This window comes from Arsukibacterium ikkense, assembly GCF_000987775.1.
GTDB lineage: Bacteria > Pseudomonadota > Gammaproteobacteria > Enterobacterales > Alteromonadaceae > Alishewanella > Alishewanella ikkense.
In genome coordinates this window covers 115344-173014 of record NZ_LAHO01000006.1, presented here as the reverse complement: position 1 = coordinate 173014, position 57671 = coordinate 115344, and the positions used below count along the sequence as shown (strand labels likewise).

Annotated in this window: 51 protein-coding genes (2 of these 51 cut by a window edge); 35 read left to right on the top strand and 16 right to left on the bottom strand. The window is 47.4% G+C overall.

Annotation, left to right across the window (positions count from 1 at the left end):
• The 3 genes from fadB to tusA all read left to right on the top strand — a co-directional run.
• A protein-coding gene (gene fadB / locus WG68_RS08200) for a fatty acid oxidation complex subunit alpha FadB (protein ID WP_046557178.1) crosses the window boundary here: on the top strand, positions 1 to 502 show its end. Its footprint begins 1652 nt before the window's first position; the window shows 502 of its 2154 coding nt (coding positions 1653-2154); its start codon lies beyond the left edge, outside the window; its stop codon occupies positions 500 to 502.
• A 16-nt stretch (positions 503 to 518) separates the two neighbouring features.
• Positions 519 to 1682: an acetyl-CoA C-acyltransferase FadA gene (gene fadA / locus WG68_RS08195; RefSeq protein ID WP_046557177.1), complete on the top strand. Its 1164-nt coding sequence runs from the start codon at positions 519 to 521 to the stop codon at positions 1680 to 1682.
• Between the two features lie 128 nt (positions 1683 to 1810).
• Positions 1811 to 2059 carry a sulfurtransferase TusA gene (gene tusA / locus WG68_RS08190; RefSeq protein WP_046557176.1) on the top strand — a complete coding sequence of 83 codons (249 nt, stop codon included), beginning with the start codon at positions 1811 to 1813 and terminating at the stop codon, positions 2057 to 2059.
• Positions 2060 to 2065: 6 nt separating this feature from the next.
• Here tusA and WG68_RS08185 read toward each other — a convergent pair whose 3' ends face one another.
• Positions 2066 to 2371: a helix-turn-helix domain-containing protein gene (locus tag WG68_RS08185; RefSeq protein ID WP_046557175.1), complete on the bottom strand. Its 306-nt coding sequence runs from the start codon at positions 2369 to 2371 to the stop codon at positions 2066 to 2068.
• 137 nt (positions 2372 to 2508) lie between these two features.
• On the opposite strand from WG68_RS08185, the gene WG68_RS08180 reads away from it, so the two are divergent.
• The 3 genes from WG68_RS08180 (at position 2509) to WG68_RS08170 (ending at position 4696) form a co-directional block, all read left to right on the top strand.
• Positions 2509 to 2934, top strand: coding sequence for a hypothetical protein (locus WG68_RS08180; RefSeq protein ID WP_046557174.1), 426 nt, complete (start codon positions 2509 to 2511; stop codon positions 2932 to 2934).
• 135 nt (positions 2935 to 3069) lie between these two features.
• Positions 3070 to 3564, top strand: coding sequence for a GAF domain-containing protein (locus WG68_RS08175; protein ID WP_046557173.1), 495 nt, complete (start codon positions 3070 to 3072; stop codon positions 3562 to 3564).
• A gap of 79 nt (positions 3565 to 3643) precedes the next feature.
• Positions 3644 to 4696, top strand: coding sequence for a GGDEF domain-containing protein (locus tag WG68_RS08170; RefSeq protein ID WP_161796357.1), 1053 nt, complete (start codon positions 3644 to 3646; stop codon positions 4694 to 4696).
• Positions 4697 to 4722: 26 nt separating this feature from the next.
• On the opposite strand, the gene WG68_RS08165 is transcribed toward WG68_RS08170, so the two are convergent.
• Positions 4723 to 5085 carry a DUF6768 family protein gene (locus WG68_RS08165; RefSeq protein WP_046557171.1) on the bottom strand — a complete coding sequence of 121 codons (363 nt, stop codon included), beginning with the start codon at positions 5083 to 5085 and terminating at the stop codon, positions 4723 to 4725.
• Positions 5086 to 5095: 10 nt separating this feature from the next.
• On the bottom strand, positions 5096 to 5629 hold the full coding sequence (locus tag WG68_RS08160) for an RNA polymerase sigma factor (RefSeq protein ID WP_046557170.1): 534 nt from the start codon (positions 5627 to 5629) through the stop codon (positions 5096 to 5098).
• Between the two features lie 217 nt (positions 5630 to 5846).
• On the opposite strand from WG68_RS08160, the gene WG68_RS08155 reads away from it, so the two are divergent.
• Together WG68_RS08155 and WG68_RS08150 are read left to right on the top strand one after the other, a co-directional pair.
• On the top strand, positions 5847 to 6233 hold the full coding sequence (locus tag WG68_RS08155) for a BlaI/MecI/CopY family transcriptional regulator (RefSeq protein WP_046557169.1): 387 nt from the start codon (positions 5847 to 5849) through the stop codon (positions 6231 to 6233).
• Positions 6230 to 7450, top strand: coding sequence for a M56 family metallopeptidase (locus WG68_RS08150; protein WP_046557168.1), 1221 nt, complete (start codon positions 6230 to 6232; stop codon positions 7448 to 7450). The genes WG68_RS08155 and WG68_RS08150 overlap by 4 nt, the downstream gene beginning before the upstream one ends.
• A 56-nt stretch (positions 7451 to 7506) precedes the next feature.
• On the opposite strand, the gene glyS is transcribed toward WG68_RS08150, so the two are convergent.
• From glyS to dnaA, 6 genes are all read right to left on the bottom strand, one after another.
• Positions 7507 to 9564, bottom strand: a complete 2058-nt coding sequence (gene glyS, locus WG68_RS08145; RefSeq protein ID WP_046557167.1) for a glycine--tRNA ligase subunit beta — start codon at positions 9562 to 9564, stop codon at positions 7507 to 7509.
• Positions 9561 to 10487 (bottom strand): glycine--tRNA ligase subunit alpha, encoded by a 927-nt coding sequence (gene glyQ, locus WG68_RS08140; RefSeq protein ID WP_046557166.1) that lies wholly within the window; start codon positions 10485 to 10487, stop codon positions 9561 to 9563. Before glyQ ends, glyS begins: the two co-directional genes overlap by 4 nt.
• A 63-nt stretch (positions 10488 to 10550) precedes the next feature.
• Entirely contained in the window at positions 10551 to 12968 is a 2418-nt protein-coding gene (gene gyrB / locus WG68_RS08135) for a DNA topoisomerase (ATP-hydrolyzing) subunit B (protein ID WP_046557165.1), read from the bottom strand.
• The gene (gene recF, locus WG68_RS08130; protein ID WP_046557164.1) at positions 12952 to 14070 is read right to left on the bottom strand and encodes a DNA replication/repair protein RecF; all 1119 of its coding nucleotides are present in this window, start codon (positions 14068 to 14070) and stop codon (positions 12952 to 12954) included. The genes gyrB and recF overlap by 17 nt, the downstream gene beginning before the upstream one ends.
• Positions 14071 to 14073: 3 nt before the next feature.
• Complete coding sequence (dnaN, locus tag WG68_RS08125; RefSeq protein WP_046557163.1) at positions 14074 to 15177, bottom strand: DNA polymerase III subunit beta; 1104 nt, start codon at positions 15175 to 15177, stop codon at positions 14074 to 14076.
• 36 nt (positions 15178 to 15213) lie between these two features.
• Positions 15214 to 16593 (bottom strand): chromosomal replication initiator protein DnaA, encoded by a 1380-nt coding sequence (gene dnaA, locus WG68_RS08120; protein ID WP_046557162.1) that lies wholly within the window; start codon positions 16591 to 16593, stop codon positions 15214 to 15216.
• 440 nt (positions 16594 to 17033) lie between these two features.
• Here dnaA and rpmH point away from each other — a divergent pair, with 440 nt between their 5' ends.
• The 5 genes from rpmH (at position 17034) to mnmE (ending at position 21008) form a co-directional block, all read left to right on the top strand.
• Positions 17034 to 17171, top strand: a complete 138-nt coding sequence (gene rpmH, locus WG68_RS19365) for a 50S ribosomal protein L34 (protein ID WP_083923053.1) — start codon at positions 17034 to 17036, stop codon at positions 17169 to 17171.
• 18 nt (positions 17172 to 17189) lie between these two features.
• Positions 17190 to 17558, top strand: coding sequence for a ribonuclease P protein component (rnpA, locus tag WG68_RS08115; protein WP_046557161.1), 369 nt, complete (start codon positions 17190 to 17192; stop codon positions 17556 to 17558).
• Complete coding sequence (gene yidD, locus WG68_RS08110) at positions 17513 to 17776, top strand: membrane protein insertion efficiency factor YidD (RefSeq protein WP_046557160.1); 264 nt, start codon at positions 17513 to 17515, stop codon at positions 17774 to 17776. Before rnpA ends, yidD begins: the two co-directional genes overlap by 46 nt.
• A gap of 3 nt (positions 17777 to 17779) precedes the next feature.
• Positions 17780 to 19444: a membrane protein insertase YidC gene (gene yidC, locus WG68_RS08105; protein WP_046557159.1), complete on the top strand. Its 1665-nt coding sequence runs from the start codon at positions 17780 to 17782 to the stop codon at positions 19442 to 19444.
• A 199-nt stretch (positions 19445 to 19643) separates the two neighbouring features.
• Complete coding sequence (gene mnmE / locus WG68_RS08100; RefSeq protein ID WP_046557158.1) at positions 19644 to 21008, top strand: tRNA uridine-5-carboxymethylaminomethyl(34) synthesis GTPase MnmE; 1365 nt, start codon at positions 19644 to 19646, stop codon at positions 21006 to 21008.
• 97 nt (positions 21009 to 21105) lie between these two features.
• Here mnmE and WG68_RS08095 read toward each other — a convergent pair whose 3' ends face one another.
• The 4 genes from WG68_RS08095 to WG68_RS08080 all read right to left on the bottom strand — a co-directional run bounded on the left by WG68_RS08095 (position 21106) and on the right by WG68_RS08080 (position 25447).
• A complete protein-coding gene (locus WG68_RS08095; RefSeq protein ID WP_046557157.1) occupies positions 21106 to 22290 on the bottom strand; it encodes a YbfB/YjiJ family MFS transporter in 1185 nt (394 codons plus the stop codon).
• Between the two features lie 117 nt (positions 22291 to 22407).
• Positions 22408 to 22899: a YbhB/YbcL family Raf kinase inhibitor-like protein gene (locus tag WG68_RS08090; protein ID WP_046557156.1), complete on the bottom strand. Its 492-nt coding sequence runs from the start codon at positions 22897 to 22899 to the stop codon at positions 22408 to 22410.
• 26 nt (positions 22900 to 22925) lie between these two features.
• Positions 22926 to 23348 (bottom strand): thioredoxin TrxC, encoded by a 423-nt coding sequence (gene trxC / locus WG68_RS08085; RefSeq protein WP_046557155.1) that lies wholly within the window; start codon positions 23346 to 23348, stop codon positions 22926 to 22928.
• A 290-nt stretch (positions 23349 to 23638) separates the two neighbouring features.
• A complete protein-coding gene (locus WG68_RS08080; RefSeq protein WP_200897561.1) occupies positions 23639 to 25447 on the bottom strand; it encodes a DEAD/DEAH box helicase in 1809 nt (602 codons plus the stop codon).
• A 161-nt stretch (positions 25448 to 25608) separates the two neighbouring features.
• On the opposite strand from WG68_RS08080, the gene mioC reads away from it, so the two are divergent.
• The 20 genes from mioC (at position 25609) to WG68_RS07980 (ending at position 46848) form a co-directional block, all read left to right on the top strand.
• Positions 25609 to 26055, top strand: a complete 447-nt coding sequence (gene mioC, locus WG68_RS08075; RefSeq protein WP_046557154.1) for an FMN-binding protein MioC — start codon at positions 25609 to 25611, stop codon at positions 26053 to 26055.
• Between the two features lie 585 nt (positions 26056 to 26640).
• On the top strand, positions 26641 to 28530 hold the full coding sequence (gene mnmG / locus WG68_RS08070) for a tRNA uridine-5-carboxymethylaminomethyl(34) synthesis enzyme MnmG (protein WP_046557153.1): 1890 nt from the start codon (positions 26641 to 26643) through the stop codon (positions 28528 to 28530).
• A gap of 10 nt (positions 28531 to 28540) precedes the next feature.
• The gene (gene rsmG / locus WG68_RS08065) at positions 28541 to 29158 is read left to right on the top strand and encodes a 16S rRNA (guanine(527)-N(7))-methyltransferase RsmG (RefSeq protein WP_046557152.1); all 618 of its coding nucleotides are present in this window, start codon (positions 28541 to 28543) and stop codon (positions 29156 to 29158) included.
• A gap of 18 nt (positions 29159 to 29176) precedes the next feature.
• Positions 29177 to 29971 (top strand): ParA family protein, encoded by a 795-nt coding sequence (locus WG68_RS08060; protein ID WP_046557151.1) that lies wholly within the window; start codon positions 29177 to 29179, stop codon positions 29969 to 29971.
• A 29-nt stretch (positions 29972 to 30000) separates the two neighbouring features.
• Complete coding sequence (locus WG68_RS08055; protein WP_046557150.1) at positions 30001 to 30879, top strand: ParB/RepB/Spo0J family partition protein; 879 nt, start codon at positions 30001 to 30003, stop codon at positions 30877 to 30879.
• Between the two features lie 131 nt (positions 30880 to 31010).
• The gene (locus tag WG68_RS08050; protein WP_046557222.1) at positions 31011 to 31385 is read left to right on the top strand and encodes an ATP synthase subunit I; all 375 of its coding nucleotides are present in this window, start codon (positions 31011 to 31013) and stop codon (positions 31383 to 31385) included.
• Positions 31386 to 31400: 15 nt separating this feature from the next.
• Positions 31401 to 32267: a F0F1 ATP synthase subunit A gene (gene atpB, locus WG68_RS08045; RefSeq protein WP_046557149.1), complete on the top strand. Its 867-nt coding sequence runs from the start codon at positions 31401 to 31403 to the stop codon at positions 32265 to 32267.
• 47 nt (positions 32268 to 32314) lie between these two features.
• On the top strand, positions 32315 to 32572 hold the full coding sequence (gene atpE / locus WG68_RS08040; RefSeq protein ID WP_046557148.1) for a F0F1 ATP synthase subunit C: 258 nt from the start codon (positions 32315 to 32317) through the stop codon (positions 32570 to 32572).
• 53 nt (positions 32573 to 32625) lie between these two features.
• A complete protein-coding gene (atpF, locus tag WG68_RS08035; protein WP_046557147.1) occupies positions 32626 to 33096 on the top strand; it encodes a F0F1 ATP synthase subunit B in 471 nt (156 codons plus the stop codon).
• 12 nt (positions 33097 to 33108) lie between these two features.
• Positions 33109 to 33642 (top strand): F0F1 ATP synthase subunit delta, encoded by a 534-nt coding sequence (atpH, locus tag WG68_RS08030; protein ID WP_046557146.1) that lies wholly within the window; start codon positions 33109 to 33111, stop codon positions 33640 to 33642.
• Between the two features lie 14 nt (positions 33643 to 33656).
• Positions 33657 to 35198, top strand: coding sequence for a F0F1 ATP synthase subunit alpha (gene atpA / locus WG68_RS08025; protein ID WP_046557145.1), 1542 nt, complete (start codon positions 33657 to 33659; stop codon positions 35196 to 35198).
• A gap of 54 nt (positions 35199 to 35252) precedes the next feature.
• Positions 35253 to 36116, top strand: coding sequence for a F0F1 ATP synthase subunit gamma (gene atpG, locus WG68_RS08020; protein ID WP_046557144.1), 864 nt, complete (start codon positions 35253 to 35255; stop codon positions 36114 to 36116).
• Positions 36117 to 36149: 33 nt separating this feature from the next.
• Positions 36150 to 37535: a F0F1 ATP synthase subunit beta gene (atpD, locus tag WG68_RS08015; protein ID WP_046557143.1), complete on the top strand. Its 1386-nt coding sequence runs from the start codon at positions 36150 to 36152 to the stop codon at positions 37533 to 37535.
• A gap of 23 nt (positions 37536 to 37558) precedes the next feature.
• Positions 37559 to 37975 (top strand): F0F1 ATP synthase subunit epsilon, encoded by a 417-nt coding sequence (locus tag WG68_RS08010; RefSeq protein ID WP_046557142.1) that lies wholly within the window; start codon positions 37559 to 37561, stop codon positions 37973 to 37975.
• Between the two features lie 222 nt (positions 37976 to 38197).
• Positions 38198 to 40321 (top strand): winged helix-turn-helix domain-containing protein, encoded by a 2124-nt coding sequence (locus WG68_RS19080; RefSeq protein ID WP_052749016.1) that lies wholly within the window; start codon positions 38198 to 38200, stop codon positions 40319 to 40321.
• A 279-nt stretch (positions 40322 to 40600) separates the two neighbouring features.
• Positions 40601 to 41260 (top strand): helix-turn-helix transcriptional regulator, encoded by a 660-nt coding sequence (locus WG68_RS19970; protein WP_083981830.1) that lies wholly within the window; start codon positions 40601 to 40603, stop codon positions 41258 to 41260.
• Between the two features lie 90 nt (positions 41261 to 41350).
• Complete coding sequence (locus WG68_RS07995) at positions 41351 to 42655, top strand: efflux RND transporter periplasmic adaptor subunit (protein WP_083981829.1); 1305 nt, start codon at positions 41351 to 41353, stop codon at positions 42653 to 42655.
• Between the two features lie 12 nt (positions 42656 to 42667).
• Positions 42668 to 43357 (top strand): ABC transporter ATP-binding protein, encoded by a 690-nt coding sequence (locus WG68_RS07990; protein ID WP_046557141.1) that lies wholly within the window; start codon positions 42668 to 42670, stop codon positions 43355 to 43357.
• 70 nt (positions 43358 to 43427) lie between these two features.
• The gene (locus WG68_RS07985) at positions 43428 to 45770 is read left to right on the top strand and encodes an ABC transporter permease (protein WP_161796356.1); all 2343 of its coding nucleotides are present in this window, start codon (positions 43428 to 43430) and stop codon (positions 45768 to 45770) included.
• A gap of 13 nt (positions 45771 to 45783) precedes the next feature.
• Positions 45784 to 46848, top strand: a complete 1065-nt coding sequence (locus WG68_RS07980; RefSeq protein ID WP_046557139.1) for an MBL fold metallo-hydrolase — start codon at positions 45784 to 45786, stop codon at positions 46846 to 46848.
• Positions 46849 to 47279: 431 nt separating this feature from the next.
• Here the strand turns inward: WG68_RS07980 and WG68_RS07970 are convergent, their stop codons facing one another.
• From WG68_RS07970 to WG68_RS19525, 3 genes are all read right to left on the bottom strand, one after another.
• Positions 47280 to 48884 (bottom strand): ABC transporter ATP-binding protein, encoded by a 1605-nt coding sequence (locus WG68_RS07970; protein ID WP_046557137.1) that lies wholly within the window; start codon positions 48882 to 48884, stop codon positions 47280 to 47282.
• Positions 48871 to 51564, bottom strand: coding sequence for a class III lanthionine synthetase LanKC (gene lanKC, locus WG68_RS07965; protein WP_046557136.1), 2694 nt, complete (start codon positions 51562 to 51564; stop codon positions 48871 to 48873). Before lanKC ends, WG68_RS07970 begins: the two co-directional genes overlap by 14 nt.
• A gap of 130 nt (positions 51565 to 51694) precedes the next feature.
• Positions 51695 to 51991 (bottom strand): hypothetical protein, encoded by a 297-nt coding sequence (locus WG68_RS19525; RefSeq protein ID WP_152663058.1) that lies wholly within the window; start codon positions 51989 to 51991, stop codon positions 51695 to 51697.
• Positions 51992 to 52624: 633 nt separating this feature from the next.
• Here WG68_RS19525 and WG68_RS07960 point away from each other — a divergent pair.
• Both WG68_RS07960 and WG68_RS19075 read left to right on the top strand, forming a co-directional pair.
• On the top strand, positions 52625 to 55525 hold the full coding sequence (locus WG68_RS07960; RefSeq protein ID WP_046557135.1) for an insulinase family protein: 2901 nt from the start codon (positions 52625 to 52627) through the stop codon (positions 55523 to 55525).
• 164 nt (positions 55526 to 55689) lie between these two features.
• Positions 55690 to 57671, top strand: the 5' portion of a protein-coding gene (locus tag WG68_RS19075; RefSeq protein ID WP_152663057.1) for a winged helix-turn-helix domain-containing protein. Its footprint extends 109 nt past the window's final position; 1982 of the gene's 2091 nt are visible here — the first part of the coding sequence; it begins with the start codon at positions 55690 to 55692; its stop codon lies beyond the right edge, outside the window.

Sequence of the window (57671 nt, the reverse complement as noted above, 5' to 3'; positions counted from 1 at the left end):
CCATTGTACCGACGTGATGGCTGACGGTTTCCCGAGCCGGATGGCAAAACTGGACAATGATCCGGTAGCCGCCATGTATAAAGCCGACCGTTATGGCCAGAAAAATGGCCTGGGTTTCTACGCGTACAGTAAAGATGCCAAAGGCAAGCCGAAAAAAGATATCGATCCGAAAAGCCTGGCATTGCTGGCCGGCATTGCTGCTGACAAACAAGAGTTCAGCGCCGATGAGATTATTGCCCGGGTAATGGTGCCGATGATTAACGAAACTATTCGCTGCTTAGAAGAAGGCATAGTACAAAGCGCTGCCGAAGCAGATATGGGGCTGATTTTCGGCCTGGGCTTCCCGCCGTTCCGTGGCGGCCCGCTGCGTTATGTCGACACCCTAGGTTTAGCCAACTTTGTTGCCCTGGCCGATAAATACGCTCATTTAGGCGAAATTTATCAGGTTACAGATAAAACCCGCGCCATGGCCGCCAACGGCCAGCGTTTCTTCCCGGTTTAAGCGCAGGAGCAGAATAATGAAAAACGCTGTAATAGTAGATTGTATCCGCACCCCAATGGGGCGCTCTAAAAATGGTATGTACCGTAATGTCCGCGCCGAGCAGTTATCTGCGCATGTGATGGCATCACTGCTGGAACGCAACCCGGCGTTAAACCCGAGTGACATCGACGACATAATCTGGGGCTGCGTACAGCAAACCCTGGAGCAAGGCTTTAACGTGGCGCGTAATGCCTCATTGTTAGCCGGCATTCCGCATTCGGTACCCGCTGTTACCGTCAACCGCTTATGCGGCTCATCAATGCAGGCATTACACGATGCGGTGCGAGCGATTCAAACCGGCATGGGCGAGGTGTATTTAATTGGCGGCGTTGAGCATATGGGCCATGTGCCAATGAACCACGGCGTCGATTTTCACCCGGGTTTATCCACCACTATTGCCAAAGCCGCCGGCATGATGGGCTTAACCGCCGAATTGCTGGGTAAAATGCACGGCATCAGCCGGGCGCAGCAGGACGAATTTGGCGCCCGCTCGCACCGCTTAGCGCAAGAGGCCAGCGAGCAAGGCCGCTTTAAAAATGAAATTATCCCGACCGAAGGCCATGACGCTGACGGCGTATTAAAGCTGATGGATTACGACGAAGTGATTCGCCCGGAAACCACGGTAGAAACCCTCGGCCAGTTACGCCCGGTATTCGACCCGGCCAATGGTACAGTAACCGCAGGCACCTCGTCTGCGTTATCGGACGGCGCCTCTGGCATGCTGGTAATGAGCGAAGATAAAGCCAAAGCCTTAGGCTTACCTATCCGAGCCTATGTGCGTGGTATGGGCGTGGCCGGTTGCGACCCGTCTATTATGGGTTACGGCCCGGTACCTGCGTCGAAAAAAGCGCTGCAGATGGCTGGCTTAACCATTAACGATATCGACTTTGCCGAGCTGAACGAGGCGTTCGCTGCCCAGGCGCTGCCGGTAATGAAAGATTTAGGTTTAATGGAAGTAGCCGAGCAAAAAGTAAACCTGAACGGCGGCGCCATTGCGCTGGGCCACCCACTGGGCTGTTCAGGTTCACGCATCAGCACCACCTTAATCAACGTAATGGAAGATAAAGGCGGCAAGTTTGGCCTGGCTACCATGTGTATTGGTTTAGGCCAGGGCATTGCTACCGTTTTTGAAAGGCCATAGTTTGAGCGGCCATAAGCTGGCAGCTTTAAGCACAATCGCATAGAATAAGGGCCGTTTTTACGGCCCTTTTTTGTTGCGTGCTATTCAGGCAACGGTTGTAGGTTGACTAAAAGATTATCGGAGTAACGATGGACCCGCTTTTTAACAGCGCCACCCAAACCCTGGATGCCTTAGGCCTGCGCTGCCCCGAGCCGGTAATGATGATCCGCTTAACTATCCGCAAAATGCAGGTGGGTGATACCTTACTAATTATCGCCGACGACCCGGCCACCACCCGCGATATCCCGGCTTTCTGCCGCTTTATGGATCACGAGTTACTGGCCAGCGATACCACAGAGCTGCCGTATCGGTATGTGGTGAAAAAGGTTAGTAGCTAATACCTATTAGGCCAGGATCTGTAAGCCTTTTTTAGCTACCAGATTTAGCAGCTTTAAAGACGGACCGTTTGGCTTTTTCTGACCCTGCTCCCACTTTTGCACTGTCGATTTACTGGTATTCAAATAGGCCGCAAACACTCCCTGGCTGGCTTTATTACGGGTGCGGATTTGTTTAATTTGCTCGGCACTAAACTCCTCAACAACCGGCAGGCATAGCGCTTCTATCTCACGCAGAGTCGTATCTTTCATTACCCCGGCGTTATAAAAATCCTGCGCCGTTTCCTGCACCATATCTAAAATTGATTTATTCATCAGCGTTAATCTCAAATAATGTGCCTGCGACCAACAACCTTACACCTTTTGTTACAATCGCTTGCAAAGCGCCGCTTGACTTAAAAACCTTGGTTTTATACCGTTGCTGTTGAGTTAATGCTATGGAGTAGCAAGTGATGTTGTGGCCGTTAATTAAAGATTCGGTGCCGCTTAAAGCGATAATACTACTGGTTTTAATGCTGCTGCTGTGGTGGTTTAACTGGTATACCGCAGGGACGGTATTGCTACTGTTAATTGCTGACATCGTAGTCAGCTTCAGTTTAACCCCGGCAAATAAGGGCGAATTTGTTTTTAGCAAAGATATTCAACGCTTATTCTCTATTGATGGCAGCTGGTTGCAGGTGGCCATGGACAGGGCCAGAATCAGCGATATTAAACAACTTAACCTGTATCAGAAAGACCAGCTGGCCTATGTAGATTTTAAGCTGAATCAGAATATGCAGGTGCGCTATAAGTTTCCGCTGCAACAATACCAGCCATTGTTACAGTGGCTGCAACAACATTTGCCACAAACGCAAATAATTACAGGGTTTAAAAGTTAACTTTGTGGCGGGGTGTTAGAGCCATAACTTGCCACTAAGATTTTTTTTGTAGCAAGTTGCAACTTTAACTGGCAGCACGCCTCCTGAATGCTATGTTTGTGATTCACCCTTTGCAATTTGGAGCGACACACTATCATGCCAGCGCATTATTCTGCAGAACTTGAGCAACTTCGCAGTACTTTTCATAGCCCTGAAATCAATGATACCGAGGCCAGGCAGCAGCTATTACAGTGTTGTATTGATGGCTTGCAGATCCAGCAAGTTGGCTTGTGGCACTTTGCCGATCATGACTTATTACGCTGTCAGCTGCTGCTGGATAAAGACTATGGTTTTTCACAGGAAGCTTTGCTGGTTGACCGCTGGAGCTTTCCTGGTTATTTTGCCGCGCTTGATCAGAAAAAAGTAATCCGGGCAGTCGATGCGCTGAATGACCCGGCCACCAGAGAGTTAGCCGATTTATTTCTAAAACCATTTAATATCAAATCATTACTTGATGTACCCATATACGCTGACGATACATTAACCGGTATTATTTGCTGTGAACAAACTGCGGTAACAAAACACTGGACTGAAGAAGAAGTGGCTTTTGCTATAGCGCTGGCCGACTTATACCGTTTACGCTTTAGCTAACGCCATGCGCTTTAACTGACTGAATTGCAACACCTCGACTGTTCTGTGCTAGGATAATAAAAAAACGGAGATGTGGCTGTTGCAGGCAACCCTGAGTAAAGATAGCACCCAGCAGGCAGGTAAAATTGACGCCCGTCGCCGGCGTTATATCTTGTTTTTTGTCAGCTATATTACCTCTAGCGTAATGTTTTTTTATGGTTTTAAAAATTTCTATGCCGAGCAGGTGTTACTACCCGCTATCCTGTTTGGTACCGCTGCCGCCTTTCTGATTAATATCAGCTACTTTCGCTGGTCAGGCAACTTAAACCTGGCCTGTAATATTGAAGCCTTGCTGGTTGGCTGTTTTGTATTAAGCCTGGTTTATCAGGGTGGCTTTAATAATACTGCCTTGTACTGGGTGTTTCCTTTTCCCGCTATTCTATTTGGCTTGCTGGGCGTTAAAAAAGCCCTGTTCAGTAATGGCCTGTTACTCATAGTACTAGCACTGATGTTGTTCGTCCCTGAGCTGATTATGGCCGAGTATAAAGAAGCGGAGGCCAGCCGCTTTATTGCCTCCTTGTTAATCGTCATTATTGTTTGCTGGATCAACGACCATTATCGTGAGCGCAGCCACGAAGCCATGGAGCTACTGCAACAAAGCAAAGAGATACAGGCCAATACCGACCCGCTAACCTTGCTGCTGAACCGCCGTTTTATCGACTCGTCATTAAACTTTAGCCTGCAGCAGCAAGCCGATGCTTTGTTACCCATGGCCGTGATTATTTGTGATATTGACCATTTTAAACAACTTAACGATCAGTACGGCCATGCCGCAGGCGATGCCGTATTGCGCCATCTGGCCAGCCTGTTTCGCAATAATCTGCGCCAGCAAGACATTGCCTGTCGGATCGGCGGCGAAGAGTTTCTGTTTTTTCTGCCAAAAACCCCTGTTGACGCCGCGCTGCAGGTGGCCGAAAAAATTCGCCACGCCCTGCTTGATAACCCACTGCAACTCGAGCAACTCGCCTTACCGGTTAGTGCCAGCTTCGGAGTTGCCAGTTGTATCAATAGCGACAGTCTGGCGGCGGCCATTGAACATGCCGATAAACAGCTGTATCAGGCTAAAAACAGCGGGCGCAACCGGGTGTGTTAGGCCCGGTGTCGGGCTGTTGTACAAACTTACTGCTTTGTCAGTCTTGCTACCGCCAGCTCCAGCCGTTTTAGCTCACGCAGGGTTGAGCTGCGATGGCTCTCCAGCCAGATCCACAGTTTAATGCCAACCTGGCCCTGAAAGGCCAGTAGTAACAGCACCCCCCAAAACAATTGTTGCTCAGCCGCTACGGTGAAAAACTGGTAGCCACAGTAGAAAATAGCCACGGCCAGCACTATCGCCAGCACATAGGCAATGGCCATAATGCTGCCTAAGCCGCCTTTAAAACCTGATGCCAATACCTTATCCAGCCCCTGCTCTTCGCGCATCAGCTTGTCCAGCTCTGCCGCCTGGTGGGCTAACTGCTGCTTAATATCGTTATCGATGTTCATATGCTGTTCCTTATTGTGCCTGCAACTGCTGTTGCAACTGCTGTCGTGCCCGGTGCAAACGTGATTTCACCGTGCCGGTTGGTATTTCAAGAATTAACGCTATCTGGCTTAACTCTAATTCGTGCAAGTAATGCAGCTGTAACACCAACCGCTCATCCACTGCCAACTGCGCCATTGCTTTTGCCAAGTCGCTGTTAGCAGCATGCTGCTGGGTATAGTCCGGGCCGCTGGCGGCGATTAGCTCAGCATCATCAATTGGCTGCTGTTTTTGGCTCGCCACTTGCTTCTGATAATCCAGCACTTCCCAGCGCACTGCCCGGTACAACCAGCTGGTAAACACCGCCGGGTCATTTAAGCGGCCAATCCGCTGGCTTACCTTTAACCAGACGTTTTGCACCAGGTCTTCCGCCACTGCCGGATTAGCCAGCAAATAAGCCGCAAACCGGCGTAAGTCACGGTGATAATGCTGGTATAACAAGCTAAACGCCCGCCTATCGCCCCCTTGCATGGCCAGCACCAGTAAATCGAGTTGCGCCTGCTGCATTCTTGCCCTTAATCTTGTTATTGCCTGTAACAGACGATGCGAAAACGGTTCAGGTTCACGCTATATAGCTTTTACTTTTCAATTCTCTCAGCCTAGGTTACGTCTACCACAATTGCTACCAAACATTCAGTTCTGAAAATATTTAGCCAAACGACTTGCTAATTAGAATTACAGGTGTAATCTTACTTGAATTACAAGTGTAATCTTAGGTGGCATTATGGCAATAGACATTAGCAATACAGAGCTTGAAGTGATGCAGGCAATCTGGCAAACGCAGCCCTGCACGGCAACCGAGGTGATTCTCTACTTGCAGCAACAGAAAGACTGGCACGAAAAAACCGTAAAGACCTTACTTAACCGACTGGTAAGCAAAGCAGCCCTTAGCTATGAAATGCAAGGTCGGGCCTATTTATATAGCGCACGTATAGCACAGCAAGATTATCAACAACTTGCCAGTGGCAGCTTTGTTCAAAGACTGTTCGCGGGGCGGGTGGCACCATTGGTGGCAAGTTTTGCCCGCAAAAATGAGCTGAGTGCCGCTGACTTAGCCGAGTTAAAACAACTGGTGGCAGAGCTGGAACAGCAGCAGGAGGATAAGTCATGATCTCGTGGCTATGGCAAAGCAGCCTTTTGCTGGCAGTGCTCAGTGGCTTGCTACTGTTGGCTCATCCCCTGCTGTTAAAGTGGCTTGGTGCCCGCAGCTGTTATTCTCTATGGCTGGCGCTGCCTGTTGCTGTATTTTTACCGTTGTTACCTGCCATTAATGTCGCTGCCAGCCTGAACGTTGCGGCTGTTGATACGATGTTGGTCACAGCGGGGAAGTTACAACAACAACTGGATATGAGTTCTGACCTGTCAGGCTTAAATTGGCTCTGGCTAACCGGCGCAGTGCTGCTGGCGTGCTGGTGCCTGCTGAGTGTAATCCAGCTAAAACGTCAGCTTAACCATTGCCGGCAGCAAAAACGCGGTAAGCTCTGCTACTACATCAGCCGCACACAGCAAGGGCCTGCTATTTTTGGTCTGCTTCGGCCACAGCTGATACTTCCCGCTAATTTTCGGCAGCGCTTTAGCCGCCAGCAACGCAGCTTGATTTTGCAGCACGAGCTGCGCCATTGGCAACGTGGTGATTTACACGCTAACTTACTGGCTATTACCCTGCTTTGCCTGTTCTGGTTTCACCCGCTGTTGTGGCTGGCGTACCGGCGCTACCGTGCTGATCAGGAATTAGCCTGCGATGCTGATGTATTACAACAGCAACCCGTTTCAACGCAGTTTTGCTATGCCAATGCGCTGTTGGCAGCAATGCAGTCTGTTCCTGAGCCATCAGCGACCTTTCAACCATTTTGTCATCATTACGGAGCGAAACAATCGATGAAAGAACGTCTTTTACAACTTAAACAACAGCATGGTGCCAGTAAAGCACCCACCTTGATTCTGCTTGCTAGCTTATGTGTTGCGGCAGTCTTTTGGCAGCAGCCATTACAGGCTGATAACCTCGCCACGACAGCTAAGGCAGGCCCGAAGCCCGTAGTGCTTATCGAACCCAGATACCCAATAAAGGCGGTTGAAAACCGTATCGAAGGTTTAGTGCAATTAAAGTTTAATGTCGAGCCCGACGGTTCAACCAGTGACATAGTGGTTATTCAAGCACAGCCTGAAGGCGTGTTTGAGAAAGAGGCGGTCAGAGCGCTGCAACAGTGGCGCTATAAGCCAACGGCTGATGCAGCAGCCAATAAGGGAGTACAAGTACAACTAAACTTTGCACTTGATCATGATCCTGATTCAGATATTGAACAGTTTGAGGTCAGACCTAAGCTCTGAATAGCAAAAAGCCAGCGGTTAAGCTGGCTTTTTTATTTCAGAAGCTGAAGCCTGTATTACTGTAAGACAGAAATATCGGCCACTTGCAGAAACAATTCACGCAGTTGCTGTAACAGCGCTAAGCGGTTAAAGCGCACTGCATTATCCTCGGCATTCACCATTACCTGGTCAAAAAAGCTGTCGATCACGCTGCGCATACCGGCTAAATGAGCCAGGCTGTCGCTATAACTGTGGCCTTCAGCCTGATAAGCCTGTTCAGCCGTTATTGCCTGATAAAGTGCTTGCTCTGCGCTCTCTTGCAGTAAGTTAGTGCTTACTTGTTTCGGGATAGCTTCGGTTACTTTGGCCAGTATATTCGCCACCCGCTTATTGGCTGCTGCCAGGGCCGCTGCGGCGTCCAGTTTGCTGAATGCAGCCACTGCACTTACCCGCCGGTCAAAGTCGCTCGGGCTGGTCGGCCTGCGCGCTAACACTGCCTGAATAACATCAACCGCATAGCCTTCATCCTGATACCAGGCGCGGAAGCGGCCGAGCATAAAGTCCAGTACTTCGTCGGCAACTTTAGGGTTAGTTAACTTGCTGCCAAAAGTTTGCTGGCTAAAGCCAATCAGCTCAACCAGATCCAGCGGTAACTGCTTTTCCACCATAATCCGCAGCGCGCCAATGGCGGCCCGGCGCAGCGCGAACGGGTCTTTATCGCCTTTAGGTATCTGGCCAATGCCAAAAATACCCACTAAAGTATCCAGCTTATCGGCTATCGCCACCGCCGCACCCTCTAACCGACTCGGTAACTGGTCGCCGGCAAAGCGCGGCATATACTGCTCGTTCAATGCCAGAGCCACAGCTTCGCTTTCACCATCCAGCCTGGCATAGTGCATGCCCATAATGCCCTGCACTTCCGGGAACTCACCCACCATATTGGTCATTAAATCAGTCTTCGACAATAAGCCGGCCCGCTCTGCTGCCGCCGGCTCAGCACCAATTTTGGCTGCGACAAAACCTGCAACCTTGCTAATGCGCTCTGACTTTTCAGCCAGGGTACCGAGCTGCTGCTGGAATAATACGGTTTTCAAGCTGTCGAGCCGGTCAGCCAGTTTGGTTTTACGATCAGTGTTAAAGAAGAACTCGGCATCGGCCAAACGCGGCCGTACCACTTTCTCATTACCGCTGATAATTTGCTGCGGATCTTTACTGTCGATATTGGTCACAAAGATAAACTTGTTGATTAACTTGCCCTGCTTATCAAGTAACGAGAAGTATTTCTGGTTATCTTTCATCGTTGAAATTAGCGGCTCGGCCGGTACCTGCAGGAAGCTTTGCTCAAAGCTGCCCACTAATACCACAGGCCACTCCACTAAAGATGCCACCTCTTCCAGCAAGGCGTCATCCATTTGTGCCACTGCACCTAAGCTGTCAGCGGTTGCTTGCACTTGTTTGGCAATGGTCGCTTTACGCTGCTGATAGTCAGCGACCACATAGGCCTGCTGTAAGGTCGGCAAATAGGCATCAGCATTGGCTATTGTAACTAACGCCGGGGCATGAAAACGATGGCCATAACTTTGGTTGCTGCTGCGGCGGCCCAAAATAGTGGCGGGCACAATGTCGTTGCCATACAGCATGACAATGGTATGTACCGGCCGGATAAACTCGGCGTCCGAGCTGCCCCAGCGCATAGGTCGGGCTATCGGTAATTTGGCCAGCGCCGCTTTAATAATTTCCGCTAACAAGGCCACGGTATTCTGCCCAGGCTGCAGCTGCTTATGCAGCAACCAGGCGCCTTTATCGGTTTCCAGCCGCTCGGCTTGCTCAACGCTAATACCGCAACCTGCTGCCCAGCCGGCCGCAGCCTTGGTAGACTTACCGTCTGTGTCAAAGGCCGCGGCAATAGCTGGGCCACGCTTCTCTACCACTTTATCGGCCTGGCTGGCAGCAAGGCCATTTACCCGCACCGCTAAGCGCCGCGGAGCAGCGTACCAGACGATGTCGCCATGGCTTAATTGCTGTTTTGCCAGCTCACTGCCAATATTATCGGCGAATGCTGTTGCCAGCGTTTTAAGGGCTTTAGGTGGCAACTCTTCAGTGCCAATTTCTACCAGAAAATCTTGTGCGCTCATTTAGCCTCCTGCTGCGGTTGCTGGCCATTTTTACAAAGCGGAAAGCCCAGCTTTTCCCGGCTGGCAAAATAGGCTTCGGCACAGGCTTTGGCTAAGGTACGCACCCGCAGAATATAGCGCTGGCGCTCGGTTACCGAAATGGCATGGCGCGCATCCAGCATATTAAAGGCATGTGATGCTTTCATTACTTTTTCATAGGCCGGCAACGCCAGGCCCTGCTCTATCAGGTAATGGCTTTCTTTTTCACACTGATCAAACTGGGCAAATAACGCCGCTACATCAGCATGTTCAAAATTATAGGTCGACTGCTCTACTTCATTCTGATGAAACACATCACCATAGGTGACCAGGCCGAGCGGGCCGTCGGTCCAGACCAGATCATATATAGAATCAACACCCTGGATATACATAGCCAGCCGCTCTAGGCCGTAGGTAATTTCGCCGGTAACCGGCCGGCATTCTAAGCCACCCACCTGCTGGAAGTAAGTAAACTGGGTTACTTCCATGCCGTTTAACCATACTTCCCAACCCAGACCCCAGGCGCCCAGTGTCGGCGATTCCCAGTTATCTTCAACAAAGCGGATGTCATGCACCAGGGTATCAATCCCCAGCTCACGCAGCGAGCCTAAATACAGCTCCTGAATATTGTCGGGTGACGGTTTTAAAATCACCTGAAACTGATAGTAATGCTGTAAGCGGTTCGGGTTTTCACCATAACGGCCATCGGTCGGCCTGCGGCACGGCTGGACATAGGCCACATTGGTCGGTTCTGGCCCTAGTGAACGCAAAAATGTCATAGGGTGAAAGGTACCGGCCCCCACTTCTAAATCCAACGGCTGCACAATAACACAGCCCTGTCGCGCCCAGTAATCCTGCAGAGCTAAGATCAGGCCCTGAAAGGTTTTAATATCGTATTTATGCATGCGCTGCTAACTCGCTAAAATGACTGAGGGGCCGTAGCCCCTGTCGTGTTATGTGGTGAAAAGTTATACGTCTAAGTTGGCTACGTACAACGCATTCTCTTCAATAAAGGCGCGGCGTGGCTCAACGTGGTCGCCCATCAGGGTAGCAAACAGCTGGTCGGCGCCCACGGCATCTTCAATGGTTACCTGCAGCATCCGCCGGTTTTGTGGGTCCATAGTGGTTTCCCACAGCTGGTCCGGGTTCATCTCACCCAATCCTTTATAACGCTGAATATACAAACCGCGTTTTGATTCAGCCATTAACCAGTCCAGCGCTTCAACAAAGGTTTCTACCGGTTTCACTTTTTCGCCACGGCGGATAAAAGCACCCTCTTCAATCAGATCACGAATTTCGTCGCCTAAAGTTACAATGTTCTGATAATCGCGTGAGGTTATAAAGTCATAATGCAGCGCGTACTCGTTATCGATACCATGCTGACGAATAATGATTTTCGGCTGGAATAAGTGCCGTTCGCGATCTTCAATCACATCGTACTTATAGCTGGAGCCGTCGCCTTCTTTGTCGTCTAAGCGCTTGGCCAGGGTTTTTACCCATGCTTCTACCACGGCTTTATCTTTCACGTTGTCCGGGCTTAAACCGGTAACATAAATAAGCTCGTTTAGCAGATTAAACGGGATTTTGCGGCTCAAGCGGTTAATGACCGCTGTCACTTTATGGTACATGCGTACCAATTTTTCCAGATGCTCACCGCCAATGCCTGGGGCTTCGGCGTTAACATGCAGGCTGGCTTCATCCAGCGCCAGGGTGGTTAAGTATTCCACCAGTGACGGTTCATCTTTAATATATTGCTCTTGCTTACCCTTTTTCACTTTAAACAGTGGCGGCTGTGCAATGTAAATATAGCCACGCTCAATCAGCTCCGGCATTTGCCGGTAGAAGAAAGTCAGCAACAAGGTGCGAATGTGCGAACCATCGACGTCGGCATCGGTCATTAATACGATGCTATGGTAGCGGGTTTTGTCCGGGTTATATTCTTCCCGGCCAATGCCACAACCCAATGCCGTGATCAGAGTACCGACTTCCTGCGAAGACAACATCTTGTCAAAGCGGGCTTTCTCCACGTTCAGAATTTTACCTTTCAGTGGCAAAATGGCCTGATTTTTCCGATTGCGTCCCTGCTTGGCTGAACCGCCTGCTGAGTCACCCTCTACAATATACAGTTCTGAAAACGCCGGGTCTTTTTCCTGACAGTCGGCCAGCTTACCTGGCAAACCAGCAATATCCAGCGCGCCTTTGCGCCGGGTCATTTCCCGGGCTTTACGGGCCGCATCACGCGCCCGCGCGGCATCGACAATTTTACCTACGATGATTTTTGCATCGCCTGGGTTTTCCAGCAGGTATTCGTTTAGCTTCTCGCCCATAATACCTTCAACGGCAGAGCGAACTTCACTGGATACCAGCTTATCTTTGGTTTGCGAGCTGAATTTCGGATCAGGCACCTTCACGCTGACCACAGCTGTCAGGCCTTCACGGGCGTCATCACCTGACGCCTGCACCTTCATTTTCTTGGCGTAACCTTCGTGCTCAATATAGTTATTCAGCACCCGGGTTAAGGCGCCACGAAAGCCGGCTAAGTGAGCACCGCCGTCGCGCTGTGGAATATTGTTGGTAAAGCAGAATACATTTTCCTGGTAGCTATCGTTCCACTGCATGGCCACTTCTACTGAAATGCCATCGTCGCGCTGATCCGTAAAATAGAAAGCTTTCGGGTGAACACTGGTTTTGCTGCGATTCAGATATTGTACAAAAGCTTCTATACCGCCTTCATATTTAAAGTGGTCTTTTTTGTCGTTGCGCTCGTCAGCCAGAATAATACTTACACCGGAGTTCAGGAAGGACAGCTCGCGCAGCCGCTTGGCCAGAATATCGTAGTGATAGTCGATGTCGCTAAATACCGTAGGGCTTGGCCAGAAGCGGATGGCGGTGCCGGTATCTTCCGTTTCTCCAATCACCGCTAACGGCGCTTGCGGTACACCTAAGTGATAAATCTGGTTGAATACCTCACCTTTACGGCGGATGGTTAACTCTAATTTGTCGGACAAGGCGTTAACCACAGAAATACCCACACCGTGCAAACCGCCGGAGACTTTATAAGAGTTCTCGTCAAATTTACCACCAGCATGCAATACGGTCATAATAACTTCTGCCGCCGAAACACCCTCTTCATGCATTTCAGTAGGCACTCCGCGGCCATTGTCGCGTACCGACACCGAACCATCGCTATGAATCGTTACCCAGATATCGGTGCAGTAACCCGCCAGCGTTTCGTCAATAGAGTTATCAACTACCTCGAACACCATATGGTGCAAGCCAGTGCCGTCATCGGTATCACCGATATACATGCCTGGTCTTTTACGAACGGCATCCAGCCCTTTTAATACTTTAATACTTGAGGAATCGTAATTATGTTGTTCGGCCATCTTCGTCTGTCCGTGCTGTTATCTGACCGTGTTCCACGTGAAACATTTTGCTGCGCGCGGCAGCAATATAAGGTGAAACCTGATCAGCATTAATTGCAGTAATAAATACCTGTGAATTAATCTGGGTTAAATACTCAAAAACAACTTGGGTAGAACTGCTATCCAGTTCTGACGCCAAATCGTCAATTAACAATAACGGCTGTTTATTGCCACTATTACTAATTACATTGTTCTGGGCGATTTTAAGTGCAAATAATAACACTTTTAGCTGGCCGCGGGATAATACTTCTTCCACACTCAGCAGGGCTTTTTTCAACTTTAAATCGGCTTTTTGCGGGCCGTACTGGCTAAAGCCCTGCCGGCAATCTTGTTCAAAATTCTGTTTCAATAAATCCAGTAGTGCCTGCTCGCTGTTAATCCGCTCCGGCCAACCGCTTTGCAGTTGCATACTTACATCGGCCAGTAAGGGGTTGGCTGCCACCAACTGGCTGTATGCTTGGTTCAACTGGTCAATGTATTGCTGGCGCTGCTTATGTAGTTGCCAGGCCAGGCTGGCAAATTGCTGGTCCCAGTATGCAAATTCATCATCATAACGCCGCCGTTGCTTTAGCAAAGAGTTACGTTGTTTCAGTACCCGACTAAACTGTGACCATACCGGAAAAAAACCAGGTTCCACGTGGAACACACCCATATCAAAAAACTGCCGGCGTTCTTTTGGCCCACCAAAGAATAGCCGAAAACTATCCGGGGTTAACAACTGCACGGGCAGCAGGCTGGCAAATTCAGCCAGCCGCTGCACGTTAGCACCATTAAGCCGCAGCAGCAATTCTGCCGAGCGATTACGCTGTAAGCCTAAACTATAACTTTGCTGATTATTGCTGACCTTGGCATGCAGAGTAAAATGATCGGCGTCGTCTTTAATCAATCGCTGATGCGCCCGACTGCGAAACGAACGGCCATGGGCTAAATAGTAAATGGCTTCGAGCAGGCTGGTTTTACCACTGCCATTCTCGCCATATATAAGGTTAAACTCAGGATGCGCAGTTAACGCCAGCGCCGGCATATTGCGGAACTGGCTTAACTGCAAAGACAACAATGCCATTATTTACAGGCGCATCGGCATAACAACATAAGACGCACCCTCATTGCCAACACCCTCAATTAAGGTACTGGAGTTAGCGTCATTTAAATGCAAAATTACCAGGTCGGTATTTAGGGTATTTAGTACATCCAGCATATAACCGACATTAAAGCCGATTTCCAGTATGTCACCTTCGTACTCTACTTCTATCACTTCTTCTGCCTGTTCATGCTCAGGGTTATTAGCCATGATTTGCAGTTCGTTGTTATTCAGGGTAAAGCGCACGCCCCGGTATTTTTCATTAGATAAAATTGAAGCGCGGGTACAGGCATCTTTCAACACCGGCCGATGAGCCGTAACTAACTTGGTACTATTGCGTGGCAGCACCCGGCGATAATCCGGAAAGCGACCATCTATCAGCTTACTGCTAAAGGTAAAACCCTGATCAGATAAACGAATGTGGTTCTGGCCCAGGCTTAACTGAATAAGCTGATCATCATTAGCCAGCAGCCGCATAATTTCCAGCACGCCTTTGCGTGGAATAATTATTTGCTTTTGCTGCAAATTAACACCGGGCAGTACTAACTTACTAAGCGCCAGGCGGTGGCCATCAGTACCCACTGCGGTTAGGCTGCCGTTATCCACTTCAAACAATAACCCATTCAGATAATAGCGCACGTCCTGGTTTGCCATTGAAAAAGCGGTATCGTCCAGCAATTTACGTAGTTGTGCCCGGCTGATACTAATATCAACCTCACCCTGCCAGCTTTCCAGGTTTGGGTACTCGGCCGCACTCAAGGTTGATAAGGTAAACTTGGTTTTACCACAGGTTAAAATACAGCTTTCAGCCTGCAGCACCACTTTAATGTCGCTTCCTTCGGGCAAACTGCGGCAAATATCCAAAAGTTTTTTTGCTGGCACGGTCACCCGGCCAATCTGCTGCACCTGCACCGCGTCGGTGGTAGCAACCAGCTCTACCTCTAAATCAGTGCCGGTAAGCGCTAACTGTTGCTCAGTCACTTCCAGCAAGACGTTGGATAAGATCGGTAAGGTGTGCCGGCGCTCGATGGCGCCCGAGACCATTTGTAATGGCTTGAGTAAGGCGTCTCTGTTAATAACAAATTGCATAACTTAACCCTAATTAGGATGACCCTGTAAAACCGGCTATGAAGACAACGTACGAATGAGGTTTTGAAAATCCTCTTTTATTTCGTGGGTTTCTTCCTTTAATGATTCTATTTTGCGACAGGCATGCAGCACTGTGGTGTGATCGCGACCACCAAAGGCATCGCCAATTTCTGGCAGGCTATGGTTGGTAAGCTCTTTCGATAACGCCATGGCCATTTGTCGTGGCCGGGCGACTGAACGCGAGCGGCGCTTAGACAATAAGTCGGCAATCCGGATTTTATAATACTCGGCCACCGTTTTCTGAATATTCTCAATGGTAACCAGTTTATCCTGCAGCGCCAGTAAATCACGCAGTGCTTCACGTACAAAATCGATGGTAATCGGCCGTCCGGTAAAATTAGCGTTGGCAATAACCCGGTTTAAAGCGCCTTCCAATTCACGCACGTTAGAGCGCAACCGCTTGGCCACAAAAAAAGCCACTTCTTCCGGTAAGCGAATTTGGTTTTCCTGCGCTTTGCGCATCAGAATAGCGACCCGGGTTTCTAATTCCGGCGGCTCGATGGCGATGGTTAAGCCCCAACCAAAACGTGATTTCAGCCGGTCTTCCACACCATCGATTTCTTTCGGGTAACGGTCACTGGTTAAAATTATTTGCTGGTTGCCTTCGAGTAACGCATTAAAGGTATGAAAAAACTCTTCCTGCGAGCGCTCTTTGTTAGCAAAGAATTGAATATCATCGATAAGCAGCGCATCAACTGAACGGTAATAACGTTTAAATTCTTCTATCTGATTGTTTTGCAAGGCTTTAACCATATCCTGCACAAAGCGTTCAGAATGCATATAGATCACTTTAGCGTCGGGCTTTTTCGCCAGAATGCCATTACCTACCGCATGTAATAAGTGGGTTTTACCAAGGCCGGTACCGCCATAAATAAATAACGGGTTGTAAGCTGTGCCAGGGTTATCCGCAACCTGGCTGGCAGCAGCGCGGGCCAGCTGGTTTGATTTACCCTCAACAAAGTTGGTAAAGGTGTAATTGGCCCGCACATTGCTGCGCACGATAGTTTTTGGGGCAGGCTCAGCCACTTCACGCGGTGCCGGTGGCTGATTATTAGTATTCGGTTCTGGCGGCGGTAAATGGCTATTGCCAGGTGGCCGTTTCGTTTGCTGCTGACTATTACCGACATCAAACTTCAGCCTGGGCGCATCATCACCGCAATAATCCTGGATCAGCTCGAGGATCCGGTTTAAATACTTTTCGCGCACCCAATCCAGTACAAAGCGGTTTGGCGCATACAGGATCAGTGAGTCAGAAGAGCTATCAGCTTGTAACGGCCGGATCCACATACTGAAATGCTGGGCAGGAAGCTCAGCCTGCAATGCCTGTAAACAATTTTGCCAAACAGATTGATACACCGTCTCTCCTGAAGCCCTGGTTAAAATTATAAATTAAGGCTGGTGTCATTACGCAAGTTGGCCATTATCCACTGATCTTATCCACAAGTTCAATATTGACTTTCCAAAAAAAACTCAGAACGAAGTAAATATCATTTAACCATATGTTTTTATTAGTTTATAAAGCCTTATTCTATTTAATAATACCGAACAAAATCGGCAGAACTTTATGACCTAAAGAGCAAACAACTCACATTTTATTCAGCAGGATCAGCCAAGCTGTGGAAAACTTATTAAAGTGAATACAAAAACAACGATCAGATCAGAATAAAAACAAGGATCGCATTGACTTTAAGGCCTGAACTACTTAAAATTCGCGCTCATTTTTGTCAGCTGCGTTTTGGTGTATTTGCTAAAACACAGGTAATCTTAGTAAATATTTCGACCGGACGGATGAAATTATGAGTAAAAGAACGTTTCAACCAAGCGTATTAAAGCGCAAGCGCAACCACGGTTTCCGTGCTCGCATGGCCACTAAAAATGGTCGTCAGGTTTTAGCGCGTCGTCGTGCTAAGGGCCGTCAGCGTTTATCAGCGTAATCGGCTGTTAAGCGCTGCGTGGTCAGCCTGAACTTCGGCCGGGAGTTACGCCTGTTAACTCCCAGTCAATTCGACAATGTCTTCCAACACCCGTTTCGGGTTGCATCTCCCCTGTTTACCATTCTTGCAAAACCAAATCAGCTGGCACATCCGCGATTAGGCCTTACTATCGCTAAAAAACGTGTTAAATTGGCCGTGCAACGCAATCGTATAAAACGTTGTGTGCGTGACAGCTTTCGTTTGCATCAACACCAGTTGCCCGGCGTCGATCTGGTATTAATGGTAAAGGGTGATATCAGTAACACCCCGAATAGTGAACTGTTGAAACAACTGGAACGACTATGGAGCAAAATCGCTCGCCAGTACATCGCTTTACAATCAAGCTGATGTTAATGCTGGTTCGTGGCTATCAGCTGGTTATAAGCCCGCTGCTGGGGCCGCATTGTCGCTTCAATCCAACCTGTTCGCATTATGCCATTACCGCTATTGAGCGCTTTGGTGCGGTAAAAGGTGCTTGGTTAGCAGGCAAACGCATATTAAAATGTCACCCCTTACATAAGGGCGGTGATGATCCCGTTCCTGATAAGCATAATGAGAAAAGCTAACCCATGGATTCACAACGCAGTTTTTTAGTAATTGCCCTGGCAATCGTCAGTTTTTTCCTCTGGCAGGAATGGCAAAAAGATTACGGCCCAAAGCCAAGTGTCGCTCCCACCACCGCTGAGCAAGGGCAAGTTATTGTGCCTGGCGGCAGCATCACCAGCAACGATGGCGATATCAGGCTGGCCGGTGACGATGCACCCAGCCAGGTTAGTGCCACCGCGACCCCTTCGGCTCAGCTGGTAAGAATTGCCACCGACGTATTGACGGTTGAAATTGATACCAGTCGTGGCGATATTGTTGGCCTGACCTTACCTGAATACGAATTAACCAAAGACAGTGAGCTGCCTTACGTGTTAATGCGCCGGTTAGCGGGTTTTGAATATACCGCGCAATCGGGCTTAATTGGTGCCGATGGCCCGGATGATCAGGCCAATAGCCGCCAGCCTTATCAGTTTAGCCAGCAGCAATATACTCTGGCCGATGGCGAAGATCAGTTAATCGTGCCGCTGGTTACCCATTTTAATGGCCTGCAAATTGAAAAGCGCTATATTTTCAGCCGCGGCAGATATGATGTCCGGGTAGAATATTCAGTGCAAAACCACAGTGACGTCAGTAAGCGCATTCAGCCGTATCAGCACCTGGTGCAAAATATTGATAACGGTGAAAGCAGCAGCATGATGATGCCTATCTACCGTGGTGCAGCTTACGGCACTAACGAAGACCGTTACGAAAAATATGACTTTGGCGATATGGCCAAGAGAAACCTGGCCGTGAACAGCATTGGCGGTTGGGTTGCCATGCTGGAACATTACTTTGTTGCCGCCTGGATACCGGATCAAACCCAACCACAGCGCTTATACAGTATGGTTGCCGGCAGTAAAGGAGTTATCGGCAGCCGCAGTGAAGTAATAGAGCTGCAACCGGGTGAAAGCACCGTGATCAGCAGTACCTTCTATGCCGGCCCGAAGCAACAGGATAAGTTAGCTGAATTGGCCGATGGCCTGGATTTAACGGTCGACTACGGCTTCCTGTTTTTTATCTCGCAACCGTTATTCTGGCTACTGACCACCATTCAGGGCTTTGTGGTGAACTGGGGGCTGGCAATTATTCTGATCACCGTTATTGTCAAAGGTGTGATGTATCCGCTGACCAAAATTCAGTATGAATCGATGGCCAAGATGCGTAACTTAAAGCCAAAAATTGAAGAACTGCAAGCCCGCTACAAAGACGACCGGCAGAAAATGGGCCCGGCAATGATGGAACTGTACCGCAAGGAAAAGGTTAACCCTATGGGTGGCTGTTTACCTATGCTGGTGCAAATGCCAATTTTCCTGGCGTTATACTGGGTATTCGTTGAAAGCGTTGAATTACGCCACGCCCCCTTTATGCTGTGGATCACCGACTTATCAGCCAAAGATCCGCTGTACATTCTGCCTGTGTTATTTGGTTTAAGCATGTTCGCTATGCAAAAACTAACGCCAATGCAGGTAACCGACCCACTGCAACAGAAAATTATGATGTGGATGCCAGTCGCATTCTCTATCTTCTTCCTCTGGTTCCCAAGTGGTCTGGTATTGTACTGGTTTGTCAGTAACCTGATTTCGCTGGCGCAGATGCTGTATATCTACAAAGGTATGGAAAAGAAAGGTTTGCATACTAAGAAAGCCTGACGACAATACCGACAGGCTGGAGTCGGGTGTTCCTGCGTAGCAGCGGCAGGGAAGCCGCGCAGGCTGAGGCAGCCCCGTTGTTTATAAAAGCAGCGAGGTGCTGTCGAAGACGGCGAAGCAGGAATTTCCCGGCTCTGGCCATATGTAAAAATTAGCCTGTCCGCATCATGCGACAGGCTTTTTCCATTAAGAGGCAACTATGTTTAACACCGACACCATCGCCGCTTTAGCCACCGCCCCCGGCCGCGCCGGTGTCGGTATTATCCGCATTTCCGGCCCTGATACCAAAGCAGTAGCACAAGCTATGCTACACAAGCTGCCTAAACCGCGCTGTGCCGAGTACTTACCATTTTTTGATAGCCAGGCCAGCGTGCTGGATCAGGGCATTGCCCTGTACTTCCCAGGCCCCAATTCTTTTACCGGCGAAGATGTGCTCGAGCTGCAGGGCCATGGCGGCCCGGTGCTACTGGATATGTTATTAAAGCAGGTGCTGGCAGAGCCCAACGTGCGCATCGCCCGCCCTGGTGAGTTTTCTGAGCGGGCTTTTTTAAACGATAAGCTCGACTTAGCCCAGGCTGAAGCCATAGCAGACTTAATTGATGCCAGCAGCGTGCAGGCCGCCCGCAGTGCCATGCAATCGCTGCAGGGTGAGTTCTCACGCCGTATTCACGAGTTAGTTGAAAAAGTGATTTACCTGCGAATGTATGTTGAAGCGGCTATCGACTTTCCCGATGAAGAAATCGATTTTTTATCGGATGGCAAAGTGGCGGCCGATTTAGCCGATATAATCGACTACCTGGCTACGGTTAAAAAACAGGCGGCTCAGGGCAGTATTCTGCGCGAAGGCATGAAAGTAGTGATAGCCGGCCGGCCTAATGCCGGCAAATCCAGCTTACTGAATGCCTTAGCCGGGCGTGAAGCCGCTATTGTTACCGAAATAGCCGGCACCACCCGCGATGTTCTGCGCGAGCATATTCATATCGATGGTATGCCACTGCATATTATCGACACCGCCGGCCTGCGCAAAGCCACCGACCAGGTCGAGCAAATAGGCATTGAGCGCGCCTGGCAGGAAATTGCCCAGGCCGATCGGGTACTGTTTATGGTAGATGGCACCACCACCAACGCCACTGGTCCGCATGACATCTGGCCAGATTTTATCGACCGCCTGCCCGCAAGCCTCGGCGTTACTGTTATTCGCAATAAAGCCGATTTAACCGGCGAGCCCATGACGCCAGATGAAAGCGGCAACTCGCCAGTGTTTCGTTTATCGGCCAAAACCGGCGCCGGCATCGATGCACTGCGCGAGCATTTAAAACAATGCATCGGCTTTGACGCCAGCACCGAGGGCAGCTTTCTGGCCCGCCGCCGCCATTTAGACGCACTGGACCGCGCAGCCGAGCACCTGGCGATTGGTCAGGAACAACTGCACAGCTATATCGCCGGCGAAATCCTCGCCGAAGAGCTGCGGCTAACCCAGCAGCACTTAAATGAAATCACCGGTGAGTTTAGCAGTGATGATTTACTGGGCCGGATTTTCTCGAGCTTTTGTATCGGCAAGTAATATTAATGTGTCCCTGTAAGTATTTATGTGTGGCAGCTGAATGCAGTTATCCGGAATAGCCGGATAACTGCTACCAATAGAAACACAGAAGCTGGTATTAATGATTAACCACATCTAACCGCTGCGCAGTGTTGTCAGTTAGGATCAACACCGCTATCAGCACAGCGCCCAGGCCGACAAAACCAGCGGCTAAATAAAGGCCCAGAGTATAGTGGCCACTTACTTCTGCCAGATGGCCCGTTAATGCAGGGGCAATAACCTGAGCACTGCCGTACGCCAGGGTCATTTTTCCCATTAATTTGGCTGGTTTACTCGGATATAAGCGCCCTGCCATGGTTAGCACTAAACTCACCACGCCAACAAAGGTAGCGCCAAATAGCGCGGCACTTAACAATATGGCCGTTAGCGAGCCAAACCACAATGGCAGTAAAATAGCGACGCTTTGCAGCAGCAATGCCAGCATAATGGCTTTCAGATAGCCTGTTTTGCGGGCGATAAAGTCCCACAGCAGCACAGCCGGGGCGGCGGCTAAACCCAGTACAATAAAACTCAGATTACCGCTGCCGCTTAAGCCTGGCAGTCGCTCTACTATGGTTACGATAAAGGTGGCGCTAATAACATAACCGTAACCGGCGCAAAAATAGCTGGCCAACATTAGCCGGATAAAGCGTTTAGCGGGTGGCGGATCACTGCCTAACGGCTGAGTACCTAACGCAAGCGGCTTGGGCCTGGGCAACCAGCGCCAGGCCGGCACAGCCAGCAGCACCGCAAATATCGCCAGGTATTGCCACTGGGCGCGCCAATCCAGTTGCAGCCTTAGCATCAGCTCTACCAACACAGCCGAAAGTGCGATACCAAAACCCAGACCGGCAAAGTGAATACCCAGTTCAGCCCGTTGCCGGTGGCTTAACAGCCAGTGCATGATCAGGCCAGAGGCAATCAGCATAGAACCGGCACTGCTTAGGCCAGCCACAAAGCGCCAGACTGACCACAGATAGACATTCTGAGTTAATGCCATACCCAGAGTACTTACCACCGCTAACAGTAAGCCAAGCCGGTACAGGCTATCTTTTAACCTCAGATCACTCAGGCTGGCTGCCAGTAATGCGCCAGCCATATAACCCAGGTAATTAACGGCCGCCAGCATTCCGCCGCTGCTATCCGTCAGCATTGTTTGCTGCTGCATTAATGGCAGCAAGGGCGTATAGGCAAAGCGCGCAACGCCCAGACAAAGTAACTGACTGAAAAAGCCGGCTAGCAACACATAATAGCGCTGTGGCACAGGCTGACTTTGCGATAATCTGCTCAGGCTGCTATCTCATTGGTAAAAAAACCAGCTTAGCCCAGAAAAAAAGGCCGCGGTATGCGGCCTTAGTCTCAGTTGGCAAACTATATATAGCTAACGGGCGTACGTTGCGGTCAGGGTCGCTTTGCCCAGCGCGTTAGCATGTAGCATAAAACTAACGACCGCGGCACTGGCATCATCCGGCACTGCCAAAGTGTCTTCCGGTAGCGCCCAGACAGTAAACTGATAACGATGCATACCATGGCCCTCTGGTGGGCAGGCGCCGCCAAAGTCTTTACTACCGTAGTCATTTTTAAAACTGCGACAGCCTGGCGGCAGACTGCCTTTGCCTGCACTGCGCGCCAGGCCATGGGCATCAGCGGGAATATCAGCCACTAACCAGTGCCAGAAACCAGAGCTGGTTGGCGCATCTGGATCAAATACCGTTAATGCAAAACTTTTAGTACCAGCGGGTGCCCCCTGCCAGTTCAGCTCGGGTGACACGTTGTTGCCATTACAGCCAAAGCCATCAAACTCCTGCGCTTTTGCCATAAAATGGCCTTCTGTTATATCCGGACTGTTAAGGGTAAAGTTAACGCTGTTCATCTTTGCTCCTTAAGGTAAGTAACTACTTACTTATGTTGAGATAACCACTGATAAAAGGCTTGTTTGGGTAAGGCGCCGGCTTGCTGCGCCACTATTTTACCTTGTTTAAACACCATTAAGGTAGGAATAGAACGAATAGCAAACTGGGCCGCCAGCTGTTGCTGCTGTTCGGTATTAATTTTACCAAAGCGAAAGTGCGGTTCCAGCTCAGCGGCCGCCTGGCTAAATACCGGCGCAAAGCTTTTACAAGGGCCGCACCAGCTGGCCCAAAAATCGACCACTAACGGCAACTCGGCTTTGTTGGCATGAGCGGCAAAATTAGCACTGGTCAACTCAAGCGGTGCGCCGCAAAACAGCGCTTGTTTGCATTTACCACAACGCCCGTCCAGCGCCTGTTTATCGGCAGGCAAACGGTTAAGGCTATGACAATACGGGCAGGCAACTATCATATTGCTACTCCAAAAATGTTAAGTGCAGCTTTAGAACCTCGATTTGGTTGCCACAGAGTGTCCAAGCAACGCATGCAACAAGGCTGTTTAAGATAACAGGCTTACAACACCCGCTTTGGCTCGCCACAGCAACTCGTCCTTTGCCTGCGGCAGGACTCAGACACTCTGTGTCGCCCAAAACGGGTATTCTAAGCCTTTTGTATAAGCTAAATGGGTTACGTTAAGCCAAGTTTAAACCACCCGCCATAAAAAAACCCTGCCGGGGCAGGGTTTAATATCACAACTTACGGTTAGTCTCGTGGTTTACGCGGTGCCCGTGGTGCAGCACCCGGACGCGGGCCTGGGCCACTGCGTTTTTCGCCACCCGCAGCTGGGCCAGCATTACCAGTGGTACTGCCGGTATCAATACTGATATTCAGCTTTTGCTTACGCACATAAACCTTTTTCAGGTGCTGGAAAATTTCCGCCGGAATATTGGCCGGTAATTCCACAGTACTGAAATGATCAAACAGTTTAATGTTACCTATAAACTGGCTGTCGATATTGGCTTCGTTGGCAATCGCACCCACGATATCACCAGCGCGTACGCCATGTTCTTTGCCTACTTCAATCCGGTAATTGTTGTAATCACCTTTCATTTCGCGGCGTACCCGTGGGCCACGATCTGGCCGTTCGCCTGAGCGCTCCGGACGGTCAGCTGAACGTTCCGGGCGATCACTACGTTCGCGCCGTGGTCGCTCTTCCCGCTCGCCCCGCGCATGCGGCTGGCGTAATTCCGGAAATTGCTTGGCCACGTTTAACGGCTGATTTTTCTGCGCCAGAAATAACAATGCAGCAGCCAGATCAACATCGGTAGTTTCCAGCTTTTCGCGCCAATCGGTTACCAGCTCCTGGAAAAAATTCAGGTTCTGGGTTTCGATGGTTTGCGCCAGTTGTTCACGGAACGATTCAATCCGGCGTTGCTCAATCACTTGGCCGGTAGGCAGTGACATTTGCTCAATAGGTTGCTTGGTTGCATGCTCAATGGTACGTAGTAAGCGGCGTTCACGTGGTGATACGAATAATATCGCTTTACCTTCCCGACCCGCACGCCCAGTACGACCAATGCGGTGCACGTAAGCTTCACTGTCGTACGGAATATCATAGTTAACCACTAAGCTAATCCGCTCAACATCCAAACCACGGGCAGCTACGTCAGTGGCAACAATAATGTCTAATTGACTGGCTTTCATCTTACGGATGGTTAGCTCGCGGTGAGCCTGATTCATATCACCATTTAAACAGGCTACGGCATAGCCGCGGGCGCCCAGTTTTTCAGCAATTTCCTCAGTGGCACTTTTGGTGCGCACAAACACAATGCTGGCATCGTATTCTTCACCTTCCAGTAAGCGGGTTAATGCATCCAGCTTCTGGTTGGAATCAAGCAACACATAGCGCTGAGAGATCCGCTCAACGGTGCTGGTTTTGGAAGCAATTTTAATTTCTTCCGCATTTTTTAAATGCTTCTGAGCAATAGCGCGAATTTGCGCTGGCATAGTCGCCGAGAACATTGCAACCTGGCGGCCCGGTGGGGTCGCATCCATAATAGTTTGCACGTCATCAATAAAACCCATGCGTAGCATTTCATCGGCTTCATCCAGCACGATGGCGCGAAGTTTGTCCAGCTTCAGGGTACCACGGTCTAAGTGATCCAGAATACGGCCTGGAGTACCAACAATAACCTGCGAACCACGTTTCAGTGATTTCAGCTGGTTGGTATAACTTTGACCACCGTATAACGGCAGTACATGAAATGCCGGCATATAGCGGGCATAAGCTTGAAAAGCTTCGGCTACCTGAATAGCCAGTTCGCGGGTAGGTGCCAGCACCAGAATTTGCGGATCGTTTTGCGCCGGGTCAAGCCGGGCAAGTAAAGGCAGGGCAAAAGCGCCGGTTTTACCGGTACCTGTTTGCGCCTGGCCTAACACGTCTTCACCAGCCAATAGTTTTGGAATAGCCGCCGCCTGGATAGGCGATGGGGTTTCGTAACCAAGTTCAGCGACCGCTCGTACCAGCGGTTCCGGCAGCATTAGCTGGGAAAAAGACAAAATTTCAGACATACGTTGTTATAACCTCAATCACACGCAGGCTTGTTGGTAAGTGCTATTGTTGTTTTTACCTGGCCTGCAATGCAGTAAAAACACGAAAGCGGGCAAAAGACATAGCTTTCCCCGATTTTATTCCAGTAGTATAGCCAAACATTTACCACCTGGAGGAATCCATGATAGAAATCCTCGTTGGCAGCCAAATGGGCGCAGCGGAATATGTGGCAGAACAAGTTGCTGAAACACTGGTACAAGCGGGATATGAAGCTAAGCTTCATCTTCAACCCGATTTGGATCAGCTAAACCCGACTCACGTCTGGTTAGTGATCACATCCACCTATGGCGCAGGAGATCTGCCTGATAATATTCAACCCTTTGCGGATCAATTAGCACAAGATCGGTGTGATCTTACCACACTTTCTTTCGCCGTGATCACTTTAGGTGACTCCAGCTACGATACTTTTTGTCAGGCAGGGCGAACGTTAAGCCAGTTATTGCAACAACAGGGCGCAGAACCGCTGCTCAGCAACCTGGAAATTGATGTGTTAACAGAGGCGTTGCCGGAAGATCAGGCGCTATGTTGGCTGCCACAATTAATCGGTCGCATAAAAAAAGGCGAGTGATTACCACTCGCCAAAACACAAGTATCTCAGGAAGAACAGTTAAACAAATCACTGCTCCCGGTTGACCTCAGCAATAAAACCAACCAGGCACCACCATACCCGACTAAGCTGGTGCCTGCTTAACAATACGCTGATAAAGACTTGATAAAATGCCGTTATCACGTGATATAGCGGTACATGCCAATACACCTTACCCTTAAGTTATCAACAAAGTTTCATCCAACTAAAAATAAATGTGCATAACTAAGCTTTTATCCGGTGTTAAACCTGTACTTATGCTCTTTATAAAAAATTTATCAGTCCACCCTGTGTATAAGTAGCTAAGTTGTCCACCTGTTCAAACAGGCTTGATCCAACCTTGATCACAGGATCTGATCCTATTTAAGCTATTGATCCTCATTTGTAATAAAGGTTTATCCACCGAAAACACGCTGCTTAATAGTAGTAGTAGTAAAAAGATCTTTAAATAGATCTTATATATATTAATCAGATCCGCAGTCGCTTTAAACGTTTCACAAGTTGCCGGATCGCGCTACAATACGCGCCCTATTTTGAAGCGGCTTTAAAGCCAGAGTTGAGGCAGATATGTTGTATCAAGAAACCTTTGATGTGATCGTTGTCGGTGGCGGCCATGCTGGTACCGAAGCTGCCTTAGCCGCTGCCCGCATGGGTATGCACACCTTATTGTTAACTCATAATGTTGAAACCCTGGGCCAGATGTCTTGTAATCCGGCGATTGGTGGTATTGGCAAAGGTCATTTGGTAAAAGAAATTGATGCCTTAGGTGGCGCCATGGCTATTGCTGCTGACAAAGGCGGTATTCAGTTTCGTACCCTGAACAGCTCAAAGGGCCCTGCTGTCAGAGCAACCCGCGCCCAGGCGGATCGCCAATTATACCGTGCTGCTATCCGCAACATTCTGGAAAATCAACCTAACTTGCGGATCTTTCAGCAAGCTTGCGATGATCTGATTGTTGAGCAAGATCAGGTGCGCGGTGTCGTTACCCAGATGGGGTTAAAATTCCGTGCTAAAGCAGTAGTACTGACTGTTGGCACTTTTCTCGGCGGGCAAATCCATATTGGTTTAGAACAATTCTCCGGTGGCAGAGCCGGTGATCCGCCATCCATCGCCCTGGCAAAACGTTTACGTGAACTACCGTTTCGGGTTGATCGGCTAAAAACAGGTACACCACCACGAATTGATGCCAGAACCGTTGATTTTTCTGTGATGCAGCCACAACCGGGTGATAATCCTACCCCGGTATTTTCGTTTTTAGGCAAGCATAGCGATCATCCAGCACAAATCCCCTGCTACATCACCTATACCAATGAGCAAACTCATCAGGTAATACGCGACAATCTGGATCGCTCGCCGATGTATACCGGGGTGATTGAAGGCATAGGTCCACGGTATTGTCCGTCAATTGAAGACAAAGTAATGCGTTTTGCCGATAAGGATCAGCACCAAATCTTTATTGAACCAGAAGGCTTAACCACTCATGAGCTTTACCCTAATGGCATTTCAACCAGCTTGCCGTTTGATGTACAGTTAGCAATAGTCCGTTCAATTAAGGGCATGGAAAACGCCCATATTACCCGGCCAGGCTATGCGATTGAGTATGACTTTTTTGACCCGCGGGATCTGACAAGTTCATTGCAAACCAAATTTATAAAAGGCTTATTTTTTGCCGGCCAGATCAATGGCACCACCGGCTATGAAGAAGCCGGTGCGCAGGGCTTGTTAGCCGGTCTGAACGCTGGTTTATTCGCTACTGAACGTGATGCCTGGGCACCCAGCCGCGACCAGGCTTACTTAGGGGTGCTGGTTGACGATCTAACTACCCAGGGTACTAAAGAGCCTTACCGCATGTTTACCAGCCGGGCTGAGTACCGGTTACTGCTGCGTGAAGATAATGCCGATGCCCGTTTAACAACCAAGGGCCGTGAACTGGGTCTGGTTGATGATCAACGCTGGCGGGTTTTTAGTGAAAAAATGGAACAGATAGCACTGGAGCGGCAACGCTTACAGCAAAGCTGGATCCATCCACAGCACAACGCATTGCCCGCAGTAAACCAGTTATTGAAAACACCATTAAGCCGCGAAGCCAGTTTAGAAGAATTAGTTCGCCGGCCAGAAATGACTTATCAGCATTTGATGAGTATTGATGGTTTAGGCCCTGCTTTAACCGATCCGATAGCCGCTGAGCAGGTAGAAATCCAGATTAAATATGAAGGTTATATTAATCGTCAGCAGGATGAAATTGCCAAGCAACAGCGTAATGAAGCTACTAAACTGCCCGGAACCTTTGATTACAGCGCAGTTAAAGGCTTATCCAATGAAGTAATTATGAAATTAAACCAAAGCCAGCCGGCAACGGTAGGCCAGGCATCACGGATCTCCGGTATCACACCTGCCGCCATATCAGTATTGTTGGTTTACCTGAAAAAACAGGGTTTACTGCGTAAATCAGCCTGAAGGGATCGGAATGCTAGAAAAACTGCGGCAGCTGGTCGCAAAAACCAGCCTGCAACTTAGTGACAAGCAACTGCAACAGTGTACAGACTATGTAAAGTTGCTTGATAAATGGAATGGCGCCTATAACCTGACTTCTGTCAGAGATCCGGCCGATATGCTGGTGAAGCATGTTATGGATAGCCTGGTGATTGCGCCGCACTTACAAGGCACCCATTTTATTGATGTTGGCACAGGTCCGGGTTTGCCAGGAGTATTGCTGGCGATATATTACCCCGATAAACAATTTACTTTGTTAGATAGTTTAGGCAAACGGATACGTTTTTTAAATCAGGTGAAAATGCAACTTGGTCTGGCTAATATCCATCCGCTGCAAAGCCGGGTTGAGCAACATCAGCCAGTGGAACCTTATGATGGTGTAATCAGCCGGGCTTTTGCCTCAACCCATGATATGTTGCACTGGTGTCGCCATTTACCCGCTGCCAATGGCCATTTTTATGCAATGAAGGGGGCAGCGGTGCAAGAAGAAATTGCAGCTTTGCCGGATTTTGTTAAAGTAACTGCAGTTATACCATTGCAGGTACCAGAACTGGATGCCAGCCGGCATCTGGTTATCATTGCCAGCGCCTAACCATAACGAGGGAGCTTTGTGGGTAAAATCATAGCCATTGCCAATCAAAAAGGTGGAGTAGGTAAAACCACCACTGCTGTAAACTTAGCAGCGTCAATGGCGGCTACCAAGCGCAAGGTTCTGCTGATTGATTTAGACCCACAGGGCAACGCTACCATGGGCAGTGGCGTTGATAAATACGAAGTGCATGCCACCGCTTACGAGCTGTTAATCGAACAAAAACCGCTGTTAGAAGTTGTAGTTAAAGAAACCACCGGCGGTTATCACCTGGTAGCAGCCAACTCTGATGTCACTGCCGCTGAAGTGCGATTGATGGATGTATTTGCCCGCGAACTGCGTTTACGCACTGCGTTAAAAGATTACCGCAGCAGTTATGATTTTATTTTTATCGACTGCCCGCCTTCACTTAATATGCTGACGGTCAATGCCATGGCAGCAGCCGATACCGTACTGGTACCGATGCAATGCGAATATTTTGCCTTAGAAGGCCTGACAGCACTGGTTGATACCATTAATAAACTGGCGGCTGTGATCAACGCTGATTTAAAAATTGAGGGTATTTTACGTACTATGTACGACCCCCGTAACCGCCTGGCTAACGATGTATCCGAGCAATTAAAACAACATTTTGGTGACAAAGTATATCGGGCCGTGATCCCGCGCAATGTCAGGTTAGCAGAAGCGCCCAGTTTTGGTACACCGGTGATGTATTACGATAAAAATTCTACCGGCTCTAAAGCTTATCTGGCGCTGGCAGGCGAAATTTTGCGCCGCTCCGAGAAAAAAATCAGTGGTAAAGCGACCTCAGTATAATAACGCTACGTTAAAGGATATTTTTGCGCATGTCGGTTAAAAAACGCGGTTTAGGACGGGGCTTAGATGCTTTACTCACGTCAAATAAAACGACAGAGCACCATCAGGCCAACCAGCAGTCAGCTGAATTACAAAAGCTACCGCTAGAGTTCTTACGGCCCGGTAAATACCAGCCCCGTAAAGATATGTCGCAGGACGCACTGGAAGATTTGGCCAGTTCAATCCGGGCGCAGGGCGTTATTCAGCCGATAGTGGTGCGTTTTGTCAGCGAAAATAGCTATGAAATTATTGCCGGCGAGCGCCGCTGGCGGGCAGCCCAGCTGGCCAGGCTGTCAGAAGTACCCTGCCTGATAAAAAATGTGCCGGATGAAGCTGCGGTGGCTATTGCCCTGATTGAAAACATTCAACGCGAAGATCTGAATGCAATGGAAGAAGCGGTGGCGCTGGACCGGTTACTGACAGAATTTGAATTAACGCATCAACAAGTAGCTGATGCGGTGGGTAAATCGCGCACTACAGTTACTAACTTACTACGCTTAAACGCGCTGAACGACGATGTGAAGGTATTGCTGGAACACGGCGATATTGAAATGGGCCATGCCCGGGCATTACTGGCTTTGACTGATGACAGCCAGTCTGAAACAGCCCGCTTGGTGGCGCACAAGCAGCTGACGGTGCGGGAAACCGAAAGTTTGGTGCGGCGTGTGCTGGAGCCGAAAGCCGTCGTTGCCGCTAAAGCAAAAGACCCTGATGTTAATGCCCTGGAGCTGCGGTTAAGTGAGCGTTTCGCCGCGCCGGTGCAAATAAATTACAACCAGAAAGGCAAAGGTCAATTAGTGATCAGTTACAGCAATCTGGACGAGTTAGACGGTATTTTAGGTAAATTACAACTGAGCGAGCCCGATTAACTCTGTGCTTGCTGCTAAAGCAGTGACAAGACAGCGCTAAAGCCGCTTTTTGTTGCAAAACAGGCATGGATAAGTATACTTGCCGCAGTTTTTTAGCCATGTTTTCGCCGTATTCAGAAACTGGAGTTGTAATGCAACCAAGCCCGCGACAGGTTCGCATATCAGCCTACAAGCTGATTGCTTTTCAGGTCGCAGTGGCCGCAGTTACTGCGTTAGGCTTTGCAATAGGCGCCGGTGAACTGGCAGCGAAATCGGCTTTTAAAGGCGGCCTGATTGCCGCAGTACCAAATTTTGTCTTTGCGATGTTTGCATTCTGGACTTTAGGTCGGGGCAGCGCAGAGCAAGCGAGAACTGCTATGATGCGTGGCCACTCGCTAAAAATAATTTTGACCATAGTGTTGTTTGTCGTTGTTATGCAGCAGCCAATAGCTGCCGGCCCGCTTATGGCGGGCTTTATCTTGACGTTATTCGCACAATGGTCGACAGCGATTTTCTTTAAACATTGATAATTGGGATGAAACATGGCTGCAGGTGAAACTAGCATTTCAAGTCATATTCAGCACCACCTTACTAACGCGAAAATGTGTTCCGTCAATGGCGAGTACGTATTTAACAAAGCGTGTAGTGAATCCGGGTTCTGGGTATTACATATTGATACATTAGCGTGGTCTATTGGTCTGGGTATTTTGTTTTTATGGTTATTCCGGATAGCGGCTGTTAAAGCTGGCCGGGATCAACTGGCAGTACCTGGCAAATTTCAGTGTTTTGTCGAAATGCTGATTGAATTTGTCGACACTAACGTCAAAAGCACCTTTCATGGCAAAAGTAAGCTGATTGCCCCGTTAGCCTTGACCATCTTTGTCTGGGTATTCCTGATGAACCTGATGGACTTAGTGCCGGTAGACGTATTACCTGCGCTGGCTGGCTGGATTGGTGCTACTTTCTTCGGTATGGATTCACATGATGTGTACATGAAGATAGTACCGACTACTGATATCAACACTACAGTGTCGCTGGCATTAGGTGTGTTTGTGCTGATGATTGGCTACTCCATCAAAATTAAAGGGGTGGTTGGTTTTATTAAAGAGCTGACCCTGCACCCGTTTAACACTAAAAATGTGTATGTTCAGGCGCTGTTGGTGCCATTTAACCTGTTACTCGAAGTGCTGGCGTTAATTACCAAGCCATTTTCACTGGCACTGCGTTTGTACGGAAACCTGTATGCTGGTGAGATGATTTTTATTCTGATCGGCATCATTGGTCTGTTACAGTTGCCTCTGCACTTTATCTGGGCGGTATTCCATATCCTGGTTATCGTGTTGCAGGCCTTTGTGTTTATGATGCTGACCATTGTGTACCTGAGCATGGCCAGCGCAGATAATCATTAATTTTTAACCTTTATCTTTAACTTTAACTTTAACTATCGGAGTAAAAAATGGAAACAATCTTAACTATGCCAGAAGCAGTGGTTGAAGCGGTAAAATTAATCGCAGTTGCCCTGTTAATCGGTTTTGGTGCTATCGGTACTGCTTTAGGTTTCGCCAACATGGGTGGTAAATTCCTGGAGTCTTGTGCTCGTCAGCCAGAGCTGGCGCCTTCTCTGCAAGTTAAAATGTTCATCCTGGCAGGTCTGATCGATGCGATTTCTATGATCGCAGTTGGTATTGCCATGTACATTCTGTTTGTTGGTTAATTGGCGCACGCTCATTTTTTAACCATAAACAAACTAACTGAGGAGGAGCGGACGTGAATCTGACTCTGACTATTATCGGTCAAATGATAGCTTTTGCTGCATTTGTCCTGTTCTGTATGAAGTTGGTCTGGCCACCACTGATGAACGCGATTGAAGCGCGTCAGCAGAAAATTGCCCATGGCCTGGCAGCAACCGACAGAGCTGAGAAAGACTTAGCGTTAGCCCAGGATAAAGCCAAAGATCAGCTGAAAGATGCTAAAGCACAAGCTGCAGCAATTATTGAGCAAGCAAAAAAACGCGAAGCCAAAATAATTGAAGAAGCCGCCGATAAAGCAAATGCTGAACGTGAGCATATTCTGGCGCAGGCCAAAGCCGAGGTGGAAGCTGAGGGTAACCGTTTACGGGAAGACTTACGTAAGCAAGTTGCTGCTCTGGCCATCGCGGGTGCAGAAAAAATTCTGCAACGCTCTATCGACGAAGCTGCTCACAGCGACATCCTGGAAAAATTGGTACAAGAACTGTAGAGAGGGTGAGCTATGTCTGATTTGACGAATATTGCTCGTCCATATGCAAAGGCGGCCTTTGATTTTGCTGTAGAGCAAAATGCATTGGACGCCTGGTTGCAAATGCTGGTGTTTACGGCAGAAGTTGCCAAGAACGACCAGGTTGCAGCCATGCTACGTACTACCGGTGTTGCTGAACAGCAAGCCGGTATATTTATTCAGGTATGTGGTGAGCAACTCAATGAGCAGGGCCAAAACTTTATTAAAGTAATGGCAGAAAATCACCGCTTGTTGGCGTTGCCTGAAGTGTTGGCCATTTTTATTGGGCACAAAGAAGAGTTTGAGAAAGAGATAACCGTTGATGTTATTTCTGCCACGACTTTAAGTAGTGCTCAACAAGACAAGCTGATAGCTGCATTAACGCAACGTTTGGCACGCAAAATTAAATTGAACTGTAGCGTCAATCCTGACATGGTCGGCGGCATGCTGATCAAGGCAGGTGACATGGTTATTGATGGCTCGGTCCGCGGTAAGCTGGATCGCTTAGCAACTGCGCTGCAGTCATAATTGGGGAATAGAGTATGCAACTGAATTCCACTGAAATTTCAGAACTGATCAAGAGTCGTATTGCTCAGTTCAATGTGGTCAGTGAAGCTCGTAACGAAGGTACTATTGTTCAGGTAACTGACGGTATTATCCGGATTAATGGCCTTGCTGATTGTATGCAAGGTGAGATGATCGAGCTTCCTGGCAATCGTTATGCTATTGCACTGAACTTAGAGCGCAATTCTGTCGGTGCGGTAGTAATGGGTCCTTATGCGGACTTAACTGAAGGCACCAAAGTAAAAAGCACTGGCCGTATTTTAGAAGTACCGGTTGGCCCACAGCTGTTAGGCCGTGTGGTTAACACCTTAGGTGCGCCTATCGATGGTAAAGGCCCTATTGAAGCGGCAGGTTATGCGCCGGTAGAGAAAATCGCCCCGGGCGTAATCGACCGTCAATCGGTTGATCAGCCAATGCAAACCGGCTACAAGTCTGTTGATGCCATGATCCCTATCGGTCGTGGCCAACGTGAATTGTTAATCGGTGACCGTCAGACCGGTAAAACGGCGCTGGCGATTGATGCCATCATCAACCAGAAAACCACTGGCGTAAAATGTATCTATGTCGCGATTGGCCAGAAAGCTTCTACCATTGCTAACGTAGTACGTAAGCTGGAAGAGCACGGCGCGCTGGCGAACACTATCGTGGTAGTTGCCTCTGCGTCTGAAGCGGCTGCTCTGCAGTTCCTGGCGCCCTACTCTGGCTGCACCATGGGTGAATACTTCCGTGACCGCGGTGAAGATGCACTGATTGTATATGATGATTTGTCGAAGCAAGCAGTAGCTTATCGTCAAATTTCATTACTGTTACGTCGGCCACCAGGTCGTGAAGCCTACCCGGGTGACGTATTTTATCTTCACTCTCGTTTGCTGGAGCGGGCATCGCGGGTTAACGCCGCCTATGTTGAGCGTTTAACTAACGGCGAAGTAAAAGGCCAGACCGGTTCATTAACTGCGCTGCCAATTATTGAAACCCAGGCTGGTGACGTTTCTGCTTTCGTACCAACTAACGTAATCTCGATTACTGATGGTCAGATTTTCTTAGAATCAGACTTGTTTAACGCCGGTATCCGCCCTGCGGTTAACGCCGGTATTTCAGTATCGCGGGTAGGTGGTGCAGCGCAAACCAAGATCATCAAGAAACTGGGTGGTGGTATTCGTCTGGCATTAGCCCAGTACTCAGAACTGGCGGCATTTGCCCAGTTCGCGTCTGACTTAGATGAAGCAACCCGCGCCCAGTTAGAGCACGGTCAGAAGGTGACTGAGCTGATGAAACAGCTGCAGTACAGCCCAATGTCTGTTGCTGAAATGGGTCTGTCTATTTTCGCTATTGAAAAAGGCTTTATGAAAGATGTTGAAGTGGCCAAAATCATCGATTTTGAAACTGCTTTACTGTCTTATATGAAAGCGGAGCACGCCGAGCTTATGGCTGATATCGCGAAAACCGGTAACTACAACGATCAAATCGAGTCGTCGCTAAAAGCGGCCATTGAGAAGTTTAAAGCAACTCAAACTTGGTAAAGTACGCGGGTGGCTATGGCCACCCCGTTCGTTGAATGAAACGGAGATACAGTCATGGCCGGTGGTAAAGAGATAAAAAGTAAGATTGGGAGTATTAACAATACTCGCAAGATCACCAGTGCTATGGAAAAAGTTGCGGTCAGCAAAATGCGCAAAGCGCAGGAGCGCGTAGCTGCAACCCGCCCATACGCTGCAGGTATGTGCAAAGTTATCGGGAATATTGCTCAGGGCAACATCGAATACCGTCATCCGTATTTAGCGGAACGTGACGTAAAGCGGGTTGGCTATATCATTATTTCAACCGATCGCGGGCTTTGCGGAGGCCTGAATACCAACGAGTTTAAGAAAGTTGTGCTGGAGTTAAAACACTGGCGAAGCCAGAACGTAGAAGCAGAGTTTGCCGTTATTGGCAACAAGGCGACCGCGTTCTTTAAGCGTTTCGGCGGTAAAGTAGTAGCACAACAAACGGGTTCAGGTGACATACCACGTTTGGCTGATGTGATTGGTTCGGTTAAGGTGATGCTGCAAGCGTACCTGGATGGCCGGATTGACCGCTTATTCCTGGTATATAACACTTTTGTTAATACCATGAAGCAAGAGCCAGTGATCAATCAACTCTTACCTTTGCCAAAAGCAGATATTGCTAAGCAAGCACATAGCTGGGATTACCTGTATGAGCCTGATCCACAACCTATTTTAGATATGTTGATGGACCGCTACATCGAATCACAGGTTTACCAGGGTGTTGTTGAAAACGCAGCCAGCGAACACGCTGCGCGTATGGTGGCAATGAAAGCGGCTACCGACAACGCTGGTAACTTAATGGACGACCTGAAGCTGGTGTATAACAAAGCACGTCAGGCCGCTATTACCCAGGAGCTCAGCGAGATTGTCGCAGGTGCGGCAGCTGTAGGCTAAGGTGAACAGTTTTGAGAAATTTGAGGAAACATCATGAGTCAAGGTAAGGTCGTCCAAATCATTGGCGCCGTTGTGGATATCGATTTTCCACAAGACGCGGTACCTAGCATCTATGACGCGTTAAACGTGACTGACGGTGATCTGGCTGGTTTAGTGCTGGAAGTACAGCAGCAGCTGGGTGGCGGTACAGTTCGTACTATCGCAATGGGTACCACCGACGGTTTACGTCGTGGCACCCTGGTTGGAAATTCAGGCAAAGCCATTCAGGTACCTGTCGGTAAAGCGACCTTAGGTCGTATTATGGACGTATTAGGTAACCCGATTGACGAAGCTGGCCCTATCGGTGAAGAAGAGCGCTGGTCAATCCATCGCGCTGCGCCTTCATACGAAGAGCAAGCGGCATCAAACGCCCTGTTGGAAACCGGTATTAAAGTTATCGACTTAGTATGCCCGTTTGCCAAAGGCGGTAAAGTAGGTTTGTTCGGTGGTGCCGGTGTTGGTAAAACCGTTAACATGATGGAATTAATCCGCAACATCGCCATCGAGCACAGCGGCTACTCAGTATTCGCCGGTGTAGGTGAGCGTACCCGTGAAGGTAACGATTTCTATCACGAGATGAAAGATTCTAACGTACTGGATAAAGTATCGTTAGTGTACGGTCAGATGAACGAGCCACCAGGTAACCGTTTACGCGTGGCGTTAACCGGCTTAACCATGGCAGAAAAGTTCCGGGAAGAAGGCCGTGACGTACTGTTCTTCGTGGATAACATCTACCGTTATACTCTTGCCGGTACTGAAGTATCAGCCTTGTTAGGCCGGATGCCATCAGCGGTAGGTTACCAGCCTACGCTGGCTGAAGAGATGGGTTTGTTACAAGAGCGTATCACTTCGACCAAAACCGGTTCTATCACGTCTATTCAGGCTGTTTACGTGCCTGCGGATGACTTAACCGATCCGTCTCCAGCCACGACTTTCTCGCACTTAGATGCGACGGTAGTACTGAGCCGGAACATCGCTTCACTGGGTATTTACCCGGCTATCGACCCACTGGATTCTACCTCACGCCAGTTAGACCCGTTGGTTATCGGTAAAGAGCATTACGACGTAGCTCGTGGCGTACAGACGATACTGCAGCGTTACAAAGAACTGAAAGACATCATCGCTATCTTAGGTATGGATGAATTGTCTGATGAAGACCGGACCTTAGTTTACCGTGCGCGGAAAATTCAACGGTTCCTGTCTCAGCCGTTCTTCGTTGCTGAAGTATTCACCGGATCGCCAGGTAAGTACGTACCGCTGAAAGAAACTATCCGTGGCTTTAAAGGCATTCTGGAAGGTGAGTATGATCACATGCCAGAACAGGCTTTCTACATGGTAGGCTCTATCGACGAAGCGATCGAAAAAGCGAAGAAGCTTTAAGCAACCAGCTTTAGGAGAGTGAAATGGCGATGACAGTGCAACTGGATGTAGTAAGTGCTGAAGAGAAAATTTTCTCTGGCCTTGTTGAGTCCGTGCAGGTCACAGGCAGTGAGGGCGAGTTAGGTATTTTACCTTTTCACGCCCCGTTACTGACTCCTCTGAAACCTGGCATGGTCCGTATCGTCAAGCAGTTCGGCGAAGAGCACGTAATTTATGTAGCTGGAGGGGTAATTGAAGTACAGCCCGACGGTATCATAGTGCTGGCCGATGTTGCGGTACGCGGCGAAGACTTAGATGAGCAGGCCGCCTTAGATGCCCAGAAGCGGGCAACTGAAGCAATGCAAAATGCCGGTGCAGATTTCAACTATGCCGAAGCGGCAGCGCAACTGGCCGAGGCCATTGCTCAGCTGCGGGTGATTAAGAAACTGCGGAAAAAGTAAGATTACGTTTGTCAGAAAAGCCACCTTAGGGTGGCTTTTTTGTTTGTTTACTGGCGCTGCAGATAAATTCTAACCTTCGTATAGCCAATTACCTAAATTAGATTACTCGTTGACAAGAGGTTCAACTCATATAGCATGATGATAATTTGAAGTTATTTATATGTTTTTTAATGTTTAAAATAATCTTTTTAAACGAGAAATATTTATTCAGGAGCCATAGCAATGGACGAAACGGTTACTCGGCTAAAGCTAGGTGATTTTGTTCTTGATATCTCACAAAGAATTCTGTTTCAGCATGGTACGGAGATAGCTGCAGAACCTAAAGTAATCGAACTCTTAGAGTACTTATGTCATCAAAGGCACCGCTATGTCAGTTTACAAGAGTTACATGAAAGTGTGTGGCCGGGCCGAATAGTAAGTGATACGGCAGTACGGGGAACTATCAAAAAGCTCAGGTTGTTACTTGCGGATGAAGATATAAATCAGCCCAATTATATCAAGTCGATTTCCAAACGTGGTTATAAACTGATTTGTCCGGTCAGTGCGCTTAGTAATGAGATATGGCATACCAGCTCTCATTTAACCAGTGCTAACCCTGAAACTGGGGATACTGTGGCAACAGCCGACAATAATATTGTTACCACTTCAACAAAGAGTGTAAAGGCTTACGCCCTCAGACCCTGGATTGTGTTGGTTAGTATTGGCATTCTTATTTTTATTATTTATATGTGGTTATCTAACACGATTTCAGAGATACCCGCTCCCATCAAACCGCCACAACTGGAATTGCTTTCTGGATTTCCTGGAGAAAAGCATAATATTACTGTTTCAGTTGATGGCCGTTCCATTGCGTTTACCGGTAGAACTTCTGTTCAGATGGATAACCAGATATTTTTACTGGACAGGGCTACTGGATCTTTGCGTCAACTGACACATGACGCAACAAATGCTCTCTTTCTTACGTTTAATCATGATGATAGTAAGCTGATCTATAGTAACTATGAGCCTGGTAATTCATCTTTACATTTAATAGACCTGAAAAATGAAACTCAGCGAACGTTAATTACCGGTCAGCAAATGATCACTACGGTAAATCGTGGCCGTACGCCGTCAGAAATCCTTGTGGCAATGATAATAAACGGTCAGAGCGCAAGCATGTTGTACCGGCTAGATCTTGAATCAGCAAGCGCTGAGCGCTTACTTTCAGTCAATTCCAATGATGAAAATGTCATTCTGGCCGCCTACTCTCCAGACAAAAGGTTGCTGGCTACAGTAATAGCTGATAACAACAAAACCTATTTACAAATAATTGCTACCGAAAACGGTAAGGTTCAGCAACAGATGTCGAACCAACATGCGCTTAGTAAAATAAGCTGGCTAACGAACTCTCAGCTAGTTCTGCTGGATGATAACCAGCTGCAGCTATATGACTTTTATAGTAATAAGCGCCATCAGATTATAAGCAATCAAGACGGCTTAATCATTGATATCGAAAAGGGCAAGCCTGACGAATTGGTGCTATTGGAAAAGACCCAGCCTAGAGCAAACCGCTATTTTTCAGAGTATTCACTTAAAGACACAGCGACATTGAATATTCTGGATGTCAGTAATCAGGTTACATCGATGTTTTATGCCGCAGATCCAAAAATAAAATGGATAACTTTGTTGCAACAGAGCCAGCATGTGATTGCAAGATATGAGCATAATGGGCGTAATACCAACGAGTTATTAACTAGTTATGACTCCATTGAAATTCTTGACTCAGCTGAAGATGATAGTTTTCTATTATTGAAAGTTGGTAATAATCTGGTTGTATTCTGGCCTGAAGCTCAGGTCCTGCACTATATAAGTAACGATCGTCAGGTGGTTAGTGACGGTATTATCAATACTAATCAGAGGAGTATTCTGTTTGGCGAGCGCGTTGCAGGCAATTGGGAAATCCGTCAGTTTGACTTGAGTGATTTTAGTCTTACAACGGTACTTCGCGGTTACCGTGCTGTGCGGCAATCATCGACAGGTATATTTCTAGCTGACGAACAAGGCGCGTTATTCTGGCGACCAAATTTTGCTGCTTTATCCAAACCTCTGCATCAGACAATCAGTTTTGCATACATCAATCGCTGGCATGCGTTTGGCAATCAACTGCTTTGGACAACATTTGACTATCGCTATACTTATTTACATCAGCTGGATGTTGTCAGCGGCGAGTATTCTGCAGAAGCTAAACGCTTTTACGAATTTTATCCGCGGATAGCCGTTAAAGGTGAGCAAGAAAAAGTTATGACAATGTCAGTTAAAATTAATAACTCTAAAATTCAATCACTTAACTTAAGTGTATTCAAGTAACTAAAAGGCAATAAAAAAGCAATGGGATAATTATTTATTAACACAGTGGTTTCTCTATGGTTGATGGTGTCAACCAACAGGAGAAATATACTATGAAAAAAATTATAATCTTTACTGGCGTAATCTGTTTTGCTTCAACTTTTCTTAATACTACTCAAAGTAACCAGTCTCTAACGAATATCTTATCAGAGCTGAACTCCGCAGAATGTGGCTGGTTTTTATGTAAACCACCAAAGGCATCAGAACATCTAACAAGCCAAAATAGTTAAGGAGTATCTTATGAACTCTCAAGACCTCACTATTCTTGCGCTTGAATCGGTTAGCAGTTTTACGAAGCTAGAACAGTTTCTCACGCAGCTGATTAGCCGCGAGCATTTTTTGTGGTGTAGCGTCATATCACAAGATGAAACGTTAATTCATGTTGGCGCTTTTTCTGAGAACAGAGCGCAGTTAGCTACTACGCCATTCTTGCGTGAATATTGCTCACGCAACCTTAACGCTGCATATTATCCGGCAGAAAAAATACTTGCAGGTAGTGACTATCCAGCAGGCAGCGGTGTGTTTGTGGTGCCGGTGCAATCCGATAAAAGTGGTATTTGCTGCTTGTTGATGGGGACAACTTCGATGTCAGATCCTAATGCATTTGTTGTGGAAGCAGGTTGGTATTGGCTGATAATTGCCCCCTATATTTATGAGTGTTACCGCCGATGCTGCCCTTTCAATCGATCTGCTGCGCCACTGACAAAACGTGAACTGGAATGCTTAAACTGGGCTGCCGCTGGCAAAACATCCTGGGAAATAGGCCATATTCTGGGGATCTCTGAACGAACTGTAAATTTCCACATTGGAAATTGTATGCAAAAAACAAATAGTGCCAATCGTCAGCAAGCGATATCTAAGTGCTTGTCTATTGAAATTATTTCATGCGGCACATTCTAGTTAAAAAAATAATAGCACCTTATAGCTGGAATACCGAGGTGTCTGAGTATCTCTGTGTTCGCACAACAGAGGTGCTTTTTATCGGTGTTCATGCTTGAAAAGCATCACGCCAAAAGGCCGCTATCAATTAACTCAAAAGTAGAGGTTATTGTGGACCGAAAAATTACAAAAAGGCCTCCCTATCGCAAGATAGCGATGCTGGTATTTAGTTTGCTGCTTTCCTGCTCCGTATTGGCGGCAATTTACTCTAACAATGAGAAGCAATTTTCCGTTGCTTTGAATAGTGTAGAAATAGGTACGGTGCAATTAGGCAGTTTTACTGAAAGCCTGGGTTTACGCGGTGTGATTCAACCCAGTAAGACAGTCTATCTGGATGCGATTGAAGGAGGACGGGTTGAAAGTCTGTTTGCTGAGCCTGGACAGTTAGTGAGTAAGGGGCAACCCCTACTACAACTCTCTAATACTATGCTACAGCTCGATTTAATCAGTCGTGAGGCTCAGGTTTCAGAGCAGATTAATTTTCTGCGGAATACCCAGATATCGTCAGAAAATAACCGGCTTAATCTGCAACGGGATGTGCTTGATACTAAACACACTATTACGACCCTGGAACGCCAGCTGACCCAAGCTCATTTGCTCAAGACCCGTAATTTAATTCCTGAGGAACAGATTACTACGTTAGAGCAAGAGCTTAGTTATCAGAGAGGTAAGCTTAGCTTAACAGAGAGGCAGTTGCAGCAGGAAGAAGATATCAGGGAGCAGCAACTGTTGCAGTTAACTGACAGCGTCAATCTGTTACAACACAACCTCGAATTAGCACGCAGCCATGCCCGCGACCTGAAAATTATTGCACCTGTCAGCGGCTATCTGAGTGAATTTAGTGCTGAGCAAGGTGAGTTTAAAACGGCTGGTGCGCGGTTAGGGCAAATTGATTTACTGGATTCATTCCGGTTGGATGTTCAGATTGATGAATACCATCTGAATCGCGTTTATCCGGGCATGGCTGGCCGGTTACAACTCGGGCAGGAAAGCGTGGAGGTCATTCTGAGCCGTGTGGATAGCCGTGTCACAGGCAATATGTTCAAAGCAGAGTTTGAACTGCCTGCTGATTTAAAGCAGTTGCGGCGTGGACAAACCCTGCACCTGACACTCCAGCTCTCAGATCCTCAGCAAACAACAGTCATGTTACCTAAAGGCGCTTTTCTTACTGACAGCGGTGGGCACTACATTTTTGTTGTAGAGCAAGAAAACAAAGCAAAAAGAAGAGACATTAAATTGGGCAAACAGAATAATAAATTTATTGAAGTATTGGCTGGGCTTTCGCCTGGAGAGAAAGTGCTTATTTCCAGCTATCGTCATTTTAATAATGCTAACTCTATCACATTAAAAGATTAAGGATATTTGAATATGATTAGTTTAAACCAGATTTGGAAAGTGTTTGCCACCAGCGAAGTTGAAACAACTGCATTGAATAATGTTTCATTAGCGATCAGCTCCGGTGATTTCGTGGCTGTAATGGGGCCCTCCGGCTGCGGGAAATCAACGTTGCTGGGTATTCTTGGGCTGCTAGACCGGCCCAGTGGTGGCGAGTACATTTTTGATGGTGCAGATATTGTACAGTGCTCTGAAAGGGAGTTAGTAAAGATTCGCCGCGACAAATTAGGGTTCATTTTCCAAAGCTTTAATTTAATTGATGAACTGACCGTTTTTGAAAACGTTGAGTTGCCACTAATTTATCAGGGGGTGAGTGGTGCAGATAGAAAGAAACGGGTTGAGGAGATACTGACTAAGGTTGATATGGCACACCGGGCTGGACATTTACCGCAGCAATTGTCTGGTGGACAGCAGCAACGGGTTGCCATTGCGCGAGCTTTAGTGACGCAGCCCCGGCTGATACTGGCAGACGAACCCACAGGTAATCTTGACTCCCGAAACAGCGATGAAGTGATGCAGCTGCTGTCAGCCTTAAACAAGGAAGGCGCTACCATAGTGATGGTGACACATTCAGAACGGGAAGCAGTGTTTGCGAACAGAGTGGTACAAATGTTAGATGGATGTTTAACAGAATCACGGGTGGAGGCGTTAAAGTATGCTTAATAACAATACTTTGCTGCTTAACTATGCCAAAACTTGCTTGCGTAGCTCTGCCCGGCAATGGCAACAAGTCATGCTGAATATGGCGGGGCTGAGTGTAGGGCTGGCGGCTGCTTTGCTTATCTTGTTGTATGTTCTTTATGAATCGGCATATGACAGACAACATCATGATGTCGGTAATACGTATCGCGCAGAGCAAATTTTTATTCCCATTGATCAGCGTTTTCCTATCAGTAGCCCGGCTATTGCACAGCTATTAAACAACTACGATAAGAACATACGAATTACACGCTTTAGTAGTCAGGAGGTAAACATTCGGCATGCTTCAGGCAGAAGTGTGCGTGAGCTGATGTTATATGAGCCGTTGGCAGTAGAAGCAAATTTTACTGACTTTTTTTCGGTCGAGGTTCTATCGGGGGATCTGGCACAAACTTTGGAGATGCCTAATCGGATAGCATTATCCGAATCGGAAGCAGAGCGTTTATTTGGTTCAACAGATGTACTTGGACGTCAGCTGGTCAAGGATAATCAGCTACTGGATGTTACCGCTGTGTATAAGAACTTTTCTGAACAAACGCACTTGGTAGCAGGGTCCTTGCGTCGTATTGATGAGTCTGAGTTAAGTCGGCCTTTGGTTATTAATAATGTTTACAGCTATCTTCGTTTACCGGTCACGCTTGATAGGGTGGCGTTGGAGCACTACCTTACTGAGCAACTCAATGCAGAGGGGTACGGCGGGCAAAAAATTGCTCAAATTAAGCTGCGCCCCCTGGCATCGATTCATTTGCATTCTAACTTATCCTACGAGTTCAAAGTGAATGGTTCATTTAGAACAGTACAGATTGCCATATTACTGGCAGTATTACTGCTGTTTATAGCCACTATCAATTATGTAAACATGAGTACCGCCAGGGCTGGACAGCGTGCTAAGGAGGTTGGCGTTCGTAAAGCGCTGGGTGCAGGAAAAAGTAAGCTTATCAGTCAGTTTATGCTGGAATCAGTTGGTTTTTGTTTGCTGTCTGGAGGGGTGGCTGTTCTGCTGGTGTATCTTAGTTTGCCGTTTTTTAATCAACTGGTTGGACGTTCAATCAGTCCTGGTTTACTGGATGTTGTCGGTCTTACGCTGCTGGTAGCGGTAGTCATCGGCTTGATCGCTGGGCTTTATCCTGCATTTTTCATGTCGTCTTTTGATGCAAAGCGGGTACTGAGCGGCGATTTTCAACGTGGCAGCAGTGCAGCCTGGTTACGAAAAAGCTTATTGATGATGCAGAGCGCCATTTCTGTTGCGTTGATTGTTTCTGCTTTATTTATTCAGCAGCAACTGCAGTTATTGCAATCAGCACCAACAGGCTATGACCGGGAACACCGGTTAATGGCTGAAGGGATCCCATACCAGCAATTGTTTGGCGAGGCCTCTGCTAACATGATCACTGCGCTACAGCACCAACCTGGAGTCGTATCAGTCAGTCAACTTGATACCAAGCTGACAGACACGGTTTCCCAGGCAATTAGTTTGCAGATTCCCGGACGAGCTGAACCGACTCCGATGTTACGCCAGCTTGGAACAGGTTACGATATTGTCAGTGCTGCCGGGTTTCAATTGCTTGCAGGACGTGATTTCTCAAGACAGTTTGCCGCTGACTGGTATCACCAGGCAGGGGATAACTACCGTGGTTCAATTATTATCAGCGAAGAACTGCTGCGTCAACTCGGATTTAGTGAGTATGAGCAGGCATTAGGGCAGACGTGGCAGTATATTGAGCACGATGGTAAAGTGGCACAACTGACCGTCGTCGGGGTAATTGCAGATGTGCAGATTGGTTCAGCATTGAATCGCCCTGAACCCTTAGTGTTGACCTGCGGTTACTCAGTACTGGATAAAGGTCAGTTTCTGCTGTCTATAAAACCAGAACAACTGTTTGCTACGAGTCAGGTGGTGCACGATTTACTGGCCGACAGGCTGGCAAGGGATGATATAAAACTGAGTTGGCTATCAGAAGAGTTCTATCAGGTTTATCAGGCTCCACGGCGGCAAGGGGCGGTAGTAACCAGCTTCGCGGTGCTTGCAATATTGCTTACCTGTGTTGGTCTGTTCGGCCTCTCCTCATTCAGCGCTGCATTACGAACACGTGAAATTGCCATAAGAACTGTCTTGGGAGCCGGGCGTTTTGGTTTAATCCGCCTGTTAACGCTTGAATACTTGCGCCTGGTGTCAATCAGCGCAGTGATGGTTATGCCTCTGGTTTTCTGGTTAATTGAACGCTGGCTAAGCAGCTTCAGTGTTCGAATTCAGCAAGGGCCAGGGGAATACATCATGGCATTAGTGTTAACTTTGATTATATGTACGCTGACAGTTGCTGGAATCGCTTACCGGACAACCAGCAAATCCCCTGCTTTAGTCTTACGTCAGCAATAGGAGGAGGCTTATTATGCTAAAAAAAAACAAAACAGCGTTGCTAGTCCTTTGTCTTGCACTGATCGGTTGCAGTCAGACAGATAATTTGCTGGTTCAATTTCCTGGCATTCCAGAAGATGCTGCTGGCATAGTAAAGCGGGGTGAGCGGTTTAAAAATCTCTATCCGACCCCTGAGAGTTATCCTCTTCAATGCCAATATGATTGTTATCAGCCACAATCAGTTTTACAGTGTAATCAGAAAGCCAGTCAATGTTTGATTGACTGGCCCTTTACTGTTTTAGAGCCTGTTGGCTTAACGCTGACCTGGTTCGGACATGCCAGCTTTGAACTTGTGTTACCCCAAGGACAGAGAGTGTTATTCGATCCGGTTTCTGCCGGCTTCGATTGGCCAATTAACTGGCTCGCTGCGTTGGCAGGGGATCGTCGTCAGGCACCTCCACGTTTCATAACGCAAAGAAATGCACCTGTTTCAGCAGTGTTTTTTTCTCATGCACACTTCGATCATTTAAATAAAGCTGATTTGAAGCAACTTGGCGCCTCGCCAGATTATTACCTGCCCTATGGCATGGCCCGCTATTTTCCGCAGCGGGGATACCGTCTTCACGAGATGAGTTGGTACAGCTCGGTAACTGCGCATCACATGCAGATCCACTTTGTGCCAGCCCATCATTATAGCGGTCGCGGGCTTTATGCGCTGGATGGTGACAAAAGTCTGTGGGGCGGCTGGATACTGGAGATTGACGGATACAAAGTATATTTTGCGGGTGATACCGGATATTCGCCTATTTTTAAAGATATTCAACGAAAATATGGCAACATGGATCTTTGTTTGTTGCCCATAGGTTCATATCATGGGCCAAATTACCGCAATGCGCACCTTGCACCCGAAGATGCCCTGACGGTGGCGCAAGAACTGAATTGCCGGGCGATGATTCCATGGGGCTACGGAAACTATAGCTGGAATATGGGGGATATCAGTTCTCATTCTGCGTTAAAACGACTACTTACGATGTATCAGCGGGAGCAGCCTGAAGTGCAGTTGCTGGTCTTGAATGAAGGAGAGGGCATTAACCTGTAATCTGTCGTAAGTTGACATTGGTTAACCATCTATCATAAGGAAACTAAGCACCCGGCCGGATGATAATCTGGTCCGGGTTTTTTGCTTTCTGTGGTGAGTGTTGCTCTGTCAGTACTCAAAAGCTTTCAGTGCTTCCGGTATGAGCCATGTCTATTTATCAACAGGGGGCAGCAGTGCCAGACCCGCTAACCATTGCGTTGGACGAAAATGATATAAAGAATCCGCACACAGCCCTGCTACCAATAATGCAGTCTACGCTTTCACAATTTATGGGCGTCAATTATTGGTTTAGCGCAACCCAGGGGCAGGTTGAAAGCCGGTGTAGTAGCGTTAACAGTAGTTATATAGCGGCCAGCTGAATTGGTATCAGGGTATTGATGAATAACAGCCACCTTCATCAAAGGTGGCTGTTTACTGCAAGGCACTTATTTTTAACCTGTTTGACGGAGTAACTGAGGTTCGGTTAAGTGCTCGAGTTGAATCGTGCGGTTAAACACCGATGCAAAACGTTTGCCTTCATGCATAATCATCAGCAAGCTGGCATGGGAGGTATATTCGACAATCAGCTGGCAGATGGTATTTTTACTTTCGTCATCAATGTTTGCCAACGGTTCATCCAAAATATAAAGTTCGGCACTTTTCAGTAAACACAGGGCAATCTGGCATCGCTTTCGTTGGCCTTCAGACATATCTGCTGGCGCAGTTTCAAGACAATTGTTTAAGTCCAAGCGCTCAAGCAGATTAGATATCTTTTCAGCACAAACGCCTTGTTGCTGGAGATATTGTACATTTTGACCAAAGCTGCCAGGGAGCACGCCAAAAGGATAAAGCAAAGCACTTATGTTGTCCGGATGCGGCCGATAAAGCTGGCCAGAATGCGGTTGTAAATAGCCGGCAATCAGGTGTGCTATGGTACTTTTGCCGGTGCCATTGCCACCAGCCAGCAGAATGCGTTCCTTTGGCGAAATCTGCAGCGACAGATTGTTCAGTATCGGTTGCTGATAACCAAAGCTGACTTGCTGAAACGCGACCAGCGCGGTTGCGGCAGTATTTGCCGGCGTTACATTCTGCTGACGTTCCGCTTCAGCTCTGAATTCAGCCAGTCTGTCAAGCTGGGCATCAAGTATGGCTAGCTTAGGCACCAACGTAGAAAGTTGTTGAACGGCCTGAATTATCATGCCAAAAGCCCGGGTTAGCGCGAAAAGTGAACCTATAGTTATCAGACCCATGATGACCTTAAATCCTGCTACCACAATAACGGCCAGTTCGGCGTAGGCCAGGAAAACACCACTTAGAGTTTGATAACGAGCGGAAAATCTGACTTGATTAAAATCAGCACTTAAGGGAGAGTGCAATCCCTGTTTAAGAGCGCCTGCTGCGGTGTGTTGCAGGCTGAATTGGCGCACATATTTATAGCTATCAATGATACCGGACAGTATGGATTTAAATTCGGCTTCGGTCTCCTGAAATGCCTTAGTGCTTTTTGCAATCTTTCTACTGTATTTGTTGGAGAAAAACCACAGCACAGGCACTATTACTATCAGTGCCAAAGTTATCTGCCAGCTAATCCAGATAGCAACGGCTAAACCTGTAATGCAGATGAAAATACTTGAGACAAGTGCTTCTAAAGTATCGATTACAGAACTGAGTTGCTTGGGTTCATCGTGTAGCCTTGAAATATAGTAGCCTCTTCCCCGCTGGGCCAGACGCTGATATGCGTGCTGATAAAATACACCAGATAATTCGATGGTCAGGGCTTCCTGAAACGCATTTTTCAACCGCTTGCGAATTAACGCAGAGGCATACATTAGCAGCCTGCCTGCGGTGGCTACCAATATCACCACAGCTGCCAATATCGCGAACAGCTGTAAATTTGCATCGGTAATGGCATCAATCAGGAATTTTATCGTCAGCGGGTCTGCCGCCGAAAATACCAGCGCCTGTATTGCAGCCAATATTAATAACAGGCTAAATGAGCCCCGGTGCGGCGCTAATAGCGTTCGCAGCTGCCGTACATTGGCTTTACTTATTATCATCACTTGCTTCCTCCTTGGTAGTTCTGAATGTCAGATCAAGCATGAAGCGGGGACCCGGGCTAAGTAGCCGTTTTAGCATCAAACAGATTCCAGCTGAACCATGGGCAAAATCAGTGGAAAGACGAATAAGCTTTTGGCCTGGAAATACCAATCCCTGTTTACGCTTAACAGCAAAAAGACAAATTTTACTGGCAATATCTTCCGCATGCGTAAGATAATGTTGCTCTGCTGTAGTCTGATACATGTCGATATAAAAATCTGCGATGCCAGCCATGCCATCAAAACTGCTTTGCTGTGCTGCATAGCGGGAATATGATGCCGCTGCGATGGCGCGGGCCGCTGTCAGGTATTCTGCTTTGCCTGTTTCCTGATAGAAACGAATGACAACGGCGCCGATGCCATTAGCGCCAAATTGCCAGTAAGGGAGTATCAGTTTACTACCAGCAGTATCTCCCCATTGATATTGTCCAGTGCTGTTCAAGCCATAGACTAATTCTGTTTTAATCGCCTGCTCGGCTAGTTTTAACCAGTCGTTGTTATTGCTTAACTTGGCTAATTGCAGTAGAAACAGCGCGATACCAGCATTTCCCTGCGCAAATCCAACATAATTTTTGGTCTCGCTATCGGCTATAAAGCGGATCCCGTCATCGGTAACAAGTACACGTTTTCGTATTACCTGTGCCAGTTTTATGGCTTGTTGCAGGTAACTTATTTTATTTGTTTGTTGAAACATAGCCAGGGCCATAAAGCCAACACCTGCAATGCCATAGCCAAAGTTATTGGCGTCTGTCACCAGAGCGGACTGAAAACTTTGTTCAGCAAAAAGCTCTGCTTGTTCAATCCGTCCCAGAGCAAGTTCTGCTAAAGCCATTCCTGCACTACCAACAAAAATGCCGGGCACAGCAGGCTGGCATTTGTGGCGGTTGAGTGTGCTTTGTAAATGTTGCGGCAAACTAGCCGTTACACTATGACAAAGTAGTGCAGGCCCATAATATCCATATGCAAGTGCCAGCGGGTGAGTATCATATGCCTGGAAATCTACCGGAATAAAGTGAGAATCATGGCCAAGTGGACAACCGTGAGTAATAAACTGAGCACAGCCGGCAAGGGTATGTTTGAACAATGCATGATGATCGGTGTGAATAACCTGCGGTAACGTAACGAGTTGTTCTGCCTGGAGGTTAGCCTGAGCAGGTCGGTAACTATGATTTAAATTGCTTACTGTTCCTAATGCCAGCCGGGGTTTAGCCTTGGCCAGCTGCTTGATGATAGCTGCAATTTCAGGCGCCAGCAGGCAGTCAGCAGTGATTTGCTCCAATAAAGCCCATCGCAAATCTGGTGCCAATTCAAAGAATTGCTGAACCGGCAATACTGTACTGTATAACACCATTGCCAGAGCATACCAATCGCCCTGATAACTGGCACCTTTACTCAGTAGCTTTTTCGTTTCACTGAAGCCTGGTGTTGTTAAAACGGCAACATCCTGAGTTTTATCGGTTTCTGAGGTGATAAATGCGCCTTCAAAATCAATAAAGCGAATAGTTTCTTTAGCGGCATCGACCATGATGTTGTTGGGTGAGATATCGGCCAGAGTTACGCCTCTTTGATGCGCTGCCATTACTGCAAGAATACACTCTTTAGCTAACCAGCAGAATTGTCGTTTAAACCGTTCAGCAGAGTGCGGATTCGCAGTAAAGGGAGCCAGCGTATTCTCACTCTGGGCTCTGAAGGTGCGCAATGGCTCACCTTCAATAAACTCCTCAACCAGATAGTGATGTTCCCATTCTTTGAACCAATCTATAGCAGCCGGAAAATAACGATTACCGCTCAGTTTTTTTATGATAGAAAATTCACGGCTAAGTACATTGTCGGCATAAATTACTTTTTTATTAAGCGCTGTGAAATGAATAAATGGTCTGGCCTCTTTTATAACAACTTGTCTGCCGCTGAGGGTGTCTTCAGCTTTATAAACCCCGCCGCTATTTGAAAATGACAGTGCTTCGAGCACTCGGTAGCGATTATTCAGTAAGGGCACGGTTGCAGATTGAGAAGTCTGATCTGGAAAAGGCTCTTCAACCCAGCTTGGGATTTGATAATAAGGTGTTCGCTCGTCTTTAATCAGTTCGCCACCAGGGGTTTTAATACAGGCTTCTGTACTTCCGTTTGCCAGCAAGCGAGGAATGATCTTAAAACCACCATAGCGATAGTGGACAATTTTACTGTCCAGATAACGTCTGTCAGACAAGATATAAGGCCCCTGATACTGACGGGTAATGAGGTAAATCGCATGAATAAGCTGTTTAAATACGTTGTCATTTATCGGATAAATAGTGATGAATTTGCCGGCACTGCTACGATTCACAGACTTAGATGTCATATGATCTGCAATATCTTGTCTGCAAATGATTTTAAATGAACACTGAAAGCGAACACACTGAGAGACGACCTTTTCGATGATTTCCAACGCCTGATCTCTTATTGCAGAAATATGGATTTTAAAGCCTTGCTCGGGGATATCGTAATGTGTTGGAGACCCCGCCAGCCAGATATTGTAATGCTGCAGTCGCCAGTCTGCTGGTAAAATCTGCTTAATCGCATTAGTAATTTTTTCACTGGCTTCCATTGTAGAAGGTGGTAAAAAGAATTCCGGATCGGCAAAGGTATATAAATTGTCCATCATATGCGAGCTCTCTTTATGTTATGGGTTCGCGGTAGCTGCGGTTAGCTTTGAAGCTAAGTCAATCAGAAGATGTATTTTGAAGTAAGAAAGTGGCTTGCAGTTTGTATACTGCAAGCCACTTTTATCGCTGTTACTGAGCCAGAGTGCGGCAAACGCCACTCAGTATGCTCCAGCTTAACAGCTCTTGGTTTTCTTCTTCAGATGTTAAAGTTTGAAGTGCTAATACATTCATAATGTTGCTCCTTATTGTTTTAGGTTGGGTTGTTATTGAGCCAGAGTACGGCAAACGCCACTCAAGATGCTCCAGCTTAATAATTCTTGGTTTTCTTCTTCTGAGGTTAAAGTTTGAAGTGCTAATACATTCATGGTGTTGCTCCTTATTGTTTTGGGTTGGGTTGTTATTGAGCCAGAGTACGGCAAACGCCACTCAAGATGCTCCAGCTTAGTAATTCTTGGTTTTCTTCTTCTGAGGTTAAAGTTTGAAGTGCTAATACATTCATGGTGTTGCTCCTTATTGTTTTGGGTTGGGTTGTTATTGAGCCAGAGTGCGACAAACACCACTCAAGATGCTCCAGCTTAGTAACTCTTGGTTTTCTTCTTCTGAGGTTAAAGATTGAAGTGCTAATACGTTCATGGTGTTGCTCCTTATTGTTTCATTTTGGTTGTTGTTTAGCCGGAGTACGGCAAGCCTAGTCAACTTTAGGGCGACAAACGCTGGTAAATACGCTCCAGCTCTGCAGCTCTTGGTCTCTTTCTTGTGATGTCAAAGATTGAAGTGCCAATACATTCATGTCTTTCTTCCTGTTGATTGGTTTTGTAGAGTCGCAAGTATTGCAACTCATGCTTTCACTATATGATTTATTTCTGACGCCTATAACTGTCAGTTCTGACAGATCTAGCAAGAAAGAATAATTGTTATGTTTTGACAATGCTGCTCAATATTTCAGGCAGTAATGAGTATTGAGTAACTATTAAGAGCCTTTGTATATCTCAGTGTCTGATTAAGGGTGCTGTTGTAGCGTGGTTACCGGTATGGCGAGAAACAGAAAAGGACATAAAAATGACAAAAGCACCTAAATTGAAGTTAAACACGCTGGGGGGGGTACTGTTTAGCATAACGATCGGTATCGCTGTGCTGGCAGGTTGTGCTGGCCTGACAACCACGCCTACTATTGCAGTTAAGCAAGGAAATGTGACTGAACCGCAGGTTATTGTCAGTCCAAATGATCATCGTAAATACCGCAGTATAACGCTGCCCAATCAATTGCAGGTCATGCTGGTTTCTGATCCTGAAGCAGAGCGATCTTCAGCTGCATTGAGCGTTGATGTGGGCTGGTTGCAGGATCCAGAGGGGCAACCAGGTCTGGCACATTTTCTTGAGCATATGTTGCTATTAGGTACGAAGCGGTTTCCTGAACCGGAAAGCTTTATGCGTTTTATGAATCAGCACGGGGGGGGGTTCAATGCCACTACCAATCAATTGACTCATTACATGTTTGAAGTCGGCCATCAGCAGTATGATGAAGCATTGGATCGGTTTGCTGAGTTTTTTAAAAATCCTTTACTGTTGCCTGAACAAGTTGATAAAGAGCGCCATGCTGTACATTCCGAGTGGTCCATGTTGCAGAATCAGGACTTTTGGGCTCGGCGAGCTTTAGCGGGGAAACTGTTAGGAGAGCATCCGGCCAACAGATTTGTGGTTGGTAACCTGGACACGCTGGGAGATAAAGAAACGAGTACGTTGCACGCTGAGATGAAGTCTTTTTATCAGCAATATTATTCTGCCAATATGATGAAGCTGGTTCTGATCAGTTCGCAATCTCTGGAGGACATTGCGCAGCTGGCTTATCACTATTTTGTTGATATTGAAAACAAAAACCTAATTAGCCCGAGGGTAAAACACAACATTAATTTTAGTAATATAGGGCCTCGCCGTTTGCATTATGTTCCGAACAGAGATATTCAGGAACTGAGACTTGATTTTACAATTGACAACAACATGGAACAGTTTTCAGCTAAACCTGGCGAGTTTCTCAGCCACTTATTACGCTCACAAATGCCAGGCACTTTATCCGAAAGATTAAAAGCAGAAGGACTTATCAATAACCTGTATGTGTATACTCAGCCTAATCAGTATGGGAACTATGGTAGCTTTCAGGTGGTACTGAACCTGACTGAATCCGGTATGCTGCAGCGTGAAACAATAGTAGCAAGAACCATGCAGTATATAGAGTTGGTGCGTCGTCAGGGTATAGATGACAAATATTATCAGGAAATCCACACTGCGTTGCAGAATCAGTTTACTTATCTGGAAAAGATTGATGGCTTTCGCTACGCTAGTCAGCTAAGCGTTGCTATGCAATATTATCCCCTGCAGTCAGTGATCTCTGCCCCATACGAATATAACCGGTTTGATGCAGCAGCAATTCAGCATTTGTTGCAGCAGCTCATCCCTGAGCGATTGACGATATGGTATATCAGCAAAAATGAACCTACAGAACATCGCCTGAGCTATTTCAACGGACTCTACTCAGTTAAGCCAGTTCCTGCACACGAGTTGCGGAATTGGCAAGGCATTTGGACGGACATAAATTTACCTGCACTAAATCGGTTCCAACCACAGGACTTTACCTTGAAACACCCGTTGTTGAGTCAACCAGAGAAGGTTGTTGATGAAGCAAGAGTAGAAGCATGGTTAATGGGAAGTCAGTTTTTTCGCGAACAGCCACGGGGCCAGCTTTTGCTGCAGTGGTATGATCCGAAAGCAAAAAAAGACGCTATTTCAGCTCTGATGCATGGGCTATGGACGAGTCAGTTTTTTCAACAGAACCATGCGCTTACCTTAGAAGCCAAAGAGGCGGGAGTGACGATTGAATTGCTGGAAGAGCGTGACTTTATTATTAAACTGAGTGGCTTTACGGACCAAAAGGCAAAGCTGGTAGAACAGTTAGCCGCTGGCATGCAGTTAAAACTAAATGAGCAACAATTTAAACAAGGTGTCGATGTGTTCGTAAGAGCAGCGCGAAGCCAACAACAAACACATCAGTTTCGTCAGGTAATTGACTTGCTCCGAACGGTAACAACACCGGGCCGTTATGAAATGGAGCAACTGCTGTTCTTTGCTGAAAGCTTAACGTTGGCAGACTTCGATAATTATGTTAATAACAGTTTAGCCCGCAGCTCTATCCGGGTATTTGCGTTTGGCAATTATGATGAGCAGGATATTCAACAGATAAGCAAATACGCAACGGCGACGCTACCTGTTTCGGCTCATTCGCCAACTTATCAGACGCCAAAACGTTGGCAACCAGAGAGTAAAATGCGTTTATCTACCGTGCGCGAACATCCGCAACGTGATGTCAGTTTGATCCGTGCACAGTATCACCCTACACCAGGATATGCAGAACAAGCTGCGGCCGGTATTCTGGTAGGCCACTTACAGCCAGAGTTTTTTAATCAGCTTCGTAATGAAGAAAAGTTGGGTTACATGGTCAATGTATCTAATGTGACTCTCAGTGAGCACGCTGGACTGGCTTTTATTGTCCAAAGCCCAGTATTGGCGGCCTCTGCACTACAGCAGCGCGTCGATCAATTTTTACTGCAATATAACGAGAAATTGCAGCAGCTAACAGATGAGGATTTTTTACAGTTAAAACAAGGCTGGTTACTGGAGTTGCAACGCCGACCTAACAACCTGGAAGAGGAAGTTGCTACGTTTCGCCAGGACTGGCTATATAACCGCCAGAGCTTTGACAGCAAGCAGCAGCTCATTTCTGCAGTCGAGCAGGCTACGCTGGCTGATGCGCAACGTTTTTACCAGCAGGCGGTAATTGCGCAAACAGCGCCCGCAATTCAGGTTATGCTGGCAGGAGAAACTAAGCGGGAAAGTGTTGTTATCCCTCTGACAGGGTTCACTGAACTAAGCAAGCTAGACGAATTTCACCAGGCTATTCTGGATTGAGAAAACAAATTTATCAGCTGGTATCAGGTTTACGTTTGTCAGAAAAGCCACCTTAGGGTGGCTTTTTTATTGGTTTACTTTATTGTACAGGCTTAGTGTTTTGTAGCTGATATATAAGCCGCTTAAATTTCATCTTAAAAAGAATAATTATTACGCAGGGACGGGTGAAAAAGGTTATGTGTATAGTCAGTATGGGTGATTTTACCGTTAACCTGCAAGAGCGCCGGGTATTTGCTGCAGACACAGAGCTGGCGGTAGAGCCAAAGGTAGTTGACGTACTCTGCTATTTAATTGAGCATAATTCGCGCTATGTCAGCCTGGCTGAGCTGCACGACAACGTCTGGGCCGGCAGGGTGGTTACGGATACTGCGGTCAGAAGAACCATTAGCAAGCTTAGAATTTTGCTGAACGATACCGACGCCGAAAACCCGCAATATATTAAGTCGCAGATGAAGCGTGGTTATCAGCTTATTTGCAATGTTACAACTGAAGACCCTGCTCCAGCAGCCCAGATGACGGAGCGGCCGGAGAGTATTAGAGGGTATGCTGAACAACCATTATTGTTTCGCAAGCCGTTTTCTATAGGCTTAGCGATCACAGCTCTGCTGCTGGTAGCATTTTATTATTGGTACTCGCCATCAGGTCCGCAGCCGGTGAATCAGATGGTAGAAATTGAAACCCTGCTATCTATTCCCGGCCAGAAAACCAGTTTGTCTGTGTCAAAAGATGGCCGTTGGCAGGCTTTTGTGGCAAAAGTGGATGATAGCCGAAGTTGGGAATTGTTTCTGTATGATAGCAGTGTCGGTCAGTTACAGAAAATTGCCACACCAGACGGGGATAGCCGTTTCGTGAGTTTTATTGCTAATGATACCAAGCTCGCTTATATCGTATACCAGGGTGAGCAAGCCTACTTATATACTCAGCTACTGAGTAACCTTAACGAACCGCCGCTATTACTGCCAACGACAGGTTATCCTTTTCTGTTTGAACCTTTGCCGCTGACTGAGCATAAATTGCTTATTGCTGCCAGCAAAGAATTGACTGGCAATGTGCACTACTACAAGTACGATATGCTGCAACATCACTTTGAGCAGTTTACTTACAGTGATAAATACAATATCCAGGACGTCTTTGCCAGTATATCGCCCGATCGAAAGTCAGTGGCTTTAGGGCGTGCCGACATTGGAGGCAGAAAAGTGGATCTGCAACTATACCGTCTGGCGGATAAAGAGTTACTGGCTGAATATTTAATACATGATGGTCTATTCGATTTGCATCTTACATGGTTAGACAATGCCACGCTGCTTATTCGCTCAAATCTGGAGCATCAACTGTTGCGAATAACTGACGGTGCTCGCCTGCCGATAGCTACCATGCCCCATCCGTTACATGAATTTCATCTTAGCGCTAACGGCGAATTAATTGCGTTGGATAAGCAGATACACAACCGGAAAACCTTTCAGGTAGCCTGGCCGTTTAAAGACCAGTTTGATAAAAATTTTCAGTTTGGGCCTGAGGTAACCGCCGTCTGGTTTAGTCAAGACAGTGAGTATTTATGGTTAAGAACACACGAAGATAACGAAAACCGCCTTTATCGTTACTATCCTGCAGATAATAAGCGCCATTTGGTATTTGCTTCAACAAAGTATTTGTTTATCTCTGATCAAAGCGCTGACGGTAAGCTGTTACTGTTAAAACACGCTAACCGCTATGAAATCTACAATACGGCTACAGCGCAAACAGTTGCGGTAACCATAGCGACACAGAACGTGTACTCGGCAAGTTTTACTCTTGATGAGCAGGTGGTTATTTTTTCCGAAAAAGTTCAAACAAGATGGCAGATAAAGCAGTTTGACTTGATAACTAAAAAGCAGACGGTGTTGTTACCAGGTTACCAGTATCTTGCCGAGTCAGCTAATGGCTACGTGGGTGCAACTCCTGATGGTGAAGTCTGGTTATTAGATAAGGATTTTAATCAGCGCCAGTTGCTTAGTAAGGTATCCTTAACGGAATTCAGTTATGACTTACAAGTGCGCAACGATCAGCTGATCGTTATAACAAGAGATCTATTGGGAGAGTGGATAATTAGCAATATTAATTTAACTACCTTAGAAACGTGGCAGCGCAGGATAGCTTTTCATGACTT

What these genes read in the sequence shown, in the direction of transcription:
- fadA (WP_046557177.1), top strand. Translation starts at nt 519, where the DNA reads ATGAAAAACGCTGTAATAGTAGATTGTATCCGCACCCCAATGGGGCGC.
- tusA (WP_046557176.1), top strand. Translation starts at nt 1,811, where the DNA reads ATGGACCCGCTTTTTAACAGCGCCACCCAAACCCTGGATGCCTTAGGC.
- WG68_RS08185 (WP_046557175.1), bottom strand. Translation starts at nt 2,371, where the DNA reads ATGAATAAATCAATTTTAGATATGGTGCAGGAAACGGCGCAGGATTTT.
- WG68_RS08180 (WP_046557174.1), top strand. Translation starts at nt 2,509, where the DNA reads ATGTTGTGGCCGTTAATTAAAGATTCGGTGCCGCTTAAAGCGATAATA.
- WG68_RS08175 (WP_046557173.1), top strand. Translation starts at nt 3,070, where the DNA reads ATGCCAGCGCATTATTCTGCAGAACTTGAGCAACTTCGCAGTACTTTT.
- WG68_RS08165 (WP_046557171.1), bottom strand. Translation starts at nt 5,085, where the DNA reads ATGAACATCGATAACGATATTAAGCAGCAGTTAGCCCACCAGGCGGCA.
- WG68_RS08160 (WP_046557170.1), bottom strand. Translation starts at nt 5,629, where the DNA reads ATGCAGCAGGCGCAACTCGATTTACTGGTGCTGGCCATGCAAGGGGGC.
- WG68_RS08155 (WP_046557169.1), top strand. Translation starts at nt 5,847, where the DNA reads ATGGCAATAGACATTAGCAATACAGAGCTTGAAGTGATGCAGGCAATC.
- WG68_RS08150 (WP_046557168.1), top strand. Translation starts at nt 6,230, where the DNA reads ATGATCTCGTGGCTATGGCAAAGCAGCCTTTTGCTGGCAGTGCTCAGT.
- glyS (WP_046557167.1), bottom strand. Translation starts at nt 9,564, where the DNA reads ATGAGCGCACAAGATTTTCTGGTAGAAATTGGCACTGAAGAGTTGCCA.
- glyQ (WP_046557166.1), bottom strand. Translation starts at nt 10,487, where the DNA reads ATGCATAAATACGATATTAAAACCTTTCAGGGCCTGATCTTAGCTCTG.
- gyrB (WP_046557165.1), bottom strand. Translation starts at nt 12,968, where the DNA reads ATGGCCGAACAACATAATTACGATTCCTCAAGTATTAAAGTATTAAAA.
- recF (WP_046557164.1), bottom strand. Translation starts at nt 14,070, where the DNA reads ATGGCATTGTTGTCTTTGCAGTTAAGCCAGTTCCGCAATATGCCGGCG.
- dnaN (WP_046557163.1), bottom strand. Translation starts at nt 15,177, where the DNA reads ATGCAATTTGTTATTAACAGAGACGCCTTACTCAAGCCATTACAAATG.
- rpmH (WP_083923053.1), top strand. Translation starts at nt 17,034, where the DNA reads ATGAGTAAAAGAACGTTTCAACCAAGCGTATTAAAGCGCAAGCGCAAC.
- yidD (WP_046557160.1), top strand. Translation starts at nt 17,513, where the DNA reads ATGGAGCAAAATCGCTCGCCAGTACATCGCTTTACAATCAAGCTGATG.
- yidC (WP_046557159.1), top strand. Translation starts at nt 17,780, where the DNA reads ATGGATTCACAACGCAGTTTTTTAGTAATTGCCCTGGCAATCGTCAGT.
- mnmE (WP_046557158.1), top strand. Translation starts at nt 19,644, where the DNA reads ATGTTTAACACCGACACCATCGCCGCTTTAGCCACCGCCCCCGGCCGC.
- WG68_RS08090 (WP_046557156.1), bottom strand. Translation starts at nt 22,899, where the DNA reads ATGAACAGCGTTAACTTTACCCTTAACAGTCCGGATATAACAGAAGGC.
- trxC (WP_046557155.1), bottom strand. Translation starts at nt 23,348, where the DNA reads ATGATAGTTGCCTGCCCGTATTGTCATAGCCTTAACCGTTTGCCTGCC.
- WG68_RS08080 (WP_200897561.1), bottom strand. Translation starts at nt 25,447, where the DNA reads ATGTCTGAAATTTTGTCTTTTTCCCAGCTAATGCTGCCGGAACCGCTG.
- mioC (WP_046557154.1), top strand. Translation starts at nt 25,609, where the DNA reads ATGATAGAAATCCTCGTTGGCAGCCAAATGGGCGCAGCGGAATATGTG.
- mnmG (WP_046557153.1), top strand. Translation starts at nt 26,641, where the DNA reads ATGTTGTATCAAGAAACCTTTGATGTGATCGTTGTCGGTGGCGGCCAT.
- rsmG (WP_046557152.1), top strand. Translation starts at nt 28,541, where the DNA reads ATGCTAGAAAAACTGCGGCAGCTGGTCGCAAAAACCAGCCTGCAACTT.
- WG68_RS08055 (WP_046557150.1), top strand. Translation starts at nt 30,001, where the DNA reads ATGTCGGTTAAAAAACGCGGTTTAGGACGGGGCTTAGATGCTTTACTC.
- WG68_RS08050 (WP_046557222.1), top strand. Translation starts at nt 31,011, where the DNA reads ATGCAACCAAGCCCGCGACAGGTTCGCATATCAGCCTACAAGCTGATT.
- atpB (WP_046557149.1), top strand. Translation starts at nt 31,401, where the DNA reads ATGGCTGCAGGTGAAACTAGCATTTCAAGTCATATTCAGCACCACCTT.
- atpE (WP_046557148.1), top strand. Translation starts at nt 32,315, where the DNA reads ATGGAAACAATCTTAACTATGCCAGAAGCAGTGGTTGAAGCGGTAAAA.
- atpH (WP_046557146.1), top strand. Translation starts at nt 33,109, where the DNA reads ATGTCTGATTTGACGAATATTGCTCGTCCATATGCAAAGGCGGCCTTT.
- atpA (WP_046557145.1), top strand. Translation starts at nt 33,657, where the DNA reads ATGCAACTGAATTCCACTGAAATTTCAGAACTGATCAAGAGTCGTATT.
- atpG (WP_046557144.1), top strand. Translation starts at nt 35,253, where the DNA reads ATGGCCGGTGGTAAAGAGATAAAAAGTAAGATTGGGAGTATTAACAAT.
- atpD (WP_046557143.1), top strand. Translation starts at nt 36,150, where the DNA reads ATGAGTCAAGGTAAGGTCGTCCAAATCATTGGCGCCGTTGTGGATATC.
- WG68_RS08010 (WP_046557142.1), top strand. Translation starts at nt 37,559, where the DNA reads ATGGCGATGACAGTGCAACTGGATGTAGTAAGTGCTGAAGAGAAAATT.
- WG68_RS19080 (WP_052749016.1), top strand. Translation starts at nt 38,198, where the DNA reads ATGGACGAAACGGTTACTCGGCTAAAGCTAGGTGATTTTGTTCTTGAT.
- WG68_RS19970 (WP_083981830.1), top strand. Translation starts at nt 40,601, where the DNA reads ATGAACTCTCAAGACCTCACTATTCTTGCGCTTGAATCGGTTAGCAGT.
- WG68_RS07995 (WP_083981829.1), top strand. Translation starts at nt 41,351, where the DNA reads ATGCTTGAAAAGCATCACGCCAAAAGGCCGCTATCAATTAACTCAAAA.
- WG68_RS07990 (WP_046557141.1), top strand. Translation starts at nt 42,668, where the DNA reads ATGATTAGTTTAAACCAGATTTGGAAAGTGTTTGCCACCAGCGAAGTT.
- WG68_RS07985 (WP_161796356.1), top strand. Translation starts at nt 43,428, where the DNA reads ATGCTGAATATGGCGGGGCTGAGTGTAGGGCTGGCGGCTGCTTTGCTT.
- WG68_RS07980 (WP_046557139.1), top strand. Translation starts at nt 45,784, where the DNA reads ATGCTAAAAAAAAACAAAACAGCGTTGCTAGTCCTTTGTCTTGCACTG.
- WG68_RS07970 (WP_046557137.1), bottom strand. Translation starts at nt 48,884, where the DNA reads ATGATAATAAGTAAAGCCAATGTACGGCAGCTGCGAACGCTATTAGCG.
- lanKC (WP_046557136.1), bottom strand. Translation starts at nt 51,564, where the DNA reads ATGATGGACAATTTATATACCTTTGCCGATCCGGAATTCTTTTTACCA.
- WG68_RS07960 (WP_046557135.1), top strand. Translation starts at nt 52,625, where the DNA reads ATGACAAAAGCACCTAAATTGAAGTTAAACACGCTGGGGGGGGTACTG.